The organism is Oceaniovalibus sp. ACAM 378, assembly GCF_008085915.1.
GTDB lineage: Bacteria > Pseudomonadota > Alphaproteobacteria > Rhodobacterales > Rhodobacteraceae > Oceaniglobus.
On record NZ_VSJK01000005.1, the window covers coordinates 229412 to 287082 of the forward strand.

At 62.8% G+C, this 57671-nt stretch carries 44 protein-coding genes (2 of these 44 running past the window's edge); 10 read left to right on the top strand and 34 right to left on the bottom strand.

The annotated features are described in order from the left end of the window. A protein-coding gene (locus tag FQ320_RS08455; protein WP_148471277.1) for a polysaccharide biosynthesis tyrosine autokinase crosses the window boundary here: on the top strand, positions 1 to 451 show its end. It extends 1853 nt beyond the left edge of the window; the window shows 451 of its 2304 coding nt (coding positions 1854-2304); its start codon lies beyond the left edge, outside the window; the stop codon is at positions 449 to 451. Here the strand turns inward: FQ320_RS08455 and FQ320_RS08460 are convergent. The 4 genes from FQ320_RS08460 to FQ320_RS08475 all read right to left on the bottom strand — a co-directional run bounded on the left by FQ320_RS08460 (position 436) and on the right by FQ320_RS08475 (position 7549). Beyond that, positions 436 to 1353, bottom strand: coding sequence for a glycosyltransferase family 2 protein (locus FQ320_RS08460; RefSeq protein ID WP_148471278.1), 918 nt, complete (start codon positions 1351 to 1353; stop codon positions 436 to 438). The genes FQ320_RS08455 and FQ320_RS08460 overlap by 16 nt on opposite strands. Then, positions 1350 to 2423 carry a glycosyltransferase family 2 protein gene (locus tag FQ320_RS08465; protein WP_148471279.1) on the bottom strand — a complete coding sequence of 358 codons (1074 nt, stop codon included), beginning with the start codon at positions 2421 to 2423 and terminating at the stop codon, positions 1350 to 1352. Before FQ320_RS08465 ends, FQ320_RS08460 begins: the two co-directional genes overlap by 4 nt. Before the next feature lie 115 nt (positions 2424 to 2538). Then, the gene (locus tag FQ320_RS08470; RefSeq protein ID WP_148471280.1) at positions 2539 to 6063 is read right to left on the bottom strand and encodes a G8 domain-containing protein; all 3525 of its coding nucleotides are present in this window, start codon (positions 6061 to 6063) and stop codon (positions 2539 to 2541) included. Positions 6064 to 6604: 541 nt separating this feature from the next. Beyond that, positions 6605 to 7549, bottom strand: a complete 945-nt coding sequence (locus FQ320_RS08475; protein WP_187393829.1) for a glycosyltransferase family 2 protein — start codon at positions 7547 to 7549, stop codon at positions 6605 to 6607. 68 nt (positions 7550 to 7617) lie between these two features. Here FQ320_RS08475 and FQ320_RS08480 point away from each other — a divergent pair, with 68 nt between their 5' ends. From FQ320_RS08480 to FQ320_RS08495, 4 genes are all read left to right on the top strand, one after another. Then, positions 7618 to 8436, top strand: a complete 819-nt coding sequence (locus tag FQ320_RS08480) for a family 16 glycosylhydrolase (RefSeq protein WP_255509425.1) — start codon at positions 7618 to 7620, stop codon at positions 8434 to 8436. After that, positions 8429 to 9388: a glycosyltransferase gene (locus FQ320_RS08485; protein ID WP_187393830.1), complete on the top strand. Its 960-nt coding sequence runs from the start codon at positions 8429 to 8431 to the stop codon at positions 9386 to 9388. The genes FQ320_RS08480 and FQ320_RS08485 overlap by 8 nt, the downstream gene beginning before the upstream one ends. A 3-nt stretch (positions 9389 to 9391) precedes the next feature. Further along, positions 9392 to 10540 carry a glycosyltransferase family 4 protein gene (locus FQ320_RS08490; protein WP_148471284.1) on the top strand — a complete coding sequence of 383 codons (1149 nt, stop codon included), beginning with the start codon at positions 9392 to 9394 and terminating at the stop codon, positions 10538 to 10540. Positions 10541 to 10626: 86 nt separating this feature from the next. After that, on the top strand, positions 10627 to 11553 hold the full coding sequence (locus FQ320_RS08495) for a sulfotransferase (protein WP_148471285.1): 927 nt from the start codon (positions 10627 to 10629) through the stop codon (positions 11551 to 11553). On the opposite strand, the gene FQ320_RS26355 is transcribed toward FQ320_RS08495, so the two are convergent. Continuing rightward, the gene (locus tag FQ320_RS26355; protein WP_148471286.1) at positions 11544 to 18455 is read right to left on the bottom strand and encodes a family 16 glycosylhydrolase; all 6912 of its coding nucleotides are present in this window, start codon (positions 18453 to 18455) and stop codon (positions 11544 to 11546) included. The two genes, FQ320_RS08495 and FQ320_RS26355, sit on opposite strands and share 10 nt — an antisense overlap. A gap of 175 nt (positions 18456 to 18630) precedes the next feature. Beyond that, complete coding sequence (locus FQ320_RS08505; RefSeq protein WP_148471287.1) at positions 18631 to 20082, bottom strand: oligosaccharide flippase family protein; 1452 nt, start codon at positions 20080 to 20082, stop codon at positions 18631 to 18633. A 578-nt stretch (positions 20083 to 20660) separates the two neighbouring features. Between FQ320_RS08505 and FQ320_RS08510 the strand changes: the two genes are divergently transcribed. Both FQ320_RS08510 and FQ320_RS08515 read left to right on the top strand, forming a co-directional pair. Then, positions 20661 to 21917: a glycosyltransferase family 4 protein gene (locus FQ320_RS08510; protein WP_222861586.1), complete on the top strand. Its 1257-nt coding sequence runs from the start codon at positions 20661 to 20663 to the stop codon at positions 21915 to 21917. After that, positions 21907 to 22674, top strand: coding sequence for a methyltransferase domain-containing protein (locus FQ320_RS08515; RefSeq protein WP_148471288.1), 768 nt, complete (start codon positions 21907 to 21909; stop codon positions 22672 to 22674). Before FQ320_RS08510 ends, FQ320_RS08515 begins: the two co-directional genes overlap by 11 nt. Positions 22675 to 22843: 169 nt before the next feature. Here the strand turns inward: FQ320_RS08515 and FQ320_RS08520 are convergent, their stop codons facing one another. The 17 genes from FQ320_RS08520 to FQ320_RS08595 all read right to left on the bottom strand — a co-directional run bounded on the left by FQ320_RS08520 (position 22844) and on the right by FQ320_RS08595 (position 42282). Then, positions 22844 to 23569 carry a sulfotransferase family 2 domain-containing protein gene (locus FQ320_RS08520; protein WP_148471289.1) on the bottom strand — a complete coding sequence of 242 codons (726 nt, stop codon included), beginning with the start codon at positions 23567 to 23569 and terminating at the stop codon, positions 22844 to 22846. Between the two features lie 199 nt (positions 23570 to 23768). Beyond that, complete coding sequence (locus FQ320_RS08525; RefSeq protein WP_148471290.1) at positions 23769 to 25346, bottom strand: hypothetical protein; 1578 nt, start codon at positions 25344 to 25346, stop codon at positions 23769 to 23771. 108 nt (positions 25347 to 25454) lie between these two features. Further along, the gene (locus FQ320_RS08530) at positions 25455 to 26450 is read right to left on the bottom strand and encodes a lysylphosphatidylglycerol synthase transmembrane domain-containing protein (protein WP_148471291.1); all 996 of its coding nucleotides are present in this window, start codon (positions 26448 to 26450) and stop codon (positions 25455 to 25457) included. Beyond that, the gene (locus FQ320_RS08535; RefSeq protein WP_148471292.1) at positions 26447 to 27244 is read right to left on the bottom strand and encodes an acyltransferase; all 798 of its coding nucleotides are present in this window, start codon (positions 27242 to 27244) and stop codon (positions 26447 to 26449) included. The genes FQ320_RS08530 and FQ320_RS08535 overlap by 4 nt, the downstream gene beginning before the upstream one ends. A 130-nt stretch (positions 27245 to 27374) precedes the next feature. Continuing rightward, on the bottom strand, positions 27375 to 28226 hold the full coding sequence (locus FQ320_RS26360; protein ID WP_148471293.1) for a DapH/DapD/GlmU-related protein: 852 nt from the start codon (positions 28224 to 28226) through the stop codon (positions 27375 to 27377). Next, positions 28223 to 28960 (bottom strand): class I SAM-dependent methyltransferase, encoded by a 738-nt coding sequence (locus FQ320_RS08545; RefSeq protein ID WP_148471294.1) that lies wholly within the window; start codon positions 28958 to 28960, stop codon positions 28223 to 28225. The genes FQ320_RS26360 and FQ320_RS08545 overlap by 4 nt, the downstream gene beginning before the upstream one ends. Beyond that, the gene (locus tag FQ320_RS08550) at positions 28957 to 29985 is read right to left on the bottom strand and encodes an NAD(P)-dependent oxidoreductase (RefSeq protein WP_148471295.1); all 1029 of its coding nucleotides are present in this window, start codon (positions 29983 to 29985) and stop codon (positions 28957 to 28959) included. Before FQ320_RS08550 ends, FQ320_RS08545 begins: the two co-directional genes overlap by 4 nt. Positions 29986 to 30509: 524 nt before the next feature. Then, positions 30510 to 31571 (bottom strand): TAXI family TRAP transporter solute-binding subunit, encoded by a 1062-nt coding sequence (locus FQ320_RS08555; protein ID WP_255509426.1) that lies wholly within the window; start codon positions 31569 to 31571, stop codon positions 30510 to 30512. Between the two features lie 27 nt (positions 31572 to 31598). After that, entirely contained in the window at positions 31599 to 34022 is a 2424-nt protein-coding gene (locus tag FQ320_RS08560) for a hypothetical protein (protein ID WP_148471296.1), read from the bottom strand. Between the two features lie 229 nt (positions 34023 to 34251). Beyond that, positions 34252 to 34713, bottom strand: a complete 462-nt coding sequence (locus FQ320_RS08565) for a DUF3775 domain-containing protein (RefSeq protein ID WP_148471297.1) — start codon at positions 34711 to 34713, stop codon at positions 34252 to 34254. A 21-nt stretch (positions 34714 to 34734) separates the two neighbouring features. After that, positions 34735 to 34857, bottom strand: coding sequence for a hypothetical protein (locus tag FQ320_RS26365; RefSeq protein ID WP_255509427.1), 123 nt, complete (start codon positions 34855 to 34857; stop codon positions 34735 to 34737). A gap of 350 nt (positions 34858 to 35207) precedes the next feature. Further along, positions 35208 to 36614: a M20 family metallopeptidase gene (locus FQ320_RS08570; RefSeq protein ID WP_148471298.1), complete on the bottom strand. Its 1407-nt coding sequence runs from the start codon at positions 36612 to 36614 to the stop codon at positions 35208 to 35210. 31 nt (positions 36615 to 36645) lie between these two features. Beyond that, the gene (locus FQ320_RS08575) at positions 36646 to 37680 is read right to left on the bottom strand and encodes an ABC transporter ATP-binding protein (protein ID WP_148471299.1); all 1035 of its coding nucleotides are present in this window, start codon (positions 37678 to 37680) and stop codon (positions 36646 to 36648) included. Further along, positions 37677 to 38666: an ABC transporter ATP-binding protein gene (locus FQ320_RS08580; RefSeq protein ID WP_148471300.1), complete on the bottom strand. Its 990-nt coding sequence runs from the start codon at positions 38664 to 38666 to the stop codon at positions 37677 to 37679. The genes FQ320_RS08575 and FQ320_RS08580 overlap by 4 nt, the downstream gene beginning before the upstream one ends. After that, positions 38663 to 39607 (bottom strand): ABC transporter permease, encoded by a 945-nt coding sequence (locus FQ320_RS08585; RefSeq protein ID WP_148471301.1) that lies wholly within the window; start codon positions 39605 to 39607, stop codon positions 38663 to 38665. Before FQ320_RS08585 ends, FQ320_RS08580 begins: the two co-directional genes overlap by 4 nt. Further along, complete coding sequence (locus tag FQ320_RS08590) at positions 39604 to 40581, bottom strand: ABC transporter permease (RefSeq protein WP_148471302.1); 978 nt, start codon at positions 40579 to 40581, stop codon at positions 39604 to 39606. Before FQ320_RS08590 ends, FQ320_RS08585 begins: the two co-directional genes overlap by 4 nt. Positions 40582 to 40680: 99 nt before the next feature. After that, positions 40681 to 42282, bottom strand: coding sequence for an ABC transporter substrate-binding protein (locus FQ320_RS08595; RefSeq protein ID WP_222861587.1), 1602 nt, complete (start codon positions 42280 to 42282; stop codon positions 40681 to 40683). Positions 42283 to 42423: 141 nt separating this feature from the next. Here FQ320_RS08595 and FQ320_RS08600 point away from each other — a divergent pair, with 141 nt between their 5' ends. Then, the gene (locus tag FQ320_RS08600) at positions 42424 to 43365 is read left to right on the top strand and encodes a LysR family transcriptional regulator (protein ID WP_148471304.1); all 942 of its coding nucleotides are present in this window, start codon (positions 42424 to 42426) and stop codon (positions 43363 to 43365) included. Positions 43366 to 43387: 22 nt separating this feature from the next. Beyond that, entirely contained in the window at positions 43388 to 44551 is a 1164-nt protein-coding gene (gene argE / locus FQ320_RS08605) for an acetylornithine deacetylase (RefSeq protein WP_148471305.1), read from the top strand. A 242-nt stretch (positions 44552 to 44793) separates the two neighbouring features. Here argE and FQ320_RS08610 read toward each other — a convergent pair whose 3' ends face one another. The 7 genes from FQ320_RS08610 to FQ320_RS08640 form a co-directional block, all read right to left on the bottom strand. Beyond that, on the bottom strand, positions 44794 to 46083 hold the full coding sequence (locus tag FQ320_RS08610; protein WP_148471306.1) for a sorbosone dehydrogenase family protein: 1290 nt from the start codon (positions 46081 to 46083) through the stop codon (positions 44794 to 44796). 254 nt (positions 46084 to 46337) lie between these two features. Then, the gene (locus FQ320_RS08615) at positions 46338 to 47225 is read right to left on the bottom strand and encodes a hypothetical protein (protein ID WP_148471307.1); all 888 of its coding nucleotides are present in this window, start codon (positions 47223 to 47225) and stop codon (positions 46338 to 46340) included. A 550-nt stretch (positions 47226 to 47775) separates the two neighbouring features. Next, positions 47776 to 49038, bottom strand: a complete 1263-nt coding sequence (locus FQ320_RS08620) for an NAD(P)/FAD-dependent oxidoreductase (RefSeq protein ID WP_148471308.1) — start codon at positions 49036 to 49038, stop codon at positions 47776 to 47778. Next, positions 49035 to 49292, bottom strand: coding sequence for an acyl carrier protein (locus FQ320_RS08625; RefSeq protein ID WP_187393831.1), 258 nt, complete (start codon positions 49290 to 49292; stop codon positions 49035 to 49037). Before FQ320_RS08625 ends, FQ320_RS08620 begins: the two co-directional genes overlap by 4 nt. After that, on the bottom strand, positions 49276 to 50781 hold the full coding sequence (locus tag FQ320_RS08630; protein WP_148471310.1) for an AMP-binding protein: 1506 nt from the start codon (positions 50779 to 50781) through the stop codon (positions 49276 to 49278). The genes FQ320_RS08625 and FQ320_RS08630 overlap by 17 nt, the downstream gene beginning before the upstream one ends. Beyond that, positions 50778 to 51872 (bottom strand): acyl-CoA dehydrogenase family protein, encoded by a 1095-nt coding sequence (locus FQ320_RS08635; protein ID WP_148471311.1) that lies wholly within the window; start codon positions 51870 to 51872, stop codon positions 50778 to 50780. Before FQ320_RS08635 ends, FQ320_RS08630 begins: the two co-directional genes overlap by 4 nt. Positions 51873 to 51874: 2 nt before the next feature. Then, on the bottom strand, positions 51875 to 53935 hold the full coding sequence (locus FQ320_RS08640) for a hypothetical protein (RefSeq protein WP_148471312.1): 2061 nt from the start codon (positions 53933 to 53935) through the stop codon (positions 51875 to 51877). Positions 53936 to 54051: 116 nt separating this feature from the next. Between FQ320_RS08640 and FQ320_RS08645 the strand changes: the two genes are divergently transcribed. Continuing rightward, complete coding sequence (locus FQ320_RS08645; RefSeq protein ID WP_148471313.1) at positions 54052 to 55038, top strand: hypothetical protein; 987 nt, start codon at positions 54052 to 54054, stop codon at positions 55036 to 55038. Here the strand turns inward: FQ320_RS08645 and FQ320_RS08650 are convergent. From FQ320_RS08650 to FQ320_RS08665, 4 genes are all read right to left on the bottom strand, one after another. Next, on the bottom strand, positions 55032 to 56618 hold the full coding sequence (locus FQ320_RS08650) for a rhamnan synthesis F family protein (protein WP_148471314.1): 1587 nt from the start codon (positions 56616 to 56618) through the stop codon (positions 55032 to 55034). The two genes, FQ320_RS08645 and FQ320_RS08650, sit on opposite strands and share 7 nt — an antisense overlap. Continuing rightward, positions 56615 to 57124 (bottom strand): hypothetical protein, encoded by a 510-nt coding sequence (locus tag FQ320_RS08655; protein WP_148471315.1) that lies wholly within the window; start codon positions 57122 to 57124, stop codon positions 56615 to 56617. The genes FQ320_RS08650 and FQ320_RS08655 overlap by 4 nt, the downstream gene beginning before the upstream one ends. Continuing rightward, complete coding sequence (locus FQ320_RS08660) at positions 57117 to 57515, bottom strand: hypothetical protein (protein WP_148471316.1); 399 nt, start codon at positions 57513 to 57515, stop codon at positions 57117 to 57119. Before FQ320_RS08660 ends, FQ320_RS08655 begins: the two co-directional genes overlap by 8 nt. 130 nt (positions 57516 to 57645) lie before the next feature. Then, positions 57646 to 57671: the 3' portion of a hypothetical protein gene (locus tag FQ320_RS08665; RefSeq protein WP_148471317.1), read on the bottom strand. The gene runs 1147 nt beyond the window's last position; only the last 26 of its 1173 coding nucleotides appear in the window; the start codon falls outside the window, past its right edge — the gene reads right to left on this strand; its stop codon occupies positions 57646 to 57648.

Below are 57671 nucleotides of genomic sequence, written 5' to 3' on the forward strand. Positions count from 1 at the left end.
CGATCTTCGCGGCGCTTCCATCACGCGTCTGTTGAAGGTGCCGCAACACCCGAGCCTGAACGACCTGCTGTCCGGCATCGTCACCGAACCATTGCACAAGGACGACGTGACCGGCGCCTATATCCTGCCCGCGCAAAAGGGCAACGACGATCCCGGCGGATTGCTTCTCTCGGAACGCATGGCTGGAGTGATCCGTCAGCTCGAGTCCGAATTCGACATCATCATTTTTGACACGGCTCCGATCCTGTCGGTGTCCGACGCTCTGCCGATCCTGCGCCAGTCCGACGAGATCGTGCTTGCGGTGCGCTGGAAGAAAAGCTCGGTCGACTCGCTGAACGACTGCATGCGCAAGCTGCGCCACGCCAACATCACGCCCACCTGTGCCGTGCTGACGATGGTCGGCCGACGCAATTTTCGCACCTACTGGTCCAAGGACTATGCCGTGTACTGAGAGGGCGTGCCGTAATGCTCGCTTTGGGGCAGCGACAGGCATCCGGCACAGACCCCGACATGCAATAGACTGCGCAATATCCAGCGGTTCCGCCGCGCCTGCGCGGGCGCACAAAGCAGCGCCGCCGCCGCGCAATAGCCCGCCTTGCCGAACGCGGCCACTCCCAGCTTGATCCGCTGCGCCTTGCTTGTGGCTGACACGGCATAGCTCTGCCCCATGCGATACCGACGCCGGGCCAGCCATCTCAGGCTCAGCCGGGCCTGCGGCACGCTTTCCCACGCGCGGGCGGCGTCACAGATTTCGAAACGCGCTCCGGCGCGGCGCAGGCGAAAGAAAAACTCGGTGTCCTCGCCGCCTGACCGACCCCGCGCCAAATCGAACCGCTCTGCCGTCCAGGGCACATCATCCCCCCACCGCAAAAGCGCGTTGCCGCTGATCCCGGTTTCAACCTGCCCGTTGCGCCGCACCGGATAGCTGGAGTGATAATCGCCCGCGCGGATCCAATCCGATGCGGTGTCGTCATAGGCCGCGATGACCGGTCCAAAGACGGCATCCGCGCCACCCGACCGGGCCGTTGCAAGAAGCTGCGACAGCCAATCCGCTGCGACCCATTCGTCATCATCCAGAAAGGCAATGTAATCCGCGTCGGCGGCATCAAGGCAGGCATTGCGCGCGACAGAGATATTGCGCGCCGGGGCGTGGATATAATGGATTGGCCAGGGAAGATCTGCCGCCGCGCCCTGCACCACGTCCCGCGCACTTGGGGTGTCGTCGTTGTCGGCGATCACAACGCGGATTGCGACATCCGCAGGCCCGTCCATCGCGGCGAGCGATTCCAGCGTGCGCACCACTTCGGGACGGCGGAAGGTGCAGATCAGGATATCAACCCGGCGCGCAGTCACGCTGCTTGCTCCCCTGCGATCATCTGCCACAAAAATCCCGCGCCCCAGAAATTATGCATAGCGCCAAGCGCGACCCCGGCCCAAAGCCCGCAAAGGGATCTTAACCGCACCGCCGCAACGCACGAAACTGCGGCAAGAACAACCCCATAGGCGGCAGGCAGCACCAGAAGCGGCGGCCAGACCGGCGCCATTGCGACTGCCAGCGCCAGAACCGCAAAGTTCAGCGCCGGAACCATCTGCCTGAGCCTTGGCCGCATCCGGTGCTTGCGGACGGTCCGCGCGCGACCCCGCCCGTAATTCCAGTATTGCCGGGCCAGCCCGCGCACCGTCGGACGCATTCGATAATCAACCCGAATGTCAGCATCCAGCCGGATCCGCCCCCCAGCCAGCGTCAACCGACGGTCAAACTCCGCATCTTCGTTGTGACTGAAGCTTTCGTCATAGCCGCCAATCCGGTCGAACCACTCGATGCGAAACCCCGCGTGATGCCCATGATCGACCCAACCACCGCTTCGTCCCCCGCGGTGGGCCGACCCGCCCGACCCAAGTGGCGTATCGACAACCCAGGCCGCCGCCCGTTGAAAGCATCCGCCACCAACAGCATCCATCGGCGTGACGACAGACGCAGCGTCGGGCCAGGCGGACAGGGCTTCTGCCACGCGGGCGACATAGCGCGCCGGATAGGTCGCATGGGCATCGCAGCGCACCACAAACCGCGTGCGATCATTGGCGCAGGCGCGCACGACGGTGTTGATGGCAGCCGATTGCAGACGTCCGGGATTGTGCACGAGGCAAAGCGTGGGATGATCCGCGATCATCGCCCTGACGATCGCGGATGTGTCATCGGTGCTGCCGCCATCGGCCACGACGACCCGCGCACCGGCCAGCCAAGGGTCGGCGAAAAGAGACCTCAGGCAATCGCGGATATGGGCGCCCTCATTCAGTGCGGGAACCGCGACGAGCACGTCTTCGGCAGCTATACCCGCATTGGCCGCCCCTGAGGGGCAGGCACTGGTGGCAAGGGACCGGGGGGTTCGGTCGGCAGGGGCATTGATGTTTCGCGTAAGCATGTTGCTGCCCAGCCTGCCGCATTGCGGCGGACCGGGCAAACTAAAACATCCGGGCTGGACGCAAAGATCACGCCGCGCCCCTTTTGGGGGCCGGCGCGATCAGGTGGCGCGCGGTCTAGAACAGGATGGCGTCAGCCTCGACAAGGTCGACGACCGTCAAGCCATCGGTTTTCCGAAGGAGGGCGATCTCTGTGAAGGTGTCGCCACCGCCATCGGCATCCACCCAAAGCCTTGTGGACGATCCGCTTTCGGTGAGACGCACATAGTCTTCGGGCGTGGCCAACGCATCAACGGGCAAAATGTCGGAAAGATCGAGCATATCGCCGTCGCTGAGGGAAAAGTCCCTGATGTCGTCGCGCCCAGTGTGCAGATCCTTTGACAGAAAGACGAAGGTGTCGGCGCCATTTCCACCGTGCATGGTATCCGAACCGGTGCCGCTGACCAGCAGATCGTCGCCGCCCAGTCCCCTGATCCCGTCATTACCGGCCTGACCATAGATTTGGTCAGCAAGCTTTGTACCGCTCAACGAATCGTCGAGATTGGTTCCGTTTATCGCGCCTGCAACCGGTACGCCTGCAGTGTCATCGGATGGGCCGTCTCCATTCGGAGTGCCGCCCGTCGGTGCCCCGTCGGCCACCAGCCGCAACGTTCCCGCCGCCACCGAGATCTGTTCGGGTGTCATGTTCCGCAGTTCGGCCACGGATACCGATCCTGTCCCCGGAATATCGACCGAGATGGTCACACCCAGATAGCTGTCAGCCACCGAGACCGCCGCCGCCGCCGCTGCCGCGTCCCAGCCAAAGGATTTAGCGATCGCCGTCAGATCCACCACGTCGCCGTCAAGCGGCGTGAAATCCTCGACCCGGTCGCGACCGGTTTGCAGGGAATCAGGTCCAAAGACAAAAGTATCCGCCCCCGCTCCGCCACCAAGGTTGTCCTGACCCGCGCCGCCATCCAGCGTGTCATCGCCGTCCCCGCCGCGCAGCCGGTCACGGTCTGCGCCGCCAAGCATCAGGTCATCACCCGAGGTGCCGGTCATCCAGTCGGCGCGCGATGTGCCGGTGATCGCGTTCTGCGGCACCGGAGGCGTCACAGTATCGCCACCGCCAGTATTGCCGCCGCCGGTGTCACCACCGCCGGTATCACCGCCGCCAGTATCGCCGCCGCCGGTATCACCACCGCCAGTGTCGCCGCCGCCAGTATCACCACCGCCGGTATCGCCGCCGCCAGTGTCGCCGCCGTCAGTGTCGCCGCCGCCAGTATCGCCGCCACCGGTGTCGCCGCCGCCGGTATCGCCGCCGCCAGTGTCGTCGCCGCCAGTATTGCCACCGCCGGTATCACCACCGCCAGTGTCACCACCGCCGGTGTCGCCGCCAGTGTCATTGTCGCTTCCTGACCCAAACCCCAGATCATAATCCGGATTGCCGATCTTCGGCGGCTGGAAGTCGGTCATTTCATACTGCTTGAGAAAGCTTTCCTCGAATTCACGCAGTTCGATATTGATGACCACGGGATGATGTTCGGCGGTCAGCCGGTCGGTGATCCAGTGGACCACCGGGGAAAACCAGCTGCCGTCGGGCCGCTCGACTGCGCCGTGCAGGTCCAGAAACTCGTCCATTGTGAACTCGGAGTGGTATGTCTTGTTGCCACCGTCGAGTGTGGCGCTGAGGCCGGACACCTGCCTATGGTTCGGCGTCTCGAAATACTCGTTGAAGACCCGCGTGCCAACACTGTCGAGCGTTGTACCGCTGATATGGATCCCGAGATCGCTCGGCGTCACGGTCAGATCGGCGTTGCCATCGGGCGTGAAGGTCACGTGGTCAACGGGCTTGATGCCAGTGCTGTCAATGATCTCGGGCGACAGATACTTGTTGCCGAGCCCGCTTTTGTCGCTAGTAGACACGAGGGTATCGACGTTCTTGGTCGTCACGTCGATCATCAGACCTTCATGAGCGAGGCCCTGCACACCATAGACGGAATCGTAATTCACCACCTCGACGTTGTTGAGGATACCCGACGAGGTTTTCACGCCGGTCACAAAGGCGGTCTTGGCATGATCGTTGCCGATGAGCAGCGAATCCTTCACCAGATAGTTCGATGAATAGTTCATCATGTCGAAGGCGGTGCCGGCCATTTCCCAAGCGGTGTAGTCTTCGATGACACTTTGCAGGTCACTGTCCTCGGAGAATGCGCGGTGGAAGATGCGGATCCCGGTTTCCGCGGCGATGACGGTGTTGCCACTGAAGCTCGTTAGTGCCGGCTCCTGGTGGTCAATTGAGATATCGAAGGGCGCAGGGTCGAATTGCACCTCGTCCCGGTCGAACATATTGCGGTGAATCCCGTCGCCAGAACTGGTTGGGAACTCGAAGATCTCGCGGCCCATATAGTTCCAGCCGACTTTAACGTTCGCGGCGATGTTATCGTGTTGTTCGATGACGCGCGAATTGTTCTCATAGCCGAGTCCGTCCTGGCTCGACTTGCCGCGAACGTCGAAGCCTGTGACCTTGCTCACGAGGTTGTTCGACCAGACACCCTGCTCGTTGCCGGTCTCGGACACGATGCCGGCGCCGACCAGATCATAGACCACGTTGTCGCTGACGATCGCATTGCTCTCGTGTTGGGTGATGCCCCAACCCTTACCGCCGTTGACCGAGTTGCCGATAATGTTCGAGGCAGGGCTATCCCCCCCTGCGCCGGTCTGGTGCAGGTGGATCGAATAGCGTCCAAGCGGGTTGCTGTCGTCATTGTCGCGAGTGAAATCGGTGCGGCCCAGATCGCGGAACTCGGCATAGGCGACAGTGTTGGCAGGATCGTCTGCACCGTCGGATTCACCGTGGTGCATCATCACATGGCCACGGGTGCCGTCCGGGTTCTCGGACATCAACAGGACATTGCGCGACAGGTTGGCCACATAGGTATCAAGCTCGGCATAGCCCTCGGGCGGCGTGTGATCATAGGACAGCGGGCTGTCGAAGGTAATCGTGCCGCCTTTGATACCGGTGATCACCCGCTCTTCGTCCTGGGTCTTCAGGATCTTCTCTTCCCAGCTTGTCAGGCCCTCGTATTCGGTGCCGACGAAAAGCAGCGTGTCGCCCACATTCCAGTTGGTCGTGTCACCAGAGACGTCGACCGTGGTCGATCCTGCCGAAACGCCGTCCATTGTCAGGAAGCTTTCTTTGGTGGCGCCCTGGATCTCGACTTCGCCAAAGGCGACAATCCCATGGCCCAGCCGGCCCGGATCGACGGCAGTATCCAGCGGAGTGTCGCGAAACACGATCTCGGCATCGACATTGCTGCGGACCGGAGCGTCCGCCGTACCGATTTCCAGGTTCGAACCGTGGGTGGTGACGATGGTCTCGACCACCATCTTGGTGTCCTTCTTCTGCTCCCAGGACAGCGTGCCATCCACGCGAACGATTTCCAGCGCGACGTCGGAACGGGCATCATAGGTGACCGTCATGTCCTCGGGGATATGCACGCGCGCCTCTGCGCCGGGCACGCCGCCGCCGCTCCAGGTGGCAGGATCCGTCCAATCGCCTGAGCGAACGGCGGTATGGGTGGCTTTTTCCGGGGCAAGCAAGGCATTGGCCTGAGTCGCGTGCATCGCCTGCGTCGCTTCTGCCTGATGGTTCATACTCATATTGTCGTTCTCCTATCGAATCGCCGCGCTCTGGTGCAGCGGCGACTGCTGAATTTGTGACGTCGGGACAGATCCGCGACGGCGCTGACCATTGTCTCGAGACAAAGCTTTTTGATCGCCCCGAATGGGCGGAATCAGGTCTTTCGGTCGGGTGCAACAGACATCACCGCAGCATTGGCCATCGCTGTTCACGGGCCATCTATGCCGTTCGGCAATCCCACGACACGGCCATGTATCCAGCCGTTTGGCGTGTAATCTTTAAGATAATTCTACTACTGGCTTTGAACCTCCCTCAGGTTCGGAGGCGTAGTTAGACCAGCGTCCAAAGTTAGACAACGGACAATGGGCCGTTGTCACGGACTCTGCGGGAACACGGAGAATTACCGCTGAATGAGACAATTTATCGAGCATAATTTTGCTCATCGGGGCCGATCCATCGCGATTGGACGGGTGCCGCCTGTGGGTGAAACAACTTTACGTAGAAGTTCGCCCGGGCTTGCGCAGTGATTCCACCGTCTATCCCTGCGCCGAGATGCCCCGCTCAGCGTCTTCGCAGACGGTTCGCCATCGCCTGAGACAGCTGGCGCACAAACCGCCCGCTTGCACGGGGCCGCCGCCAAAGCGTCTGGAGGGCAGCAAACGGATCGCCCTGCCGCAGCGCCGCCAGCGCCAATTCGGCACTTGCAAGGTCACGGACGCTGCGCGCACGGTGCCGCATCATCGCGATATTTTCGGCCCCCAACCCTGCCCCGTGCCGCGCCACGAAGGCCAGATCGGCGGTGGCCAGTCGCGCCGCGTGATCGGGATTCAGACGGTGCGAGACGGATGCCTGCCCGACAGAATAAACATAGCCCGGTTCGGCCCGGAACCGCATCACCGCACCCCGCGCCAGCGCTTCGAGAACGAAATGGAAATCCTCGCCGTTGCGCAGATGGTCATCATAGCGCAGCCCGTGCGTCACCAGAAACGCGCGGCGAAAGATCGGCTTGAGGTATCCGAGACTCAACCCTTTCGTGCCGTGCATATTACCTGCTGTGTAATCCCCAAGCGTCCAGTCGCGCGCTTCAGGGTCGCCGTCGAATGCCAGCGCGGCGGTCTTGTGACTCTGCCGCGCCGCATCGTGCATGACAAGCCCGTCACAGACGATGTCGGCGCCGGTGCGATCGCCCAAATCAATCAGCGCGGCAAGCCGCCCGGGGCGGAATGTGTCGTCGGCATCCAGCACGGCCACCCATTCTCCGGTAGCCACGGCCAGCGCAGCGTTGCGGGCCGCCGCCGGGCCGCCATTGCGGGGTTGCGACAGCACGCGGACCTGCGGATGTGCGGCGGCCAAGGCGTCGGCCCGCGCGCCTGTGCCATCCGTCGAACAATCATCGACCACGATGATCTCGAGTCGCACCCCGGATTGGGCAAGCGCGCTTTTAACGCTCTCGCCCAGACTGTTTTCGCAGTTCCAAGCGGCGATGATGACGGTTGCCTGTACCATGGTCCAGCCATACACTGGTTGAGTATTAGCGTGCAAACGTCCGTGTGCTTCAGGCCGGGATTGGTGACATGAAATTCGTTGCAAGCCTTTTGCTGGCCTGTGCCGGCAGTATCTGGGTTCAGGTTGCCGATGCGGCGACGATGACGGACTCCAGCGCATTTTTGTGGCGTCCCGACGGGGCCGCTGCCGCAGCCGATGAAACCGGCCCGTCGGCCCATCCCGACGCCGATTGGTATCGCTCTGATTTCGAAATCGAGCGCGACTGGATCGGCACGGCGTGGCGACGCGATAGCGCGGTCTTCGCCGACGATCACCTCGCGCTGCGTCTGGCCCCAGTCACCGACGCCAGCACCGACAAGGATTTCTTCGGCGCCGAGGTCCAGAGCCCCGGCAATTACGGCTTCGGCCGTTATGAGGTGGTGATGCGCCCGGCGCGCGCCCATGGTGTCATCTCATCGTTCTTCACCTATACCGGGCCGCACTTTGACGCCCCCCATGACGAGATCGACATCGAGTTTCTGGGCCGGGACACCACCCGGATGTGGGTTCTGGCCTTTTCGGACGGACAGAAACTGCCGGGGGAATTTCTCGAACTGGGGTTCGATGCCGCCGATGCGCCGCATCTCTATGCCTTTGAATGGACCGCCGACGACATCGTCTGGTTTGTGGACGGGACCGAAGTATTCCGGGTGCAATCGCAAACCCCGCCAGTGCCGCAGACTCCGGGTAAAATCTATATGAACATCTGGGCCGGTGGACCGAGTCAGCGTAACTGGTCGGGGGTGGCGCCCGCCGATACGCAGACCGAGGCGCGATATTACTGCGTCTCGTTTCGGCCCGCAGGCATCGAATCACCGCAATGTTCGGACACCTATACCGGTGAGTGATCGTCCTTTCGTCGCCACCATAGTCATCGCCGCCTTCAACGCCGAAGCGACCATCGGCGCGGCGCTTGCCAGCGCGCTGGCGCAGACTGTGCCTGTCGAAATCGTGGTGGTTGACGACGCATCCAAAGACGCAACCGCCCACATTGTCGAGGCCGCCAAGGATCGCCCGAACCTGCGGCTTTTGCGACAGGATCGCAACGCTGGCCCGGCGGCGGCGCGTAACCGCGCGATTGAACACAGCACAGCGCCCTGGATCGCGGTGCTCGACGCCGACGACATCATGGAGCCGGACCGGATTGCGCAGCTGATCGCGCGGGCAGAAGCCGAAGGTCTGGATTTTTTGGCCGACGACATCGAAAAGGGCCACCCGGACGATGATCCGGGCAGTCGCACGCGCCTGTGGTCGGACACGCCAATCGGCCTGATCCCCATTGACGCGACCACATTCATCCGCGCGAACCTGTCCAGCGGGCGGGGCGAGCGGCGCGAAATGGGGTTCCTGAAGCCGGTGATGCGCCGGGCCTTTCTTGATCGGCACGCATTGCGCTATGGGCCACTGCGGTTGGGCGAGGATTACGATCTTTATGCACGGGCGCTGATCCTCGGCGCGCGTTTCGGGCTGTGCGATCCGTGCGGATATCTTGCGATCGTGCACGACGATTCCCTGTCGGGGGCGCATCCGACATGGGTCCATGCCGACCTGATGGCCGCCGATGACCGGATGCTGGCCATGCCGGGACTGACCAAAGAGACGCGCCGCGCGCTGCGCGATCACCGGCTGGAACATCACAAGAAATGGGTTTGGCGGCGGATGATCGATTCGGTCCGCGAACGCCGCCCGATTGCGGCTCTGGGATGCTTTCATGCGCCGATGCCTGTGGCGTTCGACCTGTCGCGCAAACTTGGTGCCGAAGGCCTGCAGCGGCTGGGCCGCCGGTTCCGGAGCGACTGAGCGATGGGAGTAGACACATTTGATGTCCTCGTGGTCGGCGACGCCCGGTTTCAAGGCGGGACCACGGCAGCGATGGCGGCGGATGTGGCGGGTTTCTCGGGCCTGGGGCTGAAGGTCGGGCTGTTGTTCGTGCGCTCTGCCTATCTCGATGACAGCCGCGATCCGCCCAATCCCGCAGCGCTGGCGCTCGCCGATCTTCCGGGCGTGACACGGCTGACCCCCGGCGCCGCAGCACACGCGCGCCTTGCGTTCCTGCACCATCCCATGGTGTTTTTTCGCGGGATCGAAGAGCGTTCGCCCCTTTCGGCCGAACGCGCGATGCTTGTTGCCCATCACGCGCCGTTCCGGGCAGATGGATCGCTGGAATACGACCCCGTCGCCACCCTGCGCCGGATTCGCGCAGCTCTGTCGCTTCGGGCGCAGATCGCGCCGGTGTCGGGGACGGTGCGACGGCAATTGCAAAGCTTCGCGCCGGTCGTGCGCCTTACAGGTGAGGATTGGCCGAACGTCTTTGATACCGAAGCATGGCCGCGCGGGCCGGAAATCCTCAAGGGTCCGGGCATCACCATCGGGCGGCACGGCCGTGTCGACGGATTGAAATGGCCCGGCACCGGCCCCGAGATCATGGCGACGCTGCCCGCAAGCCCCGAGGTGCGCGTGCGCGTTCTGGGCTGCCCGCACGAGGAACTGAAGCGCCGAGGCGCCGATCTTTCGCAATGGGAGGTGCTGCCCTTCGGGGCCGAGACGCCCTTGGCATTCCTGCACAGCCTCGACGTCTTCATCTTCCACTACCATCGCGATCTGATCGAAGCTTTTGGCCGCACCATCGCCGAGGCCGCGCTGACCGGACGATATTGCCTGCTTGACCCGCGGCTGCGCGCGACCTTTGGCGATGTGTTCGACTATTGCCCCCCGGCCGGGGTCGGCGATGCGCTGGCGCGGTTGCGCGCGGATCCGGCCACGGCGCGCCAACGGGCCGACGACGCGGCACGCGAGATGCGCGCACGCTATGGTCTGGACAGTGTGGGCGCGCGACTTGAACGGCTCGCCCGCGACCCCGGCACCATTTCGCGCCGTGGCGCACAGACCACTGTGTTTCGCACCCTGCGCAAGCTCGCGGGGCTCTATCGCCGCGACCGGCGCAATATCTGACAACACGTCGCTTTCCATTCTAAACTGTGTGTTCAGGCGATGACCCCGAATGCCATCTGACCCGATAGACTTACGGAGCACGCGCCATGCCAAAAAAGAGCCGACGCCAGCGGATCGCGAAAGCCGCCAGTCTCGCCGCGCTCCGTCTGGGCCGCTATCGCGGGGACGGCGCACCGCCGATCTTTGTCATCGGATCGGGGCGTTCCGGCAATACATTGGTGCGCCGTGTGCTGACGGCATCGGGCGAAATCTACATCCCCCCGGAAACCTATGTCCTGGGCGAAATCATCGAGATCTGGCCCCGCACCGCCCTGCTGCCCTGGCGTGAACAGGTCTGGCTGTTCTGTGCCTATTTCGAAAAGCATTCCGAGTTTTCGACCTTCGGGCTGACCAACCTTGATGACTTTGCTGCCCGTGCCGTCGCGCTGCCCGCCGCCGAGCGGACCCTGCGTCAGCTGATCGACGCCTTCTATCTGCATCTCGCCAAGGCGCAGGACGCCCCGACCGGGCGCTGGGGCGACAAGACGCCATACAACACCCATCACCTGCCGGCGATCGGCACGCTTTATCCCGAGGCAAAATATCTCTGGCTGGTCCGTGATGGCCGCGACGTGGCGCTGTCCTATGTCGAGGCCGGGCTCTATCCCGATCTGCTTGGCGCGGCCGACCGCTGGACCCGCGCCAACCGCGCCTGCCTGAGCTTTGCCCGACGCGGTCTGGATGTGCGGCAACAAGGCTACGAGAATCTCGTCACCGATCCAGAAACGGCATTTGCCGATCTCTTCCAATGGGCCGGGCTTGAATTCGCCCCGGACATGCTGACCATCCTGCCCGGTCCGATGGGCGACGTTGAACAGCGCCGCCACCACGAAAAGGTGCGCAGGCCAATTTCCGCCGCCTCGGCGGGCCGCTGGCGCGGTCAGCTGAAACCGGCGGACCTGTCCACCCTGCCAGACGATTTCTGGCAGGTGATGCACGCCCTCGGATACGCGACCGAGGGTGCTCAGACGTAGAGGATGTCCGCCGAAGCCGATATGTCGGACAATGTCAGCCCGGAAAGCTGCGCCAGAGCAAACTCTGTCCCCTCCGGATCGGTCAGACGCAACTCCACCCCGATATTGATCGCGTGCAGGCCGAAGGAAAGCGCAGCGGTGCTTTCGGTCGTCCATCCGAAATGCTGCGAAATGCCGCTCACATCCAGCTTGTCACCCTCAAGTGCCGAGAAATCGAGGATCCGGTCAGTCACGCCGGGCGCGACCGTGTCGAAGCTGAACACGAAGGTATCGGCGCCCCCCTTCCCCTCAAGGACGTCAGAGCCACCGCCGCCATCGATCACATTGTCGCCCCCCGAACCGGTGATCCTGTCTCCGGCACGCCCACCGATCACGTCCTCCAATCCGCCGGGTATCGCTTGCCAGTCAAGCCCCGAGCCGCTGAATAATCCGGTTTCGGCCTCAACCAGCGCGAACAGGGCATCGGCGTATTCGCTATATGCTGCGTTGGTATAATGGACGTTGTCACTCGACAGATGGTCAATGCCCTCGGCCGGGGTCGCAGGGATCTGGCCGTGGGGATTGTCGAACAACAGCAAAGTCGGGCGGCTGCCTTGCAGGTCTTCGACCAGCGCCCGCAACCCCGACACATAGGTCCCGTTTCCGGCGTCGCCCGCCACGGTCACGCCCCCCACAACGCTATAACCCTCGTTGATAAAGTACGCGTATTCCGCCGGCACGCCATTTGTGAGCTTCGGCGCGAGGGTGGAGACAACCAGATATTTCCCGTCAGAGCCGGGCTCCTGATAGAACTGCGTCACGGCCTTGTCGATATTATCAAGAATCCCCGGCAGATGCACCGTGAAGAAGTTGCCCGACTGGAACTCGAAATCGTTGGTGCCCGCCATCAGCAGCGTCACGTCGGGGCTGTGCAGGCCCAGATTGTCGGACAGATCCGCATCGCGTCCATTTCCCACGATCAAGCGCAGCGGAATCCCCGGCTCGCCGCTGTGATCGCGATCGAGCATGGTAGAGGGACCGTTGCTGAAGGCGCCGACGTAATCGACCCAGCCGCCCGCGTTGATGATCAACTCAAGCAGATCGCCACGATAGCCATCATGCTCGGCGGCGGGTGACGTGCCGTCCACGATCCCCTGGGTCAGCGAATCGCCGATAGGCAACACCTTGGGCGCCTCGGCATAGCGGTCCGCCTCAAGATCGATCAGCAAGCCCTCGGTGCGGGGTGCGAAAAGCGCCCCCGCAAGCCCATCGATCGCGATAAACAGCGCCGGGCCGGTGATCGTGGTGATGTTGCCCGCAGCGTCGGTGGCGGTGACGCGGGTGGTGGCCGCGCCGTCGGCCAGGGTGCTGACGTCGAGAAGCGCCGTGCCGTCCGCCGCCAGCGGCACCGAGACCGAGCCGCCAGCGCCGTCGGAGATTGTCACCACCGCCGTGGCATCGGCGTCCAGACCGCTCAGGCTCAGGGCGACCGCACCTTCCTCACCGGCCTCGATCAAGGCATCCGCCATCCCCAGCGCCAGCGCCATGTTGCCATCGTCGTCCGCCGAGCCAGGAGGCGGCCCCGCCACCAGCCGCAGCGTACCGGCCGCAACCGAAATCTGCTCCGGCGTCACGCCACGCAGTTCGGCCACCGCCACCGACCCGGTCCCCGGCACGTTGACCAGAATGATCGACCCCAGATAGCTGGCGATCACCGAGACCGCTGCCGCAGCCGCCGCCGCGTCCCAGCCATAGGCCGCAGAGATCGCCGACAGGTCCGCCACGTCGCCCTCGCCGGGGGAGAAATCCTCGACCCGGTCGCGCCCACCCACAAGGGAATCCGGCCCCCAGACAAAGGTGTCGGCCCCTGCTCCACCGCCAAGGTTGTCCTGCCCCGCGCCGCCCTCAAGCGTGTCGTTGCCACCCTCGCCGCGCAGCCGGTCACGGCCCGCGCCGCCAAGCATCAGGTCATCCCCGGAGGTGCCGGTCAGCCAGTCATCGCCATTGGTGCCGATGATCGCGTTCGGCGGCACAGGCTCGGACACCGTGTCCAGCGTCAGCGCCGGACCCGCAATCACCGGCGTCACATTGCCGCTGGTATCCGTGGCCACAATCGACGTGCTCAGTGGCCCGTCGCTCAAGCCCGACAGATCCAGCACCGCCGTCGCAGCCCCCGGCGTCAGCACGCCCGAGACAACGCTCGTGGTGCCGTCGCTCACCGTGATCACCGCCGTGGCGTCGTCGTCCAGACCGGTGGCGCTCAACGTGACCGTGCCGGCTTCTGAGGCGTCGATCATCGTGTCGGGCGCCGCAATCGCCAGATTGCCGTCCTCATCCGCCGACAGGTCCGGCGCAAAGTCGAGCACCAGCCCCGGACCCGCAATCGCTGGAGTCACGTTGCCGCTGGTATCCGTGGCCACGATCGACGTGCTCAGCGGCCCGTCGCTCAACCCCGACAGATCGAGCACCACCGTTGCAGCCCCCGGCGTCAGCACGCCCGAGACAACGCTTGTGGTGCCGTCGCTCACCGTGATCACCGCCGTGGCGTCGGCGTCCAGACCGGTGGCGCTCAGCGTGACCGCGCCGGCCTCCGAGGCGTCGATCATCGTGTCGGACGCCGCAATCGCCAAGTTGCCGTCCTCATCCGCCGAAAGGTCCGGCGCAAAGTCCAGCGTCAGCGCCGGGCCGGTGATCGTGGTGATGTTGCCCGCGGCGTCGGTTGCGGTGACGCGGGTGGTGGCCGCGCCGTCGGCCAGGGTGCTGACGTCGAGAAGCGCCGTGCCGTCCGCCGCCAGCGGCACCGAGACCGAGCCGCCCGCGCCGTCGGAAATTGTCACCACCGCCGTGGCATCGGCGTCCAGACCGCTCAGGCTCAGGGCGACCGCGGCTTCCTCACCGGCCTCGATCAAGGCATCCGCCATCCCCAGCGCCAGCGCCATGTTGCCATCGTCGTCCGCCGACCCCGGAGGCGGCCCCGCCACCAGCCGCAGCGTACCGGCCGCAACCGAAATCTGCTCCGGCGTAACACCGCGCAACTCGGCCACCGCCACCGACCCGGTCCCCGGCACGTTGACCAGGATGATCGACCCCAGATAGCTGGTGATCACCGAAACCGCAGCCGCTGCCGCCGCCGCGTCCCAGCCATAGGCCGCAGAGATCGCCGAAAGGTCGGCCACGTCGCCCTCGCCGGGGGAGAAATCCTCGACCCGGTCACGTCCGCCCACAAGGGCATCCGGCCCCCAGACAAAGGTGTCGGCCCCCGCTCCACCGCCAAGGTTGTCTTGCCCCGCACCGCCCTCCAGCGTGTCGTTACCACCCTCGCCGCGCAGCCGGTCACGACCCGCGCCGCCAAGCATCAGGTCATCCCCGGAGGTGCCGGTCAGCCAGTCATCGCCATCGGTGCCGATGATCGCGTTCGGCGGCACAGGCGCGGACACCGTGTCGAGCGTCAACGCCGGACCCGCAATCGCCGGCGTCACGTTGCCGCTGGTATCTGTGGCCACAATCGACGTGCTCAGTGGCCCGTCGCTCAAGCCCGACAGATCGAGCACCACCGTCGCAGCCCCCGGCGTCAGCACGCCCGAGACAACGCTCGTGGTGCCGTCGCTTACCGTGATCACCGCCGTGGCATCGGCGTCCAGACCGGTGGCGCTCAGCGTGACCGCACCGGCCTCCGAGGCGTCGATCACCGTGTCGGACGCCGCAATCGCCAGATTGCCGTCCTCATCCGCCGACAGGTCCGGCGCAAAGTCCAGCGTCAACGCCGGACCCGCAATCGCTGGCGTCACGTTGCCGCTGGTATCCGTGGCCACGATCGACGTGCTCAGTGGCCCGTCGCTCAACCCCGACAGATCCAGCACCGCCGTCGCCGACCCCGGTGTCAGCACACCCGAGACAACGCTCGTGGTGCCGTCGCTTACCGTGATCACCGCCGTAGCGTCGGCGTCCAGACCGGTGGCGCTCAGCGTGACCGCGCCGGCCTCTGAGGCGTCGATCATCGTGTCCGGCGCCGCAATCGCCAGATTGCCGTCTTCATCCGCCGACAGGTCCGGCGCAAAGTCCAGCACCAGCCCCGGGCCGGTTATGGTGGTGATGTTGCCCGCGGCGTCGGTGGCGGTGACGCGGGTGGTGGCCGCGCCGTCGGCCAGGGTGCTGACGTCGAGAAGCGCCGTGCCGTCCGCCGCCAGCGGCACCGAGACCGAGCCGCCAGCGCCGTCGGAGATTGTCACCACCGCCGTGGCATCGGCGTCCAGACCGCTCAGGCTCAGGGCGACCGCACCTTCCTCACCGGCCTCGATCAAGGCATCCGCCATCCCCAGCGCCAGCGCCATGTTGCCATCGTCGTCCGCCGAGCCAGGAGGCGGCCCCGCCACCAGCCGCAGCGTACCGGCCGCAACCGAAATCTGCTCCGGCGTCACGCCACGCAGTTCGGCCACCGCCACCGACCCGGTCCCCGGCACGTTGACCAGAATGATCGACCCCAGATAGCTGGCGATCACCGAGACCGCTGCCGCAGCCGCCGCCGCGTCCCAGCCATAGGCCGCAGAGATCGCCGACAGGTCCGCCACGTCGCCCTCGCCGGGGGAGAAATCCTCGACCCGGTCGCGCCCACCCACAAGGGAATCCGGCCCCCAGACAAAGGTGTCGGCCCCTGCTCCACCGCCAAGGTTGTCCTGCCCCGCGCCGCCCTCAAGCGTGTCGTTGCCACCCTCGCCGCGCAGCCGGTCACGGCCCGCGCCGCCAAGCATCAGGTCATCCCCGGAGGTGCCGGTCAGCCAGTCATCGCCATTGGTGCCGATGATCGCGTTCGGCGGCACAGGCTCGGACACCGTGTCCAGCGTCAGCGCCGGACCCGCAATCACCGGCGTCACATTGCCGCTGGTATCCGTGGCCACAATCGACGTGCTCAGTGGCCCGTCGCTCAAGCCCGACAGATCCAGCACCGCCGTCGCAGCCCCCGGCGTCAGCACGCCCGAGACAACGCTCGTGGTGCCGTCGCTCACCGTGATCACCGCCGTGGCGTCGTCGTCCAGACCGGTGGCGCTCAACGTGACCGTGCCGGCTTCTGAGGCGTCGATCATCGTGTCGGGCGCCGCAATCGCCAGATTGCCGTCCTCATCCGCCGACAGGTCCGGCGCAAAGTCGAGCACCAGCCCCGGACCCGCAATCGCTGGAGTCACGTTGCCGCTGGTATCCGTGGCCACGATCGACGTGCTCAGCGGCCCGTCGCTCAACCCCGACAGATCGAGCACCACCGTTGCAGCCCCCGGCGTCAGCACGCCCGAGACAACGCTTGTGGTGCCGTCGCTCACCGTGATCACCGCCGTGGCGTCGGCGTCCAGACCGGTGGCGCTCAGCGTGACCGCGCCGGCCTCCGAGGCATCGATCATCGTGTCGGGCGCCGCAATCGCCAGATTGCCGTCCTCATCCGCCGACAGGTCCGGCGCAAAGTCGAGCACCAGCCCCGGGCCGGTGATCGTGGTGATGTTGCCCGCGGCGTCGGTGGCAGTGACGCGGGTGGTGGCCGCGCCGTCGGCCAGGGTGCTGACGTCGAGAAGCGCCGTGCCGTCCGCCGCCAGCGGCACCGAGACCGAGCCGCCCGCGCCGTCGAAAATTGTCACCACTGCCGTGGCATCGGCGTCCAGACCGCTCAAGCTCAGGGCGACCGCGCCTTCCTCACCGGCCTCGATCAAGGCATCCGCCATCCCCAGCGCCAGCGCCATGTTGCCGTCATCGTCCGCCGACCCCGGAGGCGGTCCCGCCACCAGCCGCAGCGTACCGGCCGCAACCGAAATCTGCTCCGGCGTCACGCCGCGCAGTTCGGCCAGCGCGAGCAACCCCATCCCGGGCACTTCGATGTTGATGTTGGTGCCCCGCGAGCTTGCTGAAATCGAGATCGCCGCCTCTGCCGCTGCCGCGTCCCAACCATAGGCAGCAGAGATCGCCGAAATATCCACCACGTCGCCCTCGCCGGGGGTGAAGTCGTCGACCCGGTCACGCCAGGGGCCAAGGGAATCAGTATCCCAGACAAAGGTGTCGGCCCCCGTGCCGCCTCCCAGATCGTCCTGGCCCGCGCCGCCGTCGATGGTGTCATCGCCGCCATGGCCGCGGATCCAATCCCGCCCCGCGCCGCCAAGAATCAGGTCGCCGGAGTCCCCGCCCTGCAACCCGTCATCGCCATCGTATCCGTTCACCACCGAAGGCATGAACGGTACGGCCTTCAGCCGGTCGCGCCCCTCGGTGCCCTCAACCGGTGCCAGCACCGGTGTGTAGCTGACGGAATCGTATCGCGCCGTGCCGGTGGCGTCAGCCGCGACCGGCCCGTGCCAGTCCTGAAGCGCCGCGCCGCCGGTCCAGATGTTCATGAACATCTTCATCCCCTCGTCGGGGATCGGTACAGGGGCATCTTCGGCGGAAATGTCGAAGATCAGCGCGTCGTCCACATACCAGGAGATGCCGCCGGGCAGCCAGTCGATGCGGTAGCTGTGCAGCGCATCGGCCGCGTCAAAGCCCAGATCGATTACGACAGTCTGGTGCGCACCAAGCCGATCGTCGCCGTGGTAGTAATTCAGGTGGATCTGGGTCGTGTCATCGCCCAGAAATTCGATGTCGATCTCGTTGTGCTGTGAGCCGCCAAAGAAGGTGTTGTTGTAGAGGAAGAACGACGACACCACGCCCGAGGTGCCTGACGGCGCCATCTCGACCTCGTAGGAGCCGTAACCGTAGTATTGCCGCGACTGCAGCTCCGCTCCGGTGAAGGTCTTGCCACCGGTATCCGCCCCGTCGAAGGTCAGCCTGACCTCGCCTTGGGACAACTGCAGGTAATCGGAATCCCACGCGGTCTGATTCCAAGTCGCGCCAACGGCGAAGTCGGAAACGGCCCAGATGGTCGGATCCAGCGAATCAAGTGTGTCGTTCAGCACAACAAACCTCCTGAAAACAAATAAAAAGAAAAATTATATTTTAAAAAATCGCAATAATGCAGCATTTTTATCATATGCTCGTCGGGCAAAACGGCAAGCGTCTTGGCCGCGGCGGGCGGTAATTCAGGCAGTTACACGTTCAGGTTGTGGTTTGCAGGGCGGCATGACCGGCACGTCAGCCAGTGCGCAATAACGCGACGGCCCGACGCAGGGCGACCAATTGCGGCAGCGCGGCAAGACCCCAGGTAAGCATCGCCGTTCCAAATGCCGCAAACAGCAGCAGAATCGCGTCCTGCGCTACGGCGGGCGCGATCAACAGCGCACTGACCAGCCAGGCCAGAACACCGACAATCGTAGGCCAGACAACTGCCGCGAGCGCCTCGCGTTGGCTGAACGGCGTGGCGCGTCCGGTATACCACCAGAGCCGCGGCGTGTAGGCCACGGCAAAGAGCGACAGGACCACTGCCACCACGTTGATGCCGAAGGGCACCGCGATCGCAACGCAGACGATTTGCAGGATCGCGCGCTCGGTCGCCATCCGCAGCCGCAGCGTGGTCTGGCCTGCCGCATAAAACGCCATGCCCGCCATCGAGGTCGACGCCTCGAGCGCGAAGGCCGGGGCCGCCAGTGCGAAGACCAGCGCCACATCGCCCCAGCGATCCGTGAGCAGAAGCGGGATCAGGTCGGGCGCAAATCCCGCAAGGCAGAACATCCCGGGCAGGATGACCAAAGCGAGCAGGCGCAGCGCGGCAATATACAGCGCGCCGATCGCTGCGGGGTCCGAGGCTTGCCGCGCCATCCGCACGAAGACGACCTGCGACGCGGGGCCAGACAGGCCCAATTCCGGCAAGCGCAACAGCCGCAGCGCCATCGAAAACAGCCCCAGCGGTGCGGCCCCCACGGCGTAGCCCAGCATCATCACCGGCGCCTGTCGCTGGAGCGTGAAGACGAGCGAGGTGCCGACGGTGTCGCGGGCAAAGCGCAGATGCCCGGTCAGCCATGCAGGCTCCAGCCGCAGCCGCGGACGATAGGGGCTGGCGATAGCGGCACCAAGCGCCAGCGTCGCAAACAGCACGATCTGCTGGATGATCAGGCACCAGGCCCCGGCGCCGGCAATCGCCAGCCCGATCGCGGCGGCGAGGCTCAGGATCACAGCAAGGGTGCGCAGCCCGCCCAGCCACACGAAACGTTCGTCACGTTCCAGCGCGGCGTTGGACACCGCCGATAGCGATTGCATCAGCGGGATGACCGAGAGCGCCTGAACCAACCCCGACAGCCCGGGAAAGTCGAACAACGCCTCCCATAGCGGCGCGGTGAGGAACAGCGACAGGCTGAGCAGGGATCCGAGCCCCGCGAGAAGCCAGAACACGCTGTCCCATTCCTCGGGGACCACCTCGGACTGGCGGACGAGCGACCGGCCAAGACCGCAATCGCTCAGCAGTTGGGCAAAGACGACGATGCTCATGGCCAGCGCGACGGCACCGAAATCGGCGATGGTAAGATAGCGCGCGATGATCGGCAGAACCAGCACCTGCGCGAAGACGGACAGCACCCGCGACCCCGCCATGGCGCCGATGTTGAGAAAGAACGAAGCGCCCGGAACGCGCGGCGGCGTGGGCTGTTTCAAAGCCGCGGCTCCGAACACGGGACGGCATTCGGGGTCGGATATGGGGCGCGGTGGCGCCGCCTGTCGCAGGGTGCCAAAGATGCGGGGATCGGTTCTGGTCCGGCGTGGTCCAGTGCCGTTCTCGCGAGGGTGTTCAGCATTGCTCTCTCCGTTCGGCACCGTCGCGCCAGATCAACGACATGCCCGGACTGCGCAATGCCTGCCTGCAGATGTATCGCATGATCGCTTTCACGCAAAGCGTCCAACGGGGTCATTTCGGCCCACAGTTTTCGCCCCGTGTGTGCCCGCCGCCGGGCCGTTTTCTCAGCCCCAGCCGCCACCCCGCGCCTTGCGTGGCCATATTTTTCTTGCCGTATCGCCCCCGAGACGTGACAATCACGCAAGGGCAACAGCGCCCGCCGCGTATTTTTAGACCTGTATTTCTTTCGCTAAGGTATTTCCGGCATGACATCCATGCGACCAGATCCGGACCCGCCCTTCCGGCCCCCTCGTCCGCGCCGTCGCGCATCGGCCCGCGAAATCCGGGGTTGGAGCTTTGGGGACCCCGCACCGGACTTCACCGTTTCGGAGGATCGGGTTTGCATCTGCTGATCCTCGCACCCCAACCGTTTTTCGTGGAACGTGGCACGCCGATTGCCGTGCGCAATCTGGCGACTGCTCTGGCCGCTCAGGGGCACCGTATCGACCTGATGGTGTTCCCCGGCGGCACAGAGGTCGACATCGTCGGCGTCACGATCCATCGGCTGCCGGACTGGCGGATCCTGTCGGACATCGCCCCCGGATTTTCTGGCCGCAAGATCCTTGCCGATCTGGTCATGCTGCCGAAGGCGGCCGCCCGGATCCGGCGCGGCCGCCCTGATCTTGTCATCGCGGTTGAAGAGGCGGCCTATATCGCCTTGCTGCTCAGGCGCGTCTTCGGTGTGCCCTATATCTGCGATATCGACAGTTCGATCCCCGAACAGCTGGACGATAAATTCTCGTTGCCACACTGGCTGCTACGGATGTTTCAATGGGCCGAAGGCCGTGCGGCACGCGGGGCCGTGGGCGCCATCACCTGCTGTCGCGCCCTTGAGGAAACGACCCGCGCACATGCGCCCGACCTTCCTGTGCAAACGCTCGAGGATATTCCACTGACCGACGATGCACCGACCGGGCCACCGCCCGAGGATTGCCGTTTCGACGCGCCGGTGATCATGTATGTGGGCAATCTCGAACCCTATCAGGGGGTGGATTTACTGCTGGACGGGTTCGCGGCGACGGTGGCAGAGGGGACCAAAGGACAGCTGGTCATCATCGGCGGCACCCCGGACCATGTCGCCGCCTTGGGCGCGCGGGCCCATGCGCTGGGGCTCGACCAGCGGGTGTCGATCCTGGGGCCGCGCCCGGTGTCGCAGATCGGGCGTTATCTGGCACAGGCCGCCATCGTCGCGTCGCCGCGCATAAAGGGGCGCAACACGCCGATGAAGGTCTACAGCTATCTCGATTCGGGCCGACCGCTGCTGGCGACAAGGCTTCCCACTCATACGCAGGTGCTTGACGACGACATAGCCATGCTGGTGGAGCCGGATGTGGCGGGCATGGCGCGCGGCATCGCGGCTTTGATCGGTGATCCGGCGTTGTGCGCAAAGCTTGCCGAAGCGGCCCGGATACGGGTGCAGGCAGAATACAGCCGGACCGCATTCGAACGGAAACTGAAGCGATTCATGCGCCACGAGATCATGCCCCGGATCGGCGTCACCCCGCCACTTGATCCGCAGGGCCCCGACGATATCCCCCAACACCCTGATCCGCATCACAAAACATGGGAGAACCAATCAATTGGGAATGTTGAATAAGGCCGGCATACGAACCGTCGAACTGCTGGCCCCCCGGCTGTCGCAACATCGCCGGGAGCGCCTTGCCAAGCTCTTTGTCTCGATGTCCCGGCCGGTGGCCGAACAGCAGCCGTACACCTGCCCGCTCTGCGGCTACTCAGGGCTTTTCGATCCCATTTTCGGATCAAATGCCCTGCGTTTCGATGCCGAGTGTCCGTCATGCCAATCGCGCGAGCGGCACCGTTTCATCAAGCTCTGGCTGGTTTCAGAAGCGCCCGAGGAAGGGTTGGGAAGTTTTCTGCACTTTGCCCCCGAGCCCAGTCTGGAACGCGAGATACGTTCGCGCTGCATGGAGTATCGGACGGCGGACATCACACCGGGTCGGGCGGATCTGGTGCTCAACATGGAATCGATCGACCTGCCCGATGCCTCGGTAGACACGATCATGGCCAACCACGTCCTTGAACATGTGGACGACAGAAAGGCATTGCCCGAACTGTTCCGCATCCTGCGTCCGGGGGGATTGGCGCTGTTGACGACCCCGGTGACCCATGCGTGGCAGCACAGCTATGAAGACCCGTCGATCACCACGCCCGAAGCGCGGCATCGCCATTTCGGCCAGGCCGATCATGTGGTTTTCTTCGGCAGCGATATCGACGACCGGATCCGCGCGGCGGGTTTCGATCTGGAAAAGGCGGTGGCCGACGGGGCGCAGGCGGCCAAGTATGGGTTGATCCGCGGCGATACGATCTATTTGGCTCGCCGCCCGGCGGCATAGGGGTTCGCGGCTCGGCGCCCGGCGACATAGGTCGCTTTGGCTTCGGTCGGCGTCAGAGGGACGCGGCCCGTTTCGTCGGCCCGGAAGCACCGCACCGGGCCGCAGGCGGCAATCGCGGTTGGGTTGGCCAAGTGGTTCGCCGGCCTGCCCCGTCTCGCCCTTGGGGGCGTCAGGTCACTTCGTCGTTCTGCGTCTTGTACCACCCGTCAGGCGCATCCAGACGGTCGGGGATTGCCACGTCCCCGATCCCTCCTTCGCCGTAACCGAAGGTTTCAATGTCGAGCTTATAGGCCTCGCGCACCAAATCGAAGGTCGTATCGTCATAGTAAGTGCGCCAGTCGCGCTTGCGTTTCGATGCATTGACATGGGGCAGCGTCTCGTCGAGCCCTAGCGCGGTACAAATCCGGGCGAAATCTTCGTTCAGCGTCTCGAACCTGCCGACATGCTGCACCAGCCGTGCCCCTGTCATGTCGTAGACAAAGGAGCATTGCAGCCGGGTGTCGTTTTCGCATTTGTGGCGGATGTAGGTTTTAAAATTACCGAACCCCCGCACCTGTTCATGATAAGGATGCGCCTTGGACTGGCAGGCATAGGCGTATTCCGAAACCTGCCAATCCCAGGGATTGCGCACGAAGGCGAACTTCACGGCCGCCTCGAACAGATCAGGCGGCATGGCATAGCGGATCTGTTCGGCGGTCATGTGCTGGCGGTTTACCAGCGCCTCGCGCCAATCGATCATCGGCTGTGCCACCGCCGGCAAAAGCTGTACGGATTTGCGGACATAGCGGTTGCGCAAATAGACCGGGCAGTATTTTCGCAACGCCGCCATGACCGATTCGCCGCCGGTTTTGTATATGTGAACAAAGATAAATTGGTGCGATGGAGAATACAGCATGGCAGACAGATCCTGATCTGAGAGCTTAAATTGATCACGGCTTCCCACCTGCCGGAGGGGCGCGCGCGATATTCGAAAAGACCGAGCGGACAGGAAAATTCGGTCCGTTCGCTGTAAACCTGTTGGCGATGCTATCGCTTTACCGGGAAATTTCCACTCTCTTGTCACGCAGCCGATATCGCCGCCTCATTGTTCGGGTTCAAAATTCAGGCACTCCGTCGCATTGCGGGGTGCTCGGGTCGGCCTCGTCCCAGCGGACCGCCACCAACGCGCCCGCCGATCGCACCTGCAACGCGATGCCCTGCGCCGCTGCCGCGCTGCGGAACGCGCCGCCGATCCGGTTGCCTTTCCAAATCTCGTCCACGCTGACCAGCACGCCCGCGCGCACGCAGGCCAGAAGCCGGACCATCCCTTCCTCGCCGCGCAGGGCATAGCGACCTGTGCGGGGATCGCGGCCGAACAGCGCGGCGGGATCGAACTCCGCTTCCCAACCCGCACTCCGGCGCAGATCGACGTCGTAGTCACCAAGTTCGGCCACCATATGCAGCTCATTCGTGGTGGCCAGGAACGGCACGTCCCGCCAGGGTTTCAGCAGCTCGGTCAGGCCCGAGAAATCCGGCCGGAATTTGGTGTCGTAACCGCCTCCTGCCGCCAGTTTTACCGACGAGACGAGGAAACCGTTCGAGGCCAGCATGAAACCGATGCACCCCACAAGGATCGATGCCGTCATCACCTGCGAAACGGGCAGGCGCCGCCGCGCCATTTGCAGAATTTCAGCGCCTGCCAGTCCCCAGACCGCAAAGAAGAACGGCATCGCGCCCGAGATATAGCGATCCGCCTTCATTGCGCCAAATGACTGAACCACAAAGACCGTGCCGAAAATCGCGACGCAGAACCATGTCAGCCGCGCATTGACCCGCAGCGCAAGCAGCACCGCGACCGGGAAAAGCGGCCAGAATGTCTCGTACACCTTGCGCAGACCATTGTGATAGAACGCGGCATAATCCCGCGTGGCGACAGCGTTGCCGGGCGAAAAGCGGTACAGCGCCCAGGCTTTTTCAAGCGCGCCAGTGGGCCACAAAAGCGCCAGCGCCGCAAGGATCAGCACCGCGCCCCCCAGTCCCCACGCCCAACGTCGACCCGGGTTCACGGTCACAAGCGCCCGCCCCGCGAGCCAGATCGCCAGCCCGCCGCAAGCAACCACCGTCGTGACCTGCAAAAGCGTCGCCGCGCCCAGCAACACCAGCGCGGCGATGGCCCAGCCCCATCGCGTCCGCCCCTGCCCGCTTGCCACCGCATAGACCGCAACCGCACCGGCAAAGAACAGCAGAACATGCAGCGAATAGAACCGCAGCATTTGCGATTCCAGAATGCCTTGCGGCCACAGCACGGCGAAACCCGTCGCGATCCCCGCCACCAGCCCCCCGGCCCGACCGCGCAGCCACCAGAACAACGCCAGCGGCAGCGCCAATCCCGGCAGCAACGAAACGACCCGCGCCGCCGCAAGGCTGTCCTGTGCGGTCAGATCAAGAAACCGCGCCACCGTCAGCGTATAGGCCGCAGCCCGCGTATAGCTGCCATCGAGGATCCGAAGCTCACCTGTTTCGAGCCATCCCAGTGCCGCGAGATAGTGATAGAGTTCGTCGAATTCCGGCGGTGCCGACATCAGGCCGGAACGGGTCAGAACCGCCGCCACCACGATCATGACCGAGATCAGGACACCCGTCGCGATCCCGCCGCCCGCATGCGCGCCCGGCCCGGACCTGTGGTCGGTCACACTGTGCCAATTTCGATCATGTCCCGGCATTGCCGACCTCGGAGGTTCGCCGACCGATATATACGGACATCTTGCGCTCACCAGCTCGGACAATAAGCCCCGCGCAGGTCACGATCCGGCAACGGCGGTTTTCGAACGTTTTCGGCGCAGGGCAAAGACGACGCCGCCGACCACGGCCTGCACCATCACCATGGCAAAGGCGATCCAGGCCAGCGAGATGGCCAATTCCCCCGCCACGCCGAATTGTCCGAACAGATACAGGAACGCCTGTTCGCGGATGCCGATGCCGTTCACCGAAGCGGGGATCATCATAATAAACAGCGACACGGGGATGATCGCAAAATAGATCATCAACGGTAGGTCGATCCCCAGCGCCAGACCGATCAGCCAATAGTGAAGCACCACATTGGCCTGAAAGACGAACGAGACGCCGACGCAGCCATAGACGACGCGCATCCGCGTGGCGAAGGCCATCGAGGTTTCATTTATCCGCTCCATGATGCCGCTCAGCCAGCCCAGACCGCGCAACCGGCCCAGCCGCGATGCAATCGCACGCATGTAGCGACTGAGGAAAATCGCCGTCAGCGCGATCAGCACAGCGGCGACCACAAGCAGCATCCAGCCGATCCCGGTGCGGGACACCACATCCCAGCCGATCGTCGGCAGCGCGATGACGGCCAGCAGCAGCAGGCCGAACATGCCGGTAAGCCGTTCAACGAACAGGATCAGGAACGACCGGGTGTAGGACGGCACCCGATCCGAGATGTCCATCGCGCGCATCAGATCACCGCTCATGACGCCGGGCAGGAAGGAGTTGAAGAAGATGCCGATGGTATAGGCGCGGATCAGCTCGATCAGGGGCACCACAAATTGCTGTGCACGCAACAAGAGCTGCCAGCGCCACGAACACATCAGATAGCCGATGACGTTCAGCGCAAAGGCCAGCGCCAGCAAAGCAGGATCAGCCTGTGACACCGCCGCGCGGATATCGCCGATGTTGTCGATCTGGATGAACAGCAGATAGCCGATCAACCCGAGGCTGACCGCGATCTTGACCATCAGCGGCAGGTGGCTCCGGAGCGGGCCTTTCACGGTCGCGGTCATTGCGTCGCCTCCGCGGGCAAAGGGTCAGTCTGCTGTTCGGGTTCGGCTTTCGCCCCGCGCTTTCTCAGGAAGCGTGCCGGAACCCCTGCCATGATGCTGAACGGAGCCACGTCGCGGATCACGACGGCCCCCGCCGAAACGATACTGCCACGCCCGATCCGCACACCGTCGAGCACCTTGACCCCGGCCCCGAGCCAGACGTCGTCTTCAATCACGATGCCGCGGCTGTCGAACCCTTGGGTGTTGATCGGGCGGTCGGGGTCTTCGAACCGGTGGTTGCCGGCGACGATGTGACAATGGCCTGCAATCAGAACGTTGTTGCCGATTTCAATCCCGCCCTGCCCGTTGAGGATCGCAAAAGCGCCGACAAAACAATCATCGCCAAGGGTGATGGTGCCCTCATATCCGGTTTCGAAATGCACCGCGTGCATGATCTGGTTGCGGGCCCCCAGTTCCAGCCGGGCGTCGCGGCTTTTGATGTCAAAGAAGACCCGGTCGTCAATCATCGTGCCGTCACCCACCGACAAACGGTCGGGACAGCGCAACACCACCCCACGCGAAAACGCCACGCCCCGGCCGCAATGGCCAAGAAGCAGCGGATAGAGGGCGCGACGCATTACAAGCCCCAGCGCGCCGGGCATCGGCCCCGCGAACGTGATGATCGCCTCGTGCAGAAACAGACGGCTGATCCGATCGCTGCCTACGACGCGGGAGAGGTATTTGCGCAGCGGCCCTGTGCGTTTGCGGGTAACGCTGTCGCCGAACGTGCCGGGCCCCGGATCAGGATGCGTCATCGGGATGATCCCTCACAAAAAGATCTGCGCTCAGAATACCACAGGCCATGACGCAGCGAAAACATGACGTCCTGCGGTCCGGCGCAAAGGCACGCGCCCGGCCCGCGGTTTGCTATGGCGGAACGCGCGGTCAACGTGTCACGTCCGTGTTGGGTTTGCGGCTGGAAATACGGCGCGCGGGAACACCCCCATGAATTTCGTAGGGTGCCACCTCGCCGGTGACCACGGCGCCTGCGGCAATAATCGCCCCGTCACCGATCCGCGCCCCGTCAAGGATCCGCGCCCCGGCCCCGATCCAGACGTCGTTGCCGATCACCACCTCGCCGCGCGTTTCCAGCCCCTGAAGCACCATCGGGCCTGCCTCTGGGTCGGTGCGATATCGCCCGCCGCCAATATAGCACTGACCGGCCACGATGGCATGATCGCCGATGCGGATGCCCGACACCGCCGACATGGTCGTCTGGCTGCCGATCGAGCCGCCCTTGCCGATATGCAGGTGGTTTTGCTTGACCACTGCGATCACGTCGCGCGCCAAAAGTGTGCCGTCGCCAATCGACAGACCGCCCTCCTGCGTTGTGCCGCGTGCGTCCAGAGTACAATTGTCGTCAATCGCCACGCCAGCGCCCAGATGTATGCGCGACGGGCAGCGCAGGATCACGTTGCGCCCGAAATTCACCCCCCGCCCTACCCGCCCGAACAGGCCGGGATACAGCACCTTGCGCAGCGCATAGCCCGCAGCGCCGGGAAAGCCCCCGGCCAGTGACGTGGCAAATTCATACCGCAGAAAGGCGAGCAGGCCGGGACGCCCGACAAAGAATGTCTGATACTTTCTGAACGCCGAGTCGCCACTTGAAAGGGCATCGACCACACGATCCTTTTGCGGCGCCGTCCCGCCTCGTGCCTTTTGCGGCGCTGCCCCGCCTTGTGCCGGATCCTGCGCCAAGGCGCGTCCGTCATGCCCGTTGGTCTCATCCCGCGTCATCGGGCACGGTCCGCGCGCAGAACCACCGGCGTGCCAAAGGTGCGGTCCAGCCCGATGGCCCGCATTGCCGCCTCGCAGCGGTGCGAGACGCGCGGTGCCTTCAGCATCCGGTGAAGGACCATAGGCAGCACGAACTGCCCCACCTCATCCGTAACGCCGAACCCAAGACGGTCGAGACAGGCATGCACGTCGCGACGCGCCATCGTGGCATAGTCGCGGGTGTTGCCCTCGGCCCGCTTCTTGGCCCAGAGCAACAGCGGCTTGGCCCGGTTGGCCCCACCGGGTAGCGGGAAATCGACGATCACGGCACGCCGCGCCACGCGCGTCATTTCGGCCAGAAGCGTTTGCCAGTCACCGACATGGGCCATCATCCGCAAGGCCAGCACCACGTCAAAGCTTTGATCCTCAAACGGCAGGCGCAACAGCGGTCCGACATGCCGCTTGAACCTTGGATGATCGAGATGCGCGACCTGCCCCCAGGCCTCGCGGCTGCTCGACACGACCGTGACCGGATGCCCCGCCGCAAGCAGCGGACGCGCAGATTGCCCGTGTCCACCCCCGACATCAAGGATCGAAGCTGCCGGCAAATCACGCAGTAAACCCTGCAACGCAACGGTCTGTCGGCTCAGCAGATATTCCCCCGCCGGGCCAGCGAACCGCGCGGCATAGCGGTCGCCGGACGGGTCGAGATCCGCGTCGGGCGCGCCGATGTCGGCGATGGAGAGATCGCTCACGCCGCCTGCCTCGGTTTGGCGGGCGCAAGCCGCCCGGTTTCACGATACCATGCCGCGGTCAGGCGCAGCCCTTCAGCAAGGCCGATCTGTGGCTGAAACCCGATGGTGCGCTTGGCCTTGTCCACCGAAAAAGCGCGCGCCTTGGTAAAGAACGACACCCGGCGACGGTGCAGCGGCGGATCGATCCCGAAGGGTTTGCACACCGCCTCGCACATGACTGCGGCAGCCATCAGTGGCGCGACCGGTAGGTGGCCGCGCGGCGGCGCGACGTCGAGAACCCGCGCCACTTCGGCCACGAGTAGGTTGAGCGTGGTATAATTCTCGTCGCCGATCAGAAACACCTCGCCCACGGCGGCGGGATGTTCGGCGGCCAGAATCAACCCTTGGACGATGTCGTCGATATAGGTCATGTGATAGGCAATCTTGCCGTCACCGAACATGCGGAACGTCCCGTTGTCGACGGTGCGAAACAGCTTGAGAAAACGCGTGTCGCCGGGCCCATAGATACCGGTCGGGCGAATGACCGAAACCGGCGCACCCCGTGCCATGGCCGCGCGCGCGATCTCTTCGCCCTCGAGCTTGGATTGTTGATAGACGTCACCGGGCCGAAAGGCGGTTTCTTCATTCGCGGGGATTTCCATGACGTCGCCATGCACCCCACAGGTTGAGCAATGCACGATCCGCGCGACGCCCGCTGTCTCGGCAGCCTCGAGCAGATCCCGCACCGCGTCGCGGTTCACCCGGAAATAATAGTCATCCGCATGGCTGGCATCGCGGTATGCGGCGGCGATATTGAACAGGTGTGTGACCCCCTCCATCGCCCGCGCGATGGCGGCCGCGTCGGTCAGATCGCCCTGCGTCACCTCGATGCCCTGTTCGCGTAACGCCTGCGCCGCGGCACTGTCCATGTCGCGCACCATAGCGCGCACGCGGTAACCCCGCGCCACAAGTGTTTCGGCCAATCGCCCCCCAGTGAACCCCGTGGCACCAGTCACCAGCGCCAGACCCTTGGTTTCGTCGGTCATACTTAAAATGCCTCGTTGTAAAAATCGTCGTCTGAATTCTTCGCTCGGGGCATTAAATCATGTCCCGAGTACGGCGCTGAAACCCACGCCCTGGCCCCTTAATATTGGATCAATATACCGCACCCGGGCGCATCCGTCGACAATTCTGAGCAGGCACATCCCCAGGTTGAGTTGGCCGGAAGCGGCTTCGCAGGGCAGCCCGCGTGCAAGTATGGCAATCACAGCCGTCATGCGAAAGCTGATCGATACCGCAAACGCCTGTTTACCGGAGCATCCGAAACAGACACAGGACCCGGCTTTACCAAAAGAGATATCGGTTGCCCCAAGCAGCGACCGGCCGCCCGTGGATCGTCAGCGAGCGGCGAGGCCTCGGCGTTTTGGTGTTGGCTGGCCAGTCCATGATGTTCTGGATCGGCAGTACTCATGCCCTTCAGCGATCACGCTGGCGTCACAACATGAATCCCTTACGATTTGTGCAACCAAACCCGATGTCCGACATCATGAGCCGACAATCAGATCCGTTACTAGCAGCCGATATCGGCGCAGATCTTCGCACGGTAAGCGGCGTTCGCTTTGCTTTCCAGCGATTCCGGCAAGGCTGATTGCACCGGCAGCGCGCCGCACTGGAGCTCATAATCTTGCTCAAGTCCCGCGCTGGAACAACTGCCGACTTCCCAGCCCGGCGGTACATCTTCGAGATTGACCTCGCGCCACTTTGGATGCCCGACCTCCTGAAGTTGACGAAAGTTCGTGAGGATCAGCTTGGACAGGTCAGAGACCGCCTTGCAGCTATCACGGTGATACGCGTTCTTCTTCGGGGTGTACTCATAGGTCATCAGCACGGCCTTGACGGCAACCACAGGCGTCTCTTCCGCTTGAAAGGGATAGGTGCCGGCCGGGATCGAGGTGGGGATATAGACGGACGTCAGGGTCGGGTCGTCGATTGGCAGCAGGTGGAACTTGGTTGAGTCGATTTCGGCCGACTGGAACAGTTTTGTCGGTGCCCCTGCCACGTAAAAGAACGCATCGATTTCATTGGCCAGCAATCGCTCCAGTGACGCGGTCGGATTGATGGTGACACGCGCGGCAGGCTGAACACCTGCAAGATCAAGGACAAGCGAGGCGGTCAGGAACGTGCCACTGTCCTCTACTCCGACCGCAACCCGGCGACCATTGAGATCGGAAAGCGAGGTGATATCCCGGCGGGCCAGAATATGGACTTCTTCATTGTAAAGCGGCAAGGCGATCCGCACACCGAGGATCGCGCGGGCAATGTCGGGATCTTCGCTCGAGAACGTCTTGAGATATTCGAGCACATCGCTCTGAACGATCCCGAATTGCGTATGCGGCAGCTTGCGGACCCCCAGAAAGTTCTCCAGCGAACCCGCGCTTTCGCGAATGGTGTATTCAAGGCCGCAAGCGTTCGCCACCGAGGCAAGGTCGCGTCCAATCTGGATATAGGTCCCGCTCGGTCCACCGGTCAGAATGTTTTTTTCAAATTGCTGGGCAGACGCACCCGGGCCGGTTGCGGCGAAGCCCAGCAACCAGACTGCTGCCGCTAAAATGACGCTTGAAAATCTTTGCACCGCATAATTCTCCCTTGTTAATCAAAACTATCGACATGGTCCCAAACCCCGTACCAATACCACGAGGGTCTGTCGGTTCACCGTCCCGAAGACGGCACGCAGCGCATCCACCGCACAGGCACCGCGCTCAAGTTCGCCCGTCAGCCGTGCGATGTCCGAAGCCGGTGCCCCGCCCAACCCGGGAGCGGCAGCTATCAAAGCGCGAATTTCGCCCGGTGTAATCATGGGGCTCGCGCTTCCGGCATCGCCCGCCCCGGACGCTGGGGTGATGGGCGTTTCGACCGTGGCCACGACCTGCGGCGCATCGCCACTCGGCTCGGAACCCGGGCCTGCCTCCGAAACATCGATTGCCGGGGTGTCCGTTTGACTCTCGAGATCGGCGCGGGCCTTGTCAGAGCTTGCTCGCATGGTCTCGATCTCTGCTTGAAGCGTGCCGATCTCTTCGAGGCTCGCCATCTTGGCAGCCTCAATTTCGCTCAAGTCCGCTTGTGCGGCCGCAAGCCGACGCTCTGACTCCGCCAAGGTCTGGGTCATTTGTTCGCTCTTTGAAAGTTCCGCCGCCCTCGCGTCGCGCAACGCGGCAAGCTCGTCCTCAAGAGCAGCCAGATCTTGTTGAAATGCACTCCGGCGACCAGACATATCATCGAGGTCCGCAACAAGCGTCGTCTGGTCAATGCGCAGACTTTGAAGACGTCCCTCAACGGCTGCGATTTCGTCCCGCTTTGCTTCAAGGTCGCGCAGCATTTCCGCTTTTTCGGCCTGTGCGGTCTCAAACGCGGCCTTGTCCGCATCCACCGTCACCCGGGTCTCTGCCACACGCTTCTGAACCTCGGCAAGGGCCGCCTGGCCTTCGGCAAGGTCTACGGCAAGCTGTTCATTCTCTTTCGTGGCACCATCGGCCTGCTCGCTCAGAGTGACAGCGCGCGCGGTGACGGCCGCCAGTTCCGCTTGCGCCGCCTCCGATTTTTGCGTCGTCTCGCGCAGGTTCGCTTCGGCATCTTCAAGCGCCTTGCTGGCCGCTGCAAGCTCGGTATCGAGCCCCGTCAACTCTGCCGCCACGATGTCCCGCCTGCGTTCGATCTCGCTGAGTTCGGCCCCCGCCTTGCTCGCCGAGGCCGTCCGCTCGCGCGCCACCTCCAACTCTGTCTTTGTCGCCGACAGCTGTTCTTCAGCTTCGGCCTGTTCCGCGCGACGCGCCGCAGTCTGCTCGGCGGCCTGCTCGCCTTGCATACGCAGATCCGCAAGCGCAGCTTCCGCTTCGCTGATTCCGCGCGACGCTTCTTCCTGACGCTCCAGGACGCGCGCCAGATCGGTCTGCGCGACCTCCAGCTGTGCCCGGGTCTGATCCAGGGTTTCAACCTCTTCGTGCGCAATCGCGGTGTCCGCCTCGATCGCAGCCAGACGGGCCTTGGCCTCATTCAGGCGCACTTCCGATTGCTCCGCCGTCTTTGCATTCTCTTCCGCGCGCATGGCCGCTTCATCCCGCTCGGCATTCGCCTGTTCCACGTTCGCAAGCGTCTCGCTCAATGCGGCCTCGGCGGCAGATCGTGCGGCGGCCAATTCGGTCAGCGCCTCGCGGACCTCGGTCGCTTCCGATTTCATCGTCTCGACCTGATCTGCCGCGGCCCGGCTCTGCACAATATCGGCCTCAAGCGTCCGGAGGGTGCCCTGCGCTGCGTCGATCTCTCCTGCTAACCGGAGCTTGTCGGCCTGCCTGACCTCCAGGGCCTCGGTGGCCGCACTCAACTCGGACTCGATCCTCGCCAGATTCGCGTTGGCCTCCACTTCTCTGGCCGCGGCCTCCTTCGCAGTGGCATCGGATTCGTCGGTCTTCTCCTGTAAGGCCTTCGCTTGCACGATCTCCGCCTCACGCCGCTCCAACTCCAACCGGGCGGCGGCCAGATCAGCAGACAATGCTTCGGCATCGGCGCGCATGCCCTCTGTCTCTTGCGTTGCCTGCTCTTGCCCCGAACGTAACTCAAGAAGCGCGGCGCGCATGGCGTCGATCTCGGCCTCGACGGCGTCACGTTCGGATGTCAGGGCCGCGGCTTCGTCTCGCAATCGGCGGTTGCTGGCGTCGATCGATTGGGCCTCTGCTCTGGAGGTTTCCAACTCGGTCACCGCGGAATTCAAGTCATCGACCGCCGCGTTGAGCGTTTCCAGCAAATTCAACTGATCCGAAACATCCTGCGCGCCTTGGGCAATCTCGGACTGCAACGCGCTCAGCCTTTCTTCGGCGACTTTTAACGCGGATTGGTCGGTGCCCCCCTCAGGGCGGTCCTGTTCGCCAGCAGCAGCGGCGCCTTCATCTACGGAAGGGATCAAAGGCGCGTCGGGCGAACTGGTTACAGCCGTTTCCGACGGCGGATCGGTCGGCGACTCAGAAAAAGCGAATGTCGGGAGAAAGGCGATCCCGATGACTACGAGCCCGGCGCGCATCCCCTTGATCAAGCGATCTCTCCCTTAGGTGAAAAACCTAATACGTCAATTGATACACAATTTCCGCGAAAAGTCGATAAAAAGGGGCGCGTGCGCGGACGGGTCAGGTGGCGCTGGTTTCGATGGCGGTCAAAATGCTCGCTTTGGAGCTCGACGTTGACCCGCCGCTCACACCCGCTCTGCGTGCCCAACCCCAATACATTAATCAACGTATTGCAGGTCGACCACGGGGCTGCGGCTCTCAGTAGGTGCCGTCTTCCAGAATATGATCGTGGCCCAGTTCCTCAAGACCGCTGACGATTTCGTCAGCGACCATCGGATGCGAGAGCAGATAGCGCGACGTCTTAGAGTCCGCGCGTTCGGCTGCCAACCCGAGGGCGTCTGACCAATCCTCACGTCCAAAATCGCCGCGTCCGACCCACATCAGCGCAACCAGTTCCTGCTGGTGCTCCGGGTCCATTCCGTCGATTTCCTGCATCACTTCATCGCGAAACGAGCTCGGATCCACCTCTTCCTCAAGGGTGACATGGTGCCCGCCGCGCAGCGCATTGTCGCGGGCGTCTCTTGGCGTATCCTCGTCGCCAAGGCTCGCAGCCCGCATCTTGAACACCAAACGGCGCAGATACCCCGGATCAATCGTCAGTTCGGTGACGCTGTCCGTTTCGTCGGTGCTTTCCGTTTCGTTGGCGCTGTCCGTTTCCATCGTGTCGTCCTTTTATACGCGTCACATATCGTGGATCGCCTGCGGCAAACCAACCTTGACGTCGTCAGTCTTGCCGCGCGAACTCTTGCTGTCGAACATCGGGAACGCGGCGGCTGCTAGAGCGGTTCCTTTCGTTGCGATCATCACGCTATCGCATCGGCCCATTCATCCTGCGGATCATACCCGATTGCGCCGGAATCCAGATTGATCTGGATCAACCCCCGTGTGCCGCCTGGTGCGAACTGCCGGTGCTTTTCTCGCGCTGAATCCGGGCGTGGGCCCGGCTAAATCCCATCAGACCCCGGGCGGCGGGTCTGCTGCATGTCATTGGCAACCCCCTCGGCCACCATCACCGCACCACTTCCCGGGGCGAGCTCCTCGATCGCCTTTTGCGTCCACGTTGCGAGACGCGCCGCATCATCAACGCCGCTGCGCACCGGCGCGCTTGAAATGCACTTCCGCACCCGCCGGTGGCAATCATCATTCCTAACTTATTAAACAGGCGGCGTTGCTTCGGCTGGGATCGGACAGGAATAGGGATGTTCGGCCAGATGCTCGGCATGCGCCTTTTTGGCGGCCTCGCGCAGCTTGTCGTTCCGGATCGCTTCCCGTGCGGTTGCTGCCATCAACTTGGCGGCATGAATCATGCCTTTATGGGCTGCAGGAACTTTGCCCTGTGCGGTCTGTTGCCAACTGTGAAGTGCCGTTCCCACGGCGCAAGTCGCGACGCGGGCCTGAATTGTCGGCACCGCCCAGCTGACATCACCCACATCGGTGGAGCCCATTCCGCCCATGAAAGGACGGTCGAGCGGGGCGATGAAATCGCACAAAGGCAGATCGTAATCTGGCTTCATTGCAAGCCGATCGAACGTGTCTGCAATGTCGTCACGGCTTAATGAACTGCGAATATCCTTCGCAAAGGCCACGTCGTCGGCGTCGAACAAGACCGGGCCAAGCGCGTCGAACTCGGCCTGCATCGCCTCTGAGAGCGGGCGGTTGCAGGTCAGGTTCGAGACCGCCGAAAACACTTTCGAGGTAACGCTGGTGCCCGACATGAGAGCGGCCCCTTCGGCGATATTGCGCACGCGCTGGACCAGAGATTGCAGCCCTTCGAGGCTGGGACTGCGGATCAGGTGACGGACCGTCGCTTTGGCCTGCACCACATTGGGGGCCTCACCGCCGGCATCAAGATAAGCGTAATGGATCCGCGCGGCATCCGGCATGTGTTCGCGCAGGTAATTGACACCGATATTCATCAACTCGACCGAATCCAGGGCTGAGCGGCCCAATTCGGGCGCGCCTGCGGCATGGGCTGCCTTTCCGGTAAAGGTGAAATCGATCCGCGTATTCGCCAGAGACCGCATGTCATCCACAGCATTGAAGCTGGCCGGGTGCCAAGTGATGGCGATATCCACATCGTCGAAGAGACCATCCCGCACCATATAGGTTTTGGCGGCGCCACCTTCTTCGGCCGGGCAACCGTAATAACGAATGCGGCCTTCAAGGCCTTCCGCCTCGAGCCAGTCCTTCACCGCCGTGGCCGCCGACAGGGCCGCCGATCCAAGCAGGTTGTGGCCACATCCATGGCCGTACCCTTCGGTGCCGATCTGACGGGGTTGGGCAATACCCGGTTCCTGGCTCAATCCCGGCAGGGCATCGTATTCGCCCAGAATGGCGATAATCGGACCGCCCTCGCCCGCCTCACCCATAACCGCGGTCGGTATCCCGGCGATATTCTCGCGCACGCGAAACCCCTGTTCACGCAGCATCTCTGTATGGGCTGCGCAGGAGCGGATCTCGGTATAGGCAACTTCGGGTGTGTCGAATACGCGGTCGGCCAGCCCGGTAAAGGCGGCGCGCTTTTCGTCGACCAGCGACCAGATGGGGTTTTCGTTTTTCATGTGATGGTTTCCTTAAGGGTCCGGTCCGGCGTCAGGCAGGAGTGGCGGCAAAAGTCTGGCGACGCGCAACGTCGTCGTTCAGGTGGCAGGCGGAATAACGACCCGGCGCGACTTCCTTGAGCACAGGCACTTCAACCCGGCAGCGGTCATGGGCATGTGGGCAGCGCGGATGGAAATGGCAACCGGGCGGAGGCCGCAGAGGCGACGCGATCTCACCCTTGATCGCCGAATAAATTTTCTTGCCCGTCTCGAAAGTCGGGATCTCGTCCACCAGTGCGGTTGTATAGGGATGGTTTGGCCGGGCCAGCAGATCTTCGGCCTCGCCCAGTTCGACCAGACGACCCAGATACATCACTGCGATGCGGTCCGAGATATGCTCGACCACGCCCAGGTCATGGCTGATGAAAAGATAGGTCAGGTCGAAATCCTGCCGCAGCCGAATGAAGAGGTTAAGGACCTGTGCCTGAATCGACACGTCGAGCGATGCGACGGATTCGTCACAGACAAGAAAGTCCGGCTTGACCGCAAGCGCGCGCGCAATGCCAATCCGGGCCCGCTGCCCGCCCGAGAACTGATGCGGATAGCGCTTGATCGTGGACGGGTCGAGCCCGACCTGCTCGAGGATATCCTCGACATAAGCGGCAATTTCCGCCTTGGGCACGATGCCGTGAACGCGCGGAGCCTCGCCGATGATATCGCGGACGCGCAGCCGCGGGTTAAGCGATGACATCGGATCCTGAAACACCATCTGGATACGCAGGGCCGCCTCGCGGGCCTTGTCTCCCTTCAGCCCCGCAACATCGTGCCCGCGGTAAAGGATGCGCCCGTCGCTTGGGTTCAGAAGACCCGCCACCATCCGGCCCAGCGTCGATTTTCCGCAGCCGGATTCTCCGACAAGGCCCAGAACCTCTCCGGGTTGGATGACGAGTTGAACGCTATCGACCGCATGAACCGTCTGCGGCTCGACCTTCGCGCCAAGCTTGCGCGCGGTCAATTCGGCGATGTCCAGATCCTTGACGAAACGCCGCGAGACGTTTTCGATTTCGATGATCGGCGGGATGGTCACTTGGCGAGCACCTCCGGGTAATTTTCAGTATGCGGATGGACGCAGCGCACCCGCCGTCCTTGATCCATAACATCCAATGCCGGTTCGATTTCACAAGCGGCGGTGGCACGGGGGCAGCGGGGCCGGAACTTGCACCCCGATGGCAGGCGCAAGAGCGACGGCGTCATTCCCTTGATTTGTGACAGCAGGGCACCGTGTTTCTTGCCCCGCGGGACACTTTCGATCAGGCCTTTGGTATAGGGATGCATCGGCTGCGCAATGACGTCGCGGGTCGGCCCTTCCTCGATGATCCGGCCCGCATACATCACCGCCAGATGGTCGGCGAGGCCCGAAACCACGGCGAGATCATGGGTGATCCAGATCAGCGCGGTGCCGGAATTCGCGCACAGGGCCTGCACTTCGGACAGAATTTGCGCCTGAATGGTCACATCGAGCGCCGTTGTCGGCTCGTCCGCGATGATCAGATCCGGTTTGTGCAAAAGGGCTATGGCGATCGCAACGCGCTGTCGCATTCCGCCCGAGAACTGGTGCGGATATGTTTCAAGCCGTTCGTCGGGCGACGAGATACCGACCGAAACGAGCGCTTCGCGCGATCGTCTCAGCGCTTCATCGCGTGAGACGTCTTCATGTGCGCGAACCGTTTCGATCATCTGGGTGTCGATCCGCAGAACCGGGTTCAGCGTCATCATCGGATCCTGAAAGATCATCGCAATCCGCTTGCCGCGCAACGTTCTGAGCAGGCGTTCACCCCCGGCGATCAGATCGGTACCGTCAAACAGCACCTGCCCCGACACGACCCGGCCCGGTGCATCGACAAGTCCGAGGATCGAGAACCCCGTCACCGATTTGCCCGATCCGGATTCACCGACAAGCCCAAGGATCTGGCCCCGCTCAAGCGACAAGCTCACGCCATCGACGGCCTTCGCGATTCCGTCACGGGTAAAGAAATGCGTGTGCAGATCGCGGATTTCCAGAAGTTTGGTCATTTTTGCAGCCGTGGATTGAGAACATCGCGCAGCCGGTCGCCGACGAGATTGATGGCAATGATGGTGAGCACCAGCGCGACGCCCGGAAACATGCTGATCCAGTATCGCCCTGACAACAGATAATCGTAGCCATTGGCGATCAACAGACCCAGCGACGGCTCGGTAATCGGCACGCCCACGCCCAGAAACGACAGCGTTGCCTCAAGTGCGATGGCCTGTGCGATCTGCACGGTGGCGACCACGATCAGCGGCGGCACGCAATTGGGCAGAAGGTGCCGGAACATGATCCGCCGGTTGGTCAGCGCAAGACATTTCGCGGCATCGATATAATCCTTGCGCCGCTCGACAATGGCCGAGCTTCGCACAGTGCGGGCGTAATAGGCCCATTGCACGATCACCAGCGCCAGAATTACCTTTTCGACCCCTCGCCCCAGCAGGGCCAGCAAGATCAACGCGATAAGGATCGCCGGAAATGAAAGTTGGAGGTCAACCACCCGCATGATGAGCGAGTCGAGTCTTCCGCCGAAATAGGCGGCGGTGACGCCGACGATGGTGCCGATGGTAATCGCGAGCCCCAGGGACACCGAGGCGACGAGCAAACTGACCCGAAGTCCATACATGATCGCCGAGATCATGTCGCGCCCCTGCTGGTCGGTGCCCAGCCAATAGACCTGACCGCTAAAGCTCGTCCCACCCGGCGGCAATCCTCCATCCATGATGTCGAGTTGCGCCAGATCATACGGGTTCTGCGGTGCCAGCCACGGGGCCGCGATCGCGACGAAAGCGATGGCGATGAAAAGGACAAGGCCGAACACCGCCACCGGATCCTCAACAAATTGCTTGACCACACGCATGACGGGGCTGTCGATGCGGACCGGGTCAGAGGCTTCGGGTGTCTGCGGTTCGGGCGTCTGTGGTTCGGGGGTTGTCGTGCTTGTCATCCCTTCATCTCCGATAGGCGGATCCGTGGATCGAGAAAGGAATAGATCACGTCGACCATGAAATTGATCATGACGATGATCAGGACGGTCAGCATCAGATAGGCGACGATCACCGGGCGATCGAGAAGATTGATCGAATCTATCAGGAGTTTGCCCATGCCCGGCCACGCGAATACCGTTTCAGTCACGATCGCGAAGGCCAGCATCGAACCCAGTTCCAGCCCGATGATGGTGACGACCGGGATCATGATGTTCTTGAGAATATGCACCAGCACGACCCGGCGACCCGACAGGCCTTTGGCGCGGGCGAATTTGACGTAATCCTGCAAACAAACCTCGCGGGTGTTGGCCCGGGTCAACCGAATGAGGAGCGACATCTTGAACAGCGCCAGATTGATGGCGGGCAGGATCAGATGCGACAGCCCGTCCAGGGTCAAAAAGCTGACCTGCATGCCAAGAAACTCGGTGGTCTGGCCACGTCCACCGGCGGGCAGCCAGCCGAGCAAGACAGCGAAGACAAGGATCAAAAGCATACCTTGCCAGAAATTAGGCAGCGAAAAGCCCAGTATCGAGCCGGCCATGATCGTGCGCCCGGCGATGCTCTCGGGGCGCATCCCGGCCCAGACACCCAAGGGCACGCCGATGCCCACCGACAGGAACAGCGCGACCATCGCAAGCTCAAACGTCGCGGGCAACCGTTCGAGGATGATATCCAAAGCGGGTCGTCCGTAGACAAAGGATGTCCCCAGATCGCCCTGAAACGCGTTGATGACGAAAATGCCGAATTGCTGCCAGAGCGGCTTGTCCAGACCCAGCCGCGCGGTCGCCGCGGCAATATCGGCCTGCGACGCCTCGGGGCTGATCAGCACATCGACCGGATTGCCGATCGCATAGACCCCCATGAACACGAGGACCGCCATGGCAACGACTGCCAGAAGACTTTGTCCGAAACGGCGGACGAGATAGACGATCATTTCGGTCTCCTTGGGCAGCCGGTCGATGGAGAGAGAGAGAGAGACAAAGAGAGAAAAGGGTACAGACGCCGGTATGTTACCGACGTCTGCACCCTGCCCTTAGTTTGCCGGTTTGACCTCGGAAGCCATCGTGTACTGATCCACACGCGGTTCGTAATCCAGCCCGGACTTCATCGCCCATACGGTCTGTTCAAAGTGCAGCGGGATGATGCCGTAATCGTCCAGCACCATGGTTCCTGCCTCTTGCAACAGACGGTCACGCTCGGTGTCGTCGATGGTCGACATCGCCTGCAACAGCACTTTGTCCATTTCAGGGTTGGCGTAGCGGCCGGCATTGGTCGGCCCCATCCCGGTCTGCGCGTCGAAGGTCGCGACCAACGACTTCAGCGGTGACGACATCTCGCCCGAGGCCGCACCCCAGCCCGCCATGTAGATCGGGAATTCCAGCGCGTTGCGGCGCGAGAAGAACTGACTTGCAGTGCTGGCGTCGACATTGATCTGGATACCGATCCGCGCCAACATCTGAGCCACGGCCTGTGCGACCTGCTCGTCGTTGATGTAACGGTCGTTGGGTGTGCCCAGGGTCATGGTGAACCCATTGGGATAGCCCGCCTCAGTCAGCAGTTCTTTTGCGGCATCAGGATCATAGCTGTCCACCGGACGACCAGACGATCCGAACATCGGCGGCGGCAGCAATTCACCAGCGGGTTGCGCATAGCCGCCCATGATCCGCTCGGCAATGGCGTCGCGATTGATCGCAAGTGAGATCGCCTTCCTGACGCGGACATCCATCATCGGGTTCTTGCCATCGGTCCCTTCGATGCTTGGCGCGCCCTCTTCCTGACGCAGGGCCAGATAGATGATGCGGTTAGAGAGCGCATCGACGATCTTGAAATCCGCAGCCTCCAAGCGGGCAATGTCCTGAATCGGCGGAGATTCAATCATGTCCACGTCACCGGCGAGCAATGCCGCGACACGCGGACCGTCGCTGGTGATCGGACGCATGACGACCCGTTCCCAATCGGGGGTGCCGCCCCAGTAATCGTCAAAGCGTGTCAGCACCAATTCAGAGCCGCGCGTATAAGTGTCGAGCTTATAGGGGCCGGTCCCAACCGCGATGGCCGGGTCATTGAAGGCCGGTGCTTGCGGAATGTCGCCCATGCCCTCGCAGGCGCCCTGTGGCCCAAACACGACCTCGTCCTCGGCTCCCAGGGAATCGGCGGAAACGATTGCGATGCTCCAGATCTCGGCCGGGAAAAGCGGGTTGGTATTCTCGGTCTTGAAGATGACGGTGTGATCATCCTCAGCCGTGATATCAGTGACGGTCGCAGTATAGATCGTGAACGGCGACGGCGAATTCTCGACGTGCGGCACCCGGCAGAACGAATAGATCACATCGCGCGCCGTAAAATCGGTGCCGTCGTGAAATTTCACACCTTCGCGCAGTTTGAAACGCCAAGTGGTGTCGTCCACTGCTTCCCATTCGGACGCCAGACCCGGGCCGACTTTCTGCACCGCATCCTGCGTGGTCAGGGTCTCGAAAATATTCTTGTGAACCTGAATATTCGTCGAAAGCTGATGGAATTGCGGGTCCATTGATGTCGCTTCGGATTTCAGCCCCAGCGCAAGATCCTGCGCGAACGCTGGCATTGCACCCGCCGCGAGCAGACCTGCCAAGAGAGATAGCTTTACTGTCTTCACATTCCGTCCTTCCCGTTGATTACATACGTATCTCGCCTCGCCTCCAAGCTTTGCGTTGGGGCAAGATCTGTTCTTGCAATGATCGTATTATGCATTATTCAAATGTCAAACATAAAACACTATGCGTTTAGGGAATAGTAAATGAACCGCGTCGAGAACGAGGAAGACGGTCGCTCCGGTATCACCCTGCGGGAACTTGAGGTGTTGCAGGCGCTTGTGCGGGCCGGAACTGCCATGAATGCTGCGCGCGAGCTTGGCATTTCGCAATCCACGGTCAGCCGCCGCCTTGCCCAGTTGGAAAGCCGGTTGAACTCACAGCTTTTCGTGCGCTCTGGCGGTCGTCTCGTCCCGACGGTTGAGGCGCTTTCGATCAACGAACAACTGGAACCCGTCTTTGCGACGCTTGCGCGGATTTCCAGTCGCATGGAGCGGTCCGACGATCTCCATTCCGGCACCCTGACCATCGCCGCCCCGCCGACGATCGCGCATCGCTTCCTTCCAAGCCGAATTGCCGAGTTCAAGACGCGAAATCCCGATCTGCACATCGTTTTCGACGTCATCGCCAATGATGCGCTGGTGACAGGCACCGCCGAGGGTCGCTTTGACGTTGCGCTGTCCGACTCGACTCCCTCGCATGACGGCATTCAGACAAAGCCGCTGATCTCGACACAGGCGATCTGTTTGTTGCCGAGCACCCACCGCCTGACACAGCGCGATGTGATCCGTCCCGAGGATCTGGATGGCGAGCCTTTTGTTGCCTTGTCCCGGCGTCATTCAAGCCGCGGTGCTATTGAACGCGTTCTCGAGCGTGCGGGCGTGACGCCACGGATCACAATCGAGGCGTCGACCAACGTGTCGGCCGCGGATTTTGTCCGTGGCGGTCTGGGCATCGCATTGGTGAACCCGTTTCCGATCATCCACCAGATCGGGCCCGACGTTGCCGTGCGCCCTTTCATGCCCGCGATCGCCTATAATACCAACTTTCTGCTGGCATCAGGCCGTGCGCCTTCGGCAGCGACACTGGCCTTCATCGAGGCTACGCGGGCCAGCCTCGACCGTTCTGCATACCCTGTAATGACCTGAATCCACACGAAAGGATCATCGTATGACCCATCTCTCCAGCCGCGACATCCTTGCGCAACTGGTCGCGTTTGATACGACCAGCCGAAACTCGAACCTGCCTTTGATCGAATATGTCGAGACCTATCTCGCCGGCTATGGTGTGCAAAGCCGCCGTGTGTATGACGCGGACGGACAGAAGGCCAATCTCTGGGCCACGATCGGCCCTGCGGACGTGCCGGGGGTTATCCTGTCGGGGCATACCGACACCGTTCCCGTCGACGGTCAGGACTGGGCCAGCGACCCCTTCACCCTCGATGCCCGCGACGGGCGGCTCTATGGACGTGGGGCCTGCGACATGAAGGGTTTCTTAGCCTGCGTCCTTGCTGCGGTGCCCGATCTTGTCAAACGCCCGCTTACCCGTCCTGTCCATCTGGCCTTTTCGTATGACGAAGAGGTGGGCTGTGTCGGCGTCATCGGCCTTCTTGAGGCGTTGCAAGCCGAACCGCTGCGGCCCGCGTTCTGTATCGTGGGCGAGCCGACGCTGATGACGGTGACCACTGGCCACAAGGCCAAACGATCCATGCAGGTTACGGTGCGTGGGCGCAGCTGTCATTCCTCCTTGGCGCCGCAAGGCGTCAACGCCGTGAATTACGCCGCGCGGATGATCGTGCGCATCGAAGAAATCGCAAAGCGCCTTGCGCAAACCGGTGGCCGCGATCCTGCCTACGACGTTCCCTATAGCACGGCCCATACCGGCATTGTTTCCGGCGGAACCGCCCTCAATATCGTGCCCGACCATTGCACATTCACCTGCGAGTTCCGCGTCTTGCCCTTCGAGGATGCCGATGCGCTGGTGACCGAAATCCGAGCTTATGCAAAGGACGAGCTGGAACCCGAAATGCAGCGCATCGCACCCGAAGCCGGGATCGAGATTGACCTTTACGCACAATTTCCGGGTCTCGACACCGATCCGACGGCTGAAATCGTGCCACTGGCAAAACGGTTTGCCGGCAGCAATGCTCAGGGCAAGGTCGCCTTTGGAACAGAAGGCGGTCGCTTTCACGAAATGCTGGGCGTCCCGACGGTTATTTGCGGCCCCGGTTCCATCGTGCAGGCGCATAAGCCCGATGAATATATCGAGGCCACTCAACTCGATGCGTGCGACACGTTCCTGTCCCGGCTGGCGGATTGGGCGACGCAGGACTGAGGTCGGTATCGTATGCGTGCCGTTGGTTTTGGCATTTCGACGGGCGGCATGAAGCGCAGCACCGCCTGATCTGGTGGTCGGGGCAACACGCGCTGGCGTATTGCTGTCCCGTCCAAATTCGGCGGCCCGGCTGCTGGGCAGGCTGCGAGGTGAAGCTGACCTTCATCCTGTCGGCCACAGCTCAGCCGGTTTGTCCTGCCCCGTCCGTCGTTACGAAGCCCGAAGCTCAGTCAAATCTGTTTCTAAGCGCCCGTGACGCGCCAGATAATGTCGCCCACGTCATCCGCCATCAACAGGGATTTCTCGTCTGCCCCAATCGCCACGCCGACAGGGCGTCCATAGGCGATCTTTTCGTCTTCGGACAGAAAACCACTGAGAATGTCACGCGGCGGGCCGCTTGGCGCACCGTTTTCGAAGGGCACGAAGATCAGTTTGTAACCGCTCAGCTTTGAACGATTCCATGAGCCATGCTGTCCAATCACCATGCCATCACCGAACCCCGGTAAAGTTCCTGCGGGCATCCAGCAAAGCCCAAGCGACGCCGTGTGCCCGCCCAGTGCATAATCCGGCGTGATCGCGCGTGCGACCAGTGCGGCGTCTTGCGGAACCCTGTCATCCACAGTGTCGCCCCAATAGGAATATGGCCAACCGTAAAAGCCGCCGTCCTGCACAGAAGTCAGGTAATCCGGAGGCGTCTCATCGCCCAGACCATCACGTTCGTTCACGACGGTCCAAAGCGCGCCGGTTGTTGTCTCCCATGCCATGCCAACAGCATTCCGCAGGCCAGACGCAAAGATCCGCGCCTCGCCGGTCTCGACATCTAGTTCCCAAATCGCCGCACGTCCCTGTTCCACGTCCATGCCCTGATCCGCGATATTCGTCAGAGACCCGACGCCAGCATAGATTTTGGTACCGTCAGGCGAAACGATCAGGCTGCGTGTCCAGTGACCATGCGGTTTGAAATCCACAAGCTTTTGCCCGCTCCCCACCAATGACGTGGCATCCGTGACATAGTCAAAAGCAACGATTCCATCGGTATTTCCGAGATAAAACTTGGTTCCGATCAACGCCATGCCAAACGGCTGGTTCTGGTTCTCGACAAAGACCTCGCGTATTTCGGCCACCCCGTCGCCATCTGCGTCTCGCCAAAGTGAAACGCGGTTGGCGCTGTCTCCGATTGCCCTGGCCCGTCGCATCGTCGCCTGAGTCGCGTGGTCCATCAGCGTTTTCGGCGGTCCTGCCTGCTCTTTCGACTCCGCCACCAAGACATCACCGTTGGGCAGAACCTCGATCCAGCGTGGATGCTCCAGTCCGGATGCAAATGCGTTGACCTTGAGACCGGGTGCGCAGGTCGGCAGACGGCCGTCCTTCCACCCTTCGGCGACCGGCATCTTCAGAGTCATAATGCCTTGTTTCTTCGCCTCGGGGATCTGTGGGCTTGCGCCCATGGCCTGATGCGCAGGCGCCCCTATCCGGCGCACGAAAGCCAATGCGCCGCCCACCATTGCAGTCGCCGTTGCGATAAATTCCATGTCTGGCCTCCAGGCTGATCAGTCGCCATGGTAGCGAGAAACTGCGCCGCGCAACAACAGCTTTTCCCCGGCACCCACGGCCTGCCCCGAGCGGCCACCGGCAATTCTGATGCTGCACTGCAACTTTCGCACTTTTGCCGACCATCAATCGCCCGGCATGATCGATCTATGAAAAGCGGCTGTGAGGACCTGACGGGCGTTGTGATCGCCCGCGGTCCGTTCTTTGCAAAGGTCGAACACAGGCTATCGTCGCATCAGGGCCGGGGCTGACGGCCCAGCACGTTGCGCCAATAACGCGTCAGCTCGGGATAGGCCCATCGGGTCTTGTACCGTTTGTACAGGATCAGATCGCCCTGTTCCGCGCTCACCAACTGCTGGGGTTTCAGCGCTTCGCCCTGATAGGAAATGACCACCTGTCGCTTGCGTCGGGCACGCACCCCGGGCAACCGGTTCTTCAACTCGGCAATGGCAAGACTGTGTGACATGTATTCCTGTGTGAACTTGACCGCCACATCGGCGGGGAAAACCCGCGATACATCCTGCGTTGCGTGCGAGATTAGCCGCTCGTTGCCTTCGTCATAGATTCGACGGGTCTCGGGGGAAAGCGACGTCGGATCTGCCAGATACTTGGGGAAATCGACCAAGAACCGGTCGGTAATCCCAAACCAATCCTCTACAAAGAAGGCCATTACGGCGGTGTTGGCGAGATAATAGCGGGACGGCATCAGTCGCCGCACGAAACCACGGAACCGCCAATGGGGAATCGCATGGCGTGTCAGCATGTACATGCCGCGCCGTTGCTTCAAACAATCCACAAGCCGAGCGACATCCCCCATGATCGAACTGTCGAGGTCGATATAGAGCGTCGGCACACCGGCAGCCAACTGCCCCTTCAGAAACATCGACATCTTGAGCAGAGAGCCCCCCCTGCCCGTCATCGTTTCAACAGGGACACCGAAATCCGGGAACGGGCGAACGTCGACCCGAGGATCGATATCCGCAGCCTTATCGGTGAAACAGATAAAATCAACAGGGACGCTGGTATGTGCGAGTGTCGCCTGAACCAGCCCGTTGACGTATTCGGGGCCGTACTTTGTGCCCCATTTGACGAATACCATCTGGATGCGATTAGAATTTTCCATATTGCCTGCCTGCTTGTTTGCGGTATCCGTCCGGTCTGACCGTTGTTGACTTATTCGGCGGCCAAGATCTAGCAAGCTGCTGAAAAACTCGAAGATCGTAACGCTCGTGCCTGAACAGTGTGGTTTTTCGGGCTCTCTCGTCAGCTGAGAAACACAGATTGTAGCAGACATCGATCAGATCGACGAGGCAGGTTGCTCAAAATCGTGTTGCAGCAGCGTGTTCTCATGATCGCCGTCAAGCCCCTTTCCATGACGAATAATACGCCACCGCCGGGCGCAGCGGTATGTGGACGCGCAATGTAGGAGACGGAACTAAGACGACGGTTGATGCGTGGATTGGTTACCGCACGACCGTCGTTTCGCCCGGGGACTGCCTCGGTCAAACGGACGAGCGGCGACTGTGTCGGCTGATAACCGGGCATGAGCCCCCCCGGCACTGGGAAGACGTCCGCGATCGTCGCGATGATTTGCAACCGCTTCCAGATCACGCCTGTCGCAAGATAGGCTGCGGCAGACCGCGCGGCGCCCGTCGCCAAGCGCACCCGGCTTGCTAGGCGCTTGCCCGTTCTGCAGTTGCCGCATGGTGCATCAGTCCGTACATCATCTGCATTGCCGGAAGCTGATCCGCCGACGGATCGTATATCCGGCCCGAGAAGAGTTCGGCGATATCGCTTGGTCGATCAAAATGGGCAAGTTTGAGGAAGGCGAGAGGGTATTCCCAGAATGTGTTGATCAATGTTTCCACCCGGTCCTGCCCACCGGTCACGAGGCTTTCGAACGCGCGCATGACGGGTGCCGCATCGGATGGGTCAAGCGCGAGCGCCGCTTCGATCGCCGGGGCGGCCAGAGCGGCCTCCTTGAGCGCGTTGGAGACTCCAAAGGAAAAGATCGGATCAGAGAAGCGATGCGCATCGCCAAGACAAAGATGGCGCGGCCCGGTAAAACCGCTGATCTTGTGCGAATAGTTCGACGTGCTCCAGACCGCCGAGATGCGCCGGGCGTCGGCCATTCGCCTCGAAAATTCGTCATTGAGATCAGCAAGTCTGGCGGTCAGGAAATCCTCGGGATTCTGTCCCGAGGCCCGGTAGCTTGCGCCGGGAACCACGATCCCCACGCTTGTCTTGGTTCGGGAAATCGGGATCATCCAGGCCCAGTGGTGTTTGCGTTGGTAGAAAATGTGCGTATTGCCATCATGGGGCGCCGGATCGCGCCTCACATTCTCGAACTGCGCGTAGAACGCAACCTGTTTGCTGTACGACCCGCGTTCGCGCGGTCCTGCGACCCCGGCCTTTGACAGAAAGCCCGCCAAACCCGAAGCATCGACAAGGAAATCCGCATCCAGAGTGTCTGTGCGCCCGTCGTCGAACCGCAGGGTCACGCCCGTCGGCAGGCCGGCGTCATCCCGTAGCACCGCCCGCGCCGCAGCCTGAATGACCTCGCAACCCGCGTCCTGGGCTGCGCGCAGCAGCATGGTGTCGAATTCGGGACGGCGCACCTGCCAGGTGGTTCCTTCGATGAGGGTTCCGTCCGGCCCCGGCTCGCCCACAGGCACCCAGAACGCGCCGCGACCATTCGGCCCATAGACCGAAACGCCGCGTTTGACAGGAAAATCCAGGCGATCAAGTTGGTCCTGAAAGCCCAGTTCGCGCAACATGACTCCGCATTCGCCGCTCAGGGATTCCCCGATATGTTCGCGTGGGAAGGCGGATTTTTCTATTATCACGGTCCGGATGCCCTTGCGGGCAAGACGCAGCGCCAGCGTGCTTCCGGCCGGTCCCGCACCAATGATCACGACCTTCCTGGCGTCGGTCATGGTTGGGCCTTTATGCGGGTCACCATGGCGTTCACGGCTGCAGGTGTCTGGAAGTTCTCCTCCACCACTTCCTCAAGCGGGATCGACAGGCCTTCGCGCTCTTCCAGCGCGGTGATCAACTGCATGATCTGAAGGCTGTCGAGCAACCCCATCTCAAGAATCGGGCTTTCGGGTTCAAGGGGGGCACCTTGATAGCCGAGTTCTGTCGCGACCCACGTGTTGAAATAGGTGGTGAACTCAGAATTTCTTTGCACCGTGGTCTCCTTCGATCTGATCACGCAGGGCAACACGATCGGTTTTTCCAGTTGACGATTGCGGCAATTCCGCCCGAAATGCAATCCTGTCCGGTATGGCCGAGCGTGGCAGCGCATCCTTCAGGACGGCAAGAAGATCCGATGCCTCGAGGCTGCCGTCAGCCCGGATCACGGCCAGGACAAGCTGCGGCCTTGGTCCTGCAGCATTGATCACGACGGCCACCGCAGCGGCAACACCCGGATGTGCCAGGGCCACTGTTTCGATCTCTTCAAGCTCGATGCGGAAGCCGCGCAATTTGATCTGCCGGTCTTTTCTGCCGCAAAAGTGCAACAGACCATCCGCACTGCGTCGCACCAGATCACCGGTGTCGTATCGCCGTGGTGTCGGCTCTGACGGGGGGTCTTGCGGACCGGTGACATAGCCCAGCATCACGGTCGGGCCGTCAACGACCAACGTCGCGTCGGCCGCGCCGGAGACCGGTTGGGCCTTTACGTGATCGCGCAGGGTTCCGATGGGCAGACGCTCATCTTCGCTCTCCGGCACGACATCGACAATGTGGCAGGCGACCACGTTGGTTTCGGTGGGCCCGTAAAGATTGGCCAGCCGGGGGGCACCCTCGCCGCCCAGGATGGCGCGGGCGGTCTTGCCTGTCAGGACTTCGCCGGCAGACAGCACCCACCGGAGCGCCCCTGCCCCGGGGCTGCCCGCGAAAAAGCCAAGCGTGGCCAGCATCTGGAGTTGGGTCGGTACCGCATAAAGCACGGTCGGGCGCGACGCGGCGGTGATCCGCGCAACCGAGCCGGGCATTCGGGCTTCGGCGGCCGAGGCCAGGTACACTTCGGCTCCGATCATCTGGCTGGCGTAGAGGTCGAGCACCGACAGATCGAAGTGAAACGGGGCGAGACTAACGAAGCGATCCGCAGCCGTCAGATCGAAGGTCGCCGTGGCCCAGTCGATGAACGCCGAAAGGTTGCCATGTGACAGGAGTACTCCCTTGGGCCGTCCGGTCGAGCCGGACGTGGTGAGCAGCAGCGCCGGGCTGTCGGCGTGCAGCACTGCGGGCTGGCGCGGCGCGGCAAAGGGCATTTCACTGTACGCGTCAGAGGCGAGGCTCAGCCAATGCTCTGCGCGAGACGAAAGCGCGGCGGTCAAATCGGGCGTGGTCACGACCAGCCGGGGCACAAAATCCGTGATCATCTGGTCAAGCCGAGGCGCCGGCGCCTCGGAGTCGAGTACAATCGCGACCGCGCCTGCCCGAAAGGCCGCAAGAATTCCCAAGGCCGCCACCGGCCCTTTCGGCAGGACAAAGGCGATGCGGTCACCCCGCCTGATGCCGATCTGGGCAAGCCAGCCCGCGAAACCGTCGCGGATGGCTGCGCTGCGGCCCTGATCCAGAACGCCCTCTGTGCCCCACCGCAGGCTGATGCGGCTCGCATCCGGCTGTCGGGCAAGCAGTCTGTCGATGAACAAACGGTCGGGGCCGGTCATCGGTCGAGAGACGTGGCAATGGCGCGCAATTGGACCATGGCGGTCCCGGACGCCGTCAGGATACCCATTGTGTCGGCCACCGCCGTGGCCAACCCCATTTGGTCGCGCCACCCGGCTCCGGCGGCCAGCTCTTGCAGGGTCTGGGCGAGTTCGGCCAAGGTACGCGCGACGACAAGCTTGGTGAGCGCCGGCGTGCGGATACCGTCGGTCCCATGGTCCACACTCCACGCCCCGCGATACAGCGTCCAGCGCGCGATCTCCAGCTTGGCCGAAGCCTCGGCCAGAGCAAGCCCGAGCGCCTGATGCTCGCGCGCGGTCCCGCTGAGATGCCGAAGAACCGCCTGCAGGTCGCGCTCTGCGGCGCCGACGAACCCGGCGAGGATGCAGGAACGTTCCGCCCGCATCGCGGTCAAGGTTGCGACCACCCCCTGCCCCCGACGCCCCACAAGGGCCTCTGGCCCAACCCTGACATCGTCCAACATCACGTCGGCCATCGGCGATCCTTTTAACCCGATGGGTCCGTCGATCACGCTGGTGCGCAGGCCGGGTGTTTTGGAGGGAACGGCGAAAAGCGAGGTGGAAAATGCGGAAGTGCGGGCCTCGGGGTGGCGGGCATTGACCAGCAGGACATCCGCGAAGCTGCCGTTGCTCACGAAGGTCTTGCGACCGGTCAGCAGCCATCCGTCGTCCGTCTTTTTCGCCAAGGTTCCGAGGTTCGCCGCGTCCGACATCCCGTTGGGCTCTGTCAAGGCCAGGGCACCCACCGCCTTGCCCGCGGTCAGGTCGGCCAGGTAAGCATCCGCGGGAGCCTTGCCAAAGGCGCGCAGGGTCATCGCCACCCCGAAAAGATGCGCGCCCATGGCGAACAGAGCCGAACGCGACACGCCGGCGCGGCCCAAGGCCTCGTGGATCAGAACCGCGGTCAGCGCGTCGCCCTCTCCGGTCTCGTCCACACAACTCAGCCAGCCTTGGTCGGCGGCCTGCGTCCAGAAGTCACGCGTCTGCACGTCGGGCAACGGATGCAGTTGCCCGGCCGCCTCTCCCGCCTTGCGCTGAAGCTCGCGCTGTCGCTTGCTGGGGGCGAAATCCATGGTCAGGCTCCCTCCCGCGAGGGGGTCAGCGGCAGGCGGTTGAAGAAGGTTTCAAGATATTTGATGTTGATGGCGCCGCCACTGTCCAGCCATAGCGTCTCGACCCAATCCCGATATCGGTCGAGAAGCACGGTGGTCGTGTAGGCCAGACTGACGCCCTGCGGCACCTCGCCCAGGGCATGGCCGAATTCGATTTCCAAGGTGCCGTCCATCCCAAGCCTGTTGGAATAGGTCAGCAGCACAGGATTGCGCTTGTGCGCCAGATGGCAAAAGCCTTCGGCGAAATGATGATCGCGGCCCAAGAAAGGCAGCTTGCGCCCGGTGCCCTTCCAGACATCCGGGAGGATATGCACCAGGTGAGTCTTCGCCGCCAAAGCTTCATCGCAGGCCTTGAAGACCGCCGCCGGGAACATCCGGTTGGAGCCAAGGTGCCGGTAGTGCACGGCCATGTGCGCCGTGAGCGGGCCATGGCCGACGTTCAGCATCGGAACGCCAAGGTGCGACAGGGCGGCAATACTAATCCAGCCGACGCCGACATGGCTGCCGATCAGGAACACCGGCCGGTCGCCCCGCAGCGCCGCCTCCAGCAACTCGCGGTTGATGACCCGGACCCGGGACTGCAGTTCTGCTGCCGGGCTGTCCGCAAGCTTGTTGGCGACAAAGTTTTGGATGCCCATGAACTGAAAGAGCGCCGAGAAAGCGACCTGTTCGGGCACCGCGCGAAGGTTGTGTGCCTGAAGAAACCTGTACGCGGGTGCCAGGTCCAGGTCGGGAACCAATGGGTGCGGTTGGCCCTTCGCCAACTGCTGCGAGATCTGTCCCAGCGCGCGGAAGGACGCCTCCCAGGACATGTCCGCCAGCCGCCCGAGTTCGCTGTCGCAAAGTCCCTCATTGCGCGCGGCACTTGCGAGGTAATAATCGGCATTTGCAAAGTCAGCCGATTTGCCCGTCCCGAGCACATCGCGATTCACGACGTGATGCAGAAGCGGATTGATGTCGGCGGCCGCCACATCGGGATTGTCCGCGAGATATTCTTGGGTGGAAAACGCCGGTGAGGGGTCCCAGGCCTTTCGCCAGCCTTTCGATGCGTAATGCCGCGCCGCATCGTCAGCCGGGATCCCGTAGCGGACTCGATAAAATTCGCCATCTACTTCGCCGGCAATCGCGCCCGCGGTCCTGAGATCCGGGTCGTCATCTGTCAGCGGATCACAATCGCCCACCGCGCGCGCATGGGCGGCGCTGTTCGGCGCGCGGCCTTCGAGGTGGCCCAGTTCCAGATAATGCAGGAAGCAGTCGTCGTCTTCGGAAATGTCCGGATTGGTCTGCACATAGAATTTGCGCGAAAAGCCTGGATGCGGCTCGATATGCGGCGGACCTTTCCCGTCAAGATAGTGAGCCGACAGATCGAACGGCGTTTGCCCCGGCGCAAGCTGGCTGATATATTGCTCCCGATCAATATACCTGTGCAAAAGCGCCTTCTGCGTCATCGCGATTTTCGGCTTGTACGCCGCGTTAGTCGGAAGCTCTTCCTCGCCGCGCGTGCGCAAGTAATGGTAGAAGGGATTTTCTCCAGATTGTCGCAGCTCAGGATGAAGTCGAAAATACGAGGCGTTGTTGAATTCGGCATTCGGCAGCCGCCCTTCGCGCCAGCCAACCGTGCTGTAATGCCGAAGCGGATCCACTCCCGCCCGCGCCACGTCCGGGTTGGCGCGGAGATAGAATCTGGCGTCAAAGCCGCTGGATATCAGGGCGATCTCAGCGGAAAGCCCGTCCTCGGCGCCCGCCGCGATCTTGGGTGCCTTACCCGGGTCCCGGCCTTCCGCCCTGCCGTGCTGCACAAAATGCACAAGCGGGTTGATTCCGGCCCTGCGGACGTCCGGGTTCGCGCTCAGGTAGCCTTCGGTAGAGAACTCGGCTGAGGGATCGAGCCCGGCCTTCCAGCCGATCCTTACGTAATGCAACACCGACGCCATTGCCAACGGGGCGTCAAGCTGCGCGGTATAAAACCCAACGTCCACGAATTCAGCAATCGCCTCGACCATCAAATGGTCGTTTTCGGTCATTTGTCCCGCCTTATGCTGCTCTCTTGGACCACGCCGCAGTCGGTGCTCTTGACCAGAGTTGACTGTAGTGCTTTGACAATTTGACAAGCGGAACCGATCAATGTTCGGAGACACGAATGTCACATCTCGTTATTCATGCCGGGCAACATAAGACGGGCACCACATCGGTGCAACACCGACTTGCCCGAAATCGCGCCACCTTGGCGCGGCACGGCGTCATCTATCCACCGACGCCCGGCACGGCGGGGCATCACGTCATGGCAGGCACCGGATCGGGACTGCCGCAGATCTGCTTCGAAGCCGGAGGTCGGGACGAACTCTGGCAGTCCCTGCTCGACCGGCACGCCAATTCAGACGACGTGGTGCTGCTGAGCAGCGAGGATTTCAGCATCGGTTTGCGCGACGGCTCGGATGAAAGGACCTCACTGGGCGGGTTCGTGAAGAAATTTGACCGGGTCACGGTCGTGCTGGTTCTGCGCCAGCCATTCGAATACATACAGTCGACCTTTATCATGAAAAGCGCAGCCGCACGCGCCCTCACCTGCGCCGGTTTCTTCAAGGGAGCGTTCTCGCCGACATCCAGCATATTTTTCGGACCGGAGTTGTTGAGCGAACTGACGCGCACGCTTCCTGGCGCCGAGCTTGTATGCGCCTCTTACGAGCCGCTGGCCGCGCAGCCGGACGGAGTGCTCGACTTTGTCCTTTCGGCGACCGAAACCGAGCTGAGCAGTAAAGACCTGCCCGAGGGCAAGCAAGACTGGCGCAACCGATCCGGCCTGCCGCTGCCGACCTACATGGCGCATTGCATCGCCGACAGCCCGCATTTTGTTGACGACGCCCTGATCAACTTCGCTCAGGAGGCGCTGGAGGCGCATTACGGGCAGTTTTCCGGGACGACCTGTTACACCCGGGCCGAACTGGCAAACTATGCGCCTGCCCTGCAGAAATGGCGGGATGAACTGCGCGCGGAACTCGGCCCCGACACGCTCGTCGCGCCTTTCAAAATGCCTGATTACGAAGACTTCCTGCACCGGGAGGACCTTACCCCCGGCGCTTGGGTCGAAGTCTGCCGGGTTCTGAATCGGGTCCGGCAACTTCAGTAGAACGACTTCACACCGGTCGTTTCATCCGTCTGCGTATCAAGGATCATCAACTTTTGGCCGCGCCGCCAGCCCGATAAGGCGACCACCCGTTCGATTCCATGGGCGAGTGTGCCATCCAGTTGCCCGGCCTCGACATCGAAATCATCAGCCACCAGGTTCAGCTCGGCGAGGAGCTCCAGCGCCGCCAACCGGGCGATGAACATTGACCCGGCCATGAAGTGCCCTTGCTGACGGCAGAAACGGACATCGAGCTGCAGCCGCCGGACCAGCGTGCTCACAATGCCGCCGTTGTTGTACATGTATGGAGCCAGAGGCAGGACATGGCCGGCAAGACCGACAAAGCCAACATCGGTGTGACGGCGAAGCATCTCGGTGGCAAACTCAAGGTTGTCGGGGTCGGTCAGAGGCCGTAAAAGCGCGTCGGCCCAATCGCGGCCATCCGGGCGGTGCAACGATTTCTTCGTATGCAGTTTGAGAACGCAGTCGTGACCGTCCCTGACCAGCTTCGGGAGTTGCGCGAGGAAGGGCGCGATATCCCGCCCGCGGTTCTCGACCACGCACAACTCGTGATCAAGCCCCGAGCGCGCCATGTCCGCGGCCACCTCGTTTTCCTGGGCCGCCATCGTGGTGACGTAAAGCTTCATCGGCAAGGCAGAGGCCGCAAGACGATCAAGGATCCGGCGCGCCACGTCGGGATAGAAGGCGTGCAGACAGACGGCCAGAGGCTTTGGTTGGGCGCTACGCGGAAAAGCGACAAGTTTGCCCAAATCATTATGCGCCGCGGAATCCGAGTCCGTGGCGCGGGTCGGTTGCCGGGCCGGCAGCGTGCCAAGGACAACCATGTCGTTGAGCGTCGGCAGATCGCCGGAGCTTGGCGCAACCTGCGAAAACCCGTTGATCCGGGCCTCGATCAGGAAGTCGAAGAATGGCCGTTCCGCTGCCACGCCGGTCCGCTGTCGTCGCGCGTTCCACGCACCGGGATCAAACCGGCGCGAGGGCGATTGCCCCTGCGCATCTCCGAACGACGCAAAGTCCAGAATCGCCTGCCAGGCTGCGGCGCTCGAGGGTTCGTCCTGCCCCAGCAGATGGGCCGGATCGACCCATTCCGCCACCTCGGAGGCCAATCGCCCTGCACGCAACTGGGCGAACGCCTCGATCGGGTCGGCAGACAGCCAGGGGCTGAGGGCTACATGGTAATCAGCGATGATGGCGAGTGTTTGCCGCGTCGAAGCCAGTTCCGGCCGCAGGTCGGGCCGCATCCGTTCCACATAGCCGAAATCGATCAGCGGATGTGGCCAGCGCCGCGCCCTTGGGCCTGCAACGGCGAAATCCATCAATTGCTCTACCGGATCGGCGATACGGTAAAGCCGGGCGTAATGCTCTGTATCGACAAACGGAAAAAGCGCCGTCCGACCTTCCGCAGAAACGTCCGCGTAAAGATCGACGAATTCTTCCGGATAGCAAATCTCCGCCCCGGTATGTTCTCTGGCCGCCTCCTGGCAGATCAGGTTCCGATGGAGCGCCACATCGAGCATAGCAAAAAGCACCTTCAGATCGCCGCAAGCGTCGTTGGTTTTCATTTTTCCGGTTCCGTCGTCGGCTGTTGCGGTGCGATGTCGATCGGCACCCTGTCCGGCACCGTCCCGCTCAGCACTTGACGCCAGCGGGCCATGGTCGCCACCGCGGCAGCATTCGGCGCACGGCCCTGACGCCGGCCCTCGGCGCGGTAATGGTCCAGGCCCGACTGATACCGGCGCTCGGCCACGGCCAGGCGGGCCTCAGGATAGGTTTCGAGATACCAATACTCGTCAAAGTTGCGCGTCACCGCAACCAATCCGGCAAAATAACCGGTCCCGGCAAAATGCGCAGCGATCGAGTCCGCCGGCCCCCAGTCGACCTCGGCCTTGAGATCGTAGTCGCGCAGATAGGCACGTTCGTCGATCGCAACATCAGAGAGGATCATCTCCAGCACGCCGCGCAGGAATGCGCCGTCCACTTCCAGCCGTTCGACGGTTTCGAGCCGCTCTCCGTCCTTCAGACCGAGACGTCGCTCCAGCCTCTCGAGATCGGGATAGACATCATACATGGCAGACAGATTCCAGCGAGATCAGCAGCAGGCCGAGGCGACGATTGTCGGGCCCCGGCGCGCGCAGGGACCGCGAACTTCGGATCGAGACGGTAAAGCCGTCCGCGGCCGCCCGGTCGACGGGCAGCGGCAGCAATATATTCTCGAAACTGTTCTCGGGCGAGATAAAGACATGGCTGGCCAGCCGCGTCGTTCCGGCCCTCACAACCACCTCCTGGGTCGGTCCGATCAGGGGCATCGTGGCGGGGCGGAACAGTTCCAGCCGCAGATGCGTGGCCGCATCGTCGATACGGGTACAACGCAGCTTGATGAAGGGGCTGATCCAGCCGTCGGAATACCAGATTCCCGAAAGAACGGTGGGTGCCGGATCCGGCTCGGTCACATCATCCATAGTCCGTTGCCTTGCATGGGACACTGCTCGCCAATCGGGCAAGATCGCTTCGGCGAACACCGGGATATCTCGTCAGGTCGCTCTGTTCGAGGGTGTAGCGTGTCAGGCTTGGAGATAAAAAGTCAAAAGCCTAACTTGTCAAGCTGCGCGCCTTCA

Bases quoted from the DNA above. Each gene is read 5' to 3' on its own strand.
- FQ320_RS08475 (WP_187393829.1), bottom strand. From the start codon at position 7,549: ATGGTACAGGCAACCGTCATCATCGCCGCTTGGAACTGCGAAAACAGT.
- FQ320_RS26365 (WP_255509427.1), bottom strand. From the start codon at position 34,857: ATGATCGCAACGAAAGGAACCGCTCTAGCAGCCGCCGCGTTCCCGATG.
- FQ320_RS08520 (WP_148471289.1), bottom strand. From the start codon at position 23,569: ATGCTGTATTCTCCATCGCACCAATTTATCTTTGTTCACATATACAAA.
- FQ320_RS08640 (WP_148471312.1), bottom strand. From the start codon at position 53,935: ATGACCGAAAACGACCATTTGATGGTCGAGGCGATTGCTGAATTCGTG.
- FQ320_RS08590 (WP_148471302.1), bottom strand. From the start codon at position 40,581: ATGATCGTCTATCTCGTCCGCCGTTTCGGACAAAGTCTTCTGGCAGTC.
- FQ320_RS08615 (WP_148471307.1), bottom strand. From the start codon at position 47,225: ATGGAAAATTCTAATCGCATCCAGATGGTATTCGTCAAATGGGGCACA.
- FQ320_RS08530 (WP_148471291.1), bottom strand. From the start codon at position 26,450: ATGACCGCGACCGTGAAAGGCCCGCTCCGGAGCCACCTGCCGCTGATG.
- FQ320_RS08515 (WP_148471288.1), top strand. From the start codon at position 21,907: ATGTTGAATAAGGCCGGCATACGAACCGTCGAACTGCTGGCCCCCCGG.
- FQ320_RS08610 (WP_148471306.1), bottom strand. From the start codon at position 46,083: ATGGAATTTATCGCAACGGCGACTGCAATGGTGGGCGGCGCATTGGCT.
- FQ320_RS08565 (WP_148471297.1), bottom strand. From the start codon at position 34,713: ATGGAAACGGACAGCGCCAACGAAACGGAAAGCACCGACGAAACGGAC.
- FQ320_RS08600 (WP_148471304.1), top strand. From the start codon at position 42,424: ATGAACCGCGTCGAGAACGAGGAAGACGGTCGCTCCGGTATCACCCTG.
- FQ320_RS08570 (WP_148471298.1), bottom strand. From the start codon at position 36,614: ATGAAAAACGAAAACCCCATCTGGTCGCTGGTCGACGAAAAGCGCGCC.
- argE (WP_148471305.1), top strand. From the start codon at position 43,388: ATGACCCATCTCTCCAGCCGCGACATCCTTGCGCAACTGGTCGCGTTT.
- FQ320_RS08650 (WP_148471314.1), bottom strand. From the start codon at position 56,618: ATGAAAACCAACGACGCTTGCGGCGATCTGAAGGTGCTTTTTGCTATG.
- FQ320_RS08580 (WP_148471300.1), bottom strand. From the start codon at position 38,666: ATGACCAAACTTCTGGAAATCCGCGATCTGCACACGCATTTCTTTACC.
- FQ320_RS08620 (WP_148471308.1), bottom strand. From the start codon at position 49,038: ATGACCGACGCCAGGAAGGTCGTGATCATTGGTGCGGGACCGGCCGGA.
- FQ320_RS08645 (WP_148471313.1), top strand. From the start codon at position 54,052: ATGTCACATCTCGTTATTCATGCCGGGCAACATAAGACGGGCACCACA.
- FQ320_RS08535 (WP_148471292.1), bottom strand. From the start codon at position 27,244: ATGACGCATCCTGATCCGGGGCCCGGCACGTTCGGCGACAGCGTTACC.
- FQ320_RS08470 (WP_148471280.1), bottom strand. From the start codon at position 6,063: ATGAGTATGAACCATCAGGCAGAAGCGACGCAGGCGATGCACGCGACT.
- FQ320_RS08635 (WP_148471311.1), bottom strand. From the start codon at position 51,872: ATGGATTTCGCCCCCAGCAAGCGACAGCGCGAGCTTCAGCGCAAGGCG.
- FQ320_RS08630 (WP_148471310.1), bottom strand. From the start codon at position 50,781: ATGACCGGCCCCGACCGTTTGTTCATCGACAGACTGCTTGCCCGACAG.
- FQ320_RS26360 (WP_148471293.1), bottom strand. From the start codon at position 28,226: ATGACGCGGGATGAGACCAACGGGCATGACGGACGCGCCTTGGCGCAG.
- FQ320_RS08495 (WP_148471285.1), top strand. From the start codon at position 10,627: ATGCCAAAAAAGAGCCGACGCCAGCGGATCGCGAAAGCCGCCAGTCTC.
- FQ320_RS08465 (WP_148471279.1), bottom strand. From the start codon at position 2,423: ATGCTTACGCGAAACATCAATGCCCCTGCCGACCGAACCCCCCGGTCC.
- FQ320_RS08480 (WP_255509425.1), top strand. From the start codon at position 7,618: ATGAAATTCGTTGCAAGCCTTTTGCTGGCCTGTGCCGGCAGTATCTGG.
- FQ320_RS08585 (WP_148471301.1), bottom strand. From the start codon at position 39,607: ATGACAAGCACGACAACCCCCGAACCACAGACGCCCGAACCGCAGACA.
- FQ320_RS08550 (WP_148471295.1), bottom strand. From the start codon at position 29,985: ATGACCGACGAAACCAAGGGTCTGGCGCTGGTGACTGGTGCCACGGGG.
- FQ320_RS08660 (WP_148471316.1), bottom strand. From the start codon at position 57,515: ATGGATGATGTGACCGAGCCGGATCCGGCACCCACCGTTCTTTCGGGA.
- FQ320_RS08490 (WP_148471284.1), top strand. From the start codon at position 9,392: ATGGGAGTAGACACATTTGATGTCCTCGTGGTCGGCGACGCCCGGTTT.
- FQ320_RS08655 (WP_148471315.1), bottom strand. From the start codon at position 57,124: ATGTATGATGTCTATCCCGATCTCGAGAGGCTGGAGCGACGTCTCGGT.